The organism is Halobaculum halobium, assembly GCF_030127145.1.
In the GTDB taxonomy this organism is placed as follows: Archaea; Halobacteriota; Halobacteria; order Halobacteriales; family Haloferacaceae; genus Halobaculum; species Halobaculum halobium.
In genome coordinates, this window is sequence record NZ_CP126159.1 from 173,015 (window position 1) to 230,685 (window position 57,671).

Annotated in this window: 47 protein-coding genes and 1 pseudogene (2 of these 48 running past the window's edge); 32 read left to right on the forward strand and 16 right to left on the reverse strand. The window is 67.4% G+C overall.

Annotation, left to right across the window (positions count from 1 at the left end):
• Nucleotides 1-236, forward strand: partial view of a hypothetical protein gene (locus P0Y41_RS15810; RefSeq protein ID WP_284063748.1) — the final stretch only. The gene continues 376 nt to the left of window position 1, outside the view; 236 of the gene's 612 nt are visible here — the last part of the coding sequence; the start codon falls outside the window, past its left edge; its stop codon occupies nt 234-236.
• A 98-nt stretch (nt 237-334) separates the two neighbouring features.
• The gene (locus P0Y41_RS15815) at nt 335-1,435 is read left to right on the forward strand and encodes a TrmB family transcriptional regulator (protein ID WP_284063749.1); all 1,101 of its coding nucleotides are present in this window, start codon (nt 335-337) and stop codon (nt 1,433-1,435) included.
• Nucleotides 1,436-1,480: 45 nt separating this feature from the next.
• Here P0Y41_RS15815 and P0Y41_RS15820 read toward each other — a convergent pair whose 3' ends face one another.
• Nucleotides 1,481-3,046, reverse strand: coding sequence for an SLC13 family permease (locus P0Y41_RS15820; protein ID WP_284063750.1), 1,566 nt, complete (start codon nt 3,044-3,046; stop codon nt 1,481-1,483).
• Between the two features lie 143 nt (nt 3,047-3,189).
• Between P0Y41_RS15820 and P0Y41_RS15825 the strand changes: the two genes are divergently transcribed.
• The 3 genes from P0Y41_RS15825 (at nt 3,190) to P0Y41_RS15835 (ending at nt 6,260) form a co-directional block, all read left to right on the forward strand.
• On the forward strand, nt 3,190-3,363 hold the full coding sequence (locus P0Y41_RS15825) for a hypothetical protein (protein ID WP_284063751.1): 174 nt from the start codon (nt 3,190-3,192) through the stop codon (nt 3,361-3,363).
• Nucleotides 3,364-3,619: 256 nt separating this feature from the next.
• On the forward strand, nt 3,620-5,695 hold the full coding sequence (fdhF, locus tag P0Y41_RS15830; protein ID WP_284063752.1) for a formate dehydrogenase subunit alpha: 2,076 nt from the start codon (nt 3,620-3,622) through the stop codon (nt 5,693-5,695).
• 154 nt (nt 5,696-5,849) lie between these two features.
• Nucleotides 5,850-6,260 carry a pyridoxamine 5'-phosphate oxidase family protein gene (locus P0Y41_RS15835; RefSeq protein WP_284063753.1) on the forward strand — a complete coding sequence of 137 codons (411 nt, stop codon included), beginning with the start codon at nt 5,850-5,852 and terminating at the stop codon, nt 6,258-6,260.
• 81 nt (nt 6,261-6,341) lie between these two features.
• Here the strand turns inward: P0Y41_RS15835 and P0Y41_RS15840 are convergent, their stop codons facing one another.
• Nucleotides 6,342-6,641 carry a DUF7521 family protein gene (locus P0Y41_RS15840; RefSeq protein WP_284063754.1) on the reverse strand — a complete coding sequence of 100 codons (300 nt, stop codon included), beginning with the start codon at nt 6,639-6,641 and terminating at the stop codon, nt 6,342-6,344.
• The gene (locus P0Y41_RS15845) at nt 6,638-7,024 is read right to left on the reverse strand and encodes a winged helix-turn-helix domain-containing protein (RefSeq protein ID WP_284063755.1); all 387 of its coding nucleotides are present in this window, start codon (nt 7,022-7,024) and stop codon (nt 6,638-6,640) included. The genes P0Y41_RS15840 and P0Y41_RS15845 overlap by 4 nt, the downstream gene beginning before the upstream one ends.
• Before the next feature lie 110 nt (nt 7,025-7,134).
• Here P0Y41_RS15845 and P0Y41_RS15850 point away from each other — a divergent pair, with 110 nt between their 5' ends.
• The 3 genes from P0Y41_RS15850 to P0Y41_RS15860 all read left to right on the forward strand — a co-directional run bounded on the left by P0Y41_RS15850 (nt 7,135) and on the right by P0Y41_RS15860 (nt 11,771).
• Nucleotides 7,135-8,286: a multicopper oxidase domain-containing protein gene (locus tag P0Y41_RS15850; protein ID WP_284063756.1), complete on the forward strand. Its 1,152-nt coding sequence runs from the start codon at nt 7,135-7,137 to the stop codon at nt 8,284-8,286.
• A 226-nt stretch (nt 8,287-8,512) separates the two neighbouring features.
• A complete protein-coding gene (locus P0Y41_RS15855; RefSeq protein ID WP_284063757.1) occupies nt 8,513-9,847 on the forward strand; it encodes a hemolysin family protein in 1,335 nt (444 codons plus the stop codon).
• Nucleotides 9,848-9,950: 103 nt separating this feature from the next.
• Nucleotides 9,951-11,771, forward strand: a complete 1,821-nt coding sequence (locus tag P0Y41_RS15860) for a formate/nitrite transporter family protein (protein ID WP_284063758.1) — start codon at nt 9,951-9,953, stop codon at nt 11,769-11,771.
• A 28-nt stretch (nt 11,772-11,799) separates the two neighbouring features.
• Here the strand turns inward: P0Y41_RS15860 and P0Y41_RS15865 are convergent, their stop codons facing one another.
• A complete protein-coding gene (locus tag P0Y41_RS15865) occupies nt 11,800-12,885 on the reverse strand; it encodes a TIGR04053 family radical SAM/SPASM domain-containing protein (RefSeq protein WP_284063759.1) in 1,086 nt (361 codons plus the stop codon).
• 33 nt (nt 12,886-12,918) lie between these two features.
• Nucleotides 12,919-13,467 carry a halocyanin domain-containing protein gene (locus tag P0Y41_RS15870; RefSeq protein WP_390214305.1) on the reverse strand — a complete coding sequence of 183 codons (549 nt, stop codon included), beginning with the start codon at nt 13,465-13,467 and terminating at the stop codon, nt 12,919-12,921.
• 360 nt (nt 13,468-13,827) lie between these two features.
• On the opposite strand from P0Y41_RS15870, the gene P0Y41_RS15875 reads away from it, so the two are divergent.
• Nucleotides 13,828-14,031 (forward strand): hypothetical protein, encoded by a 204-nt coding sequence (locus tag P0Y41_RS15875; RefSeq protein ID WP_284063761.1) that lies wholly within the window; start codon nt 13,828-13,830, stop codon nt 14,029-14,031.
• A 14-nt stretch (nt 14,032-14,045) separates the two neighbouring features.
• Here P0Y41_RS15875 and P0Y41_RS15880 read toward each other — a convergent pair whose 3' ends face one another.
• The gene (locus P0Y41_RS15880; protein WP_284063762.1) at nt 14,046-14,261 is read right to left on the reverse strand and encodes a hypothetical protein; all 216 of its coding nucleotides are present in this window, start codon (nt 14,259-14,261) and stop codon (nt 14,046-14,048) included.
• Between the two features lie 648 nt (nt 14,262-14,909).
• Between P0Y41_RS15880 and P0Y41_RS15885 the strand changes: the two genes are divergently transcribed.
• The 3 genes from P0Y41_RS15885 (at nt 14,910) to P0Y41_RS15895 (ending at nt 19,383) form a co-directional block, all read left to right on the forward strand.
• The gene (locus tag P0Y41_RS15885; protein WP_284063763.1) at nt 14,910-17,153 is read left to right on the forward strand and encodes a CARDB domain-containing protein; all 2,244 of its coding nucleotides are present in this window, start codon (nt 14,910-14,912) and stop codon (nt 17,151-17,153) included.
• A 192-nt stretch (nt 17,154-17,345) separates the two neighbouring features.
• The gene (locus P0Y41_RS15890) at nt 17,346-18,110 is read left to right on the forward strand and encodes a hypothetical protein (RefSeq protein ID WP_284063764.1); all 765 of its coding nucleotides are present in this window, start codon (nt 17,346-17,348) and stop codon (nt 18,108-18,110) included.
• Entirely contained in the window at nt 18,100-19,383 is a 1,284-nt protein-coding gene (locus tag P0Y41_RS15895) for a thiol-disulfide oxidoreductase DCC family protein (RefSeq protein WP_284063765.1), read from the forward strand. Before P0Y41_RS15890 ends, P0Y41_RS15895 begins: the two co-directional genes overlap by 11 nt.
• A gap of 16 nt (nt 19,384-19,399) precedes the next feature.
• On the opposite strand, the gene P0Y41_RS15900 is transcribed toward P0Y41_RS15895, so the two are convergent.
• Nucleotides 19,400-21,007, reverse strand: coding sequence for a hypothetical protein (locus P0Y41_RS15900; protein WP_284063766.1), 1,608 nt, complete (start codon nt 21,005-21,007; stop codon nt 19,400-19,402).
• 352 nt (nt 21,008-21,359) lie between these two features.
• Here P0Y41_RS15900 and P0Y41_RS15905 point away from each other — a divergent pair, with 352 nt between their 5' ends.
• The 3 genes from P0Y41_RS15905 (at nt 21,360) to P0Y41_RS15915 (ending at nt 27,813) form a co-directional block, all read left to right on the forward strand.
• Nucleotides 21,360-22,757: a sulfatase gene (locus tag P0Y41_RS15905; RefSeq protein ID WP_284063767.1), complete on the forward strand. Its 1,398-nt coding sequence runs from the start codon at nt 21,360-21,362 to the stop codon at nt 22,755-22,757.
• 300 nt (nt 22,758-23,057) lie between these two features.
• Entirely contained in the window at nt 23,058-25,646 is a 2,589-nt protein-coding gene (locus tag P0Y41_RS15910; RefSeq protein ID WP_284063768.1) for a right-handed parallel beta-helix repeat-containing protein, read from the forward strand.
• A gap of 382 nt (nt 25,647-26,028) precedes the next feature.
• Nucleotides 26,029-27,813, forward strand: a complete 1,785-nt coding sequence (locus P0Y41_RS15915; RefSeq protein WP_284063769.1) for an asparagine synthase-related protein — start codon at nt 26,029-26,031, stop codon at nt 27,811-27,813.
• A gap of 15 nt (nt 27,814-27,828) precedes the next feature.
• Here P0Y41_RS15915 and P0Y41_RS15920 read toward each other — a convergent pair whose 3' ends face one another.
• The gene (locus tag P0Y41_RS15920) at nt 27,829-28,401 is read right to left on the reverse strand and encodes a tetratricopeptide repeat protein (RefSeq protein ID WP_284063770.1); all 573 of its coding nucleotides are present in this window, start codon (nt 28,399-28,401) and stop codon (nt 27,829-27,831) included.
• Between the two features lie 63 nt (nt 28,402-28,464).
• Nucleotides 28,465-28,780, reverse strand: a pseudogene (locus P0Y41_RS15930) (glycosyltransferase family 2 protein); the annotation flags it as partial.
• Nucleotides 28,781-29,052: 272 nt separating this feature from the next.
• On the opposite strand from P0Y41_RS15930, the gene P0Y41_RS15935 reads away from it, so the two are divergent.
• The 6 genes from P0Y41_RS15935 (at nt 29,053) to P0Y41_RS15960 (ending at nt 37,786) form a co-directional block, all read left to right on the forward strand.
• The gene (locus tag P0Y41_RS15935) at nt 29,053-30,204 is read left to right on the forward strand and encodes a DUF1616 domain-containing protein (protein ID WP_284063772.1); all 1,152 of its coding nucleotides are present in this window, start codon (nt 29,053-29,055) and stop codon (nt 30,202-30,204) included.
• Between the two features lie 64 nt (nt 30,205-30,268).
• A complete protein-coding gene (locus tag P0Y41_RS15940; RefSeq protein WP_284063773.1) occupies nt 30,269-32,281 on the forward strand; it encodes a hypothetical protein in 2,013 nt (670 codons plus the stop codon).
• A 242-nt stretch (nt 32,282-32,523) separates the two neighbouring features.
• Nucleotides 32,524-33,825, forward strand: coding sequence for a nucleotide sugar dehydrogenase (locus tag P0Y41_RS15945; RefSeq protein ID WP_284063774.1), 1,302 nt, complete (start codon nt 32,524-32,526; stop codon nt 33,823-33,825).
• 59 nt (nt 33,826-33,884) lie between these two features.
• The gene (locus tag P0Y41_RS15950; protein ID WP_284063775.1) at nt 33,885-35,066 is read left to right on the forward strand and encodes an FG-GAP repeat domain-containing protein; all 1,182 of its coding nucleotides are present in this window, start codon (nt 33,885-33,887) and stop codon (nt 35,064-35,066) included.
• A gap of 202 nt (nt 35,067-35,268) precedes the next feature.
• On the forward strand, nt 35,269-36,369 hold the full coding sequence (locus P0Y41_RS15955) for a glycosyltransferase family 4 protein (protein ID WP_284063776.1): 1,101 nt from the start codon (nt 35,269-35,271) through the stop codon (nt 36,367-36,369).
• 40 nt (nt 36,370-36,409) lie between these two features.
• Entirely contained in the window at nt 36,410-37,786 is a 1,377-nt protein-coding gene (locus P0Y41_RS15960) for a sulfatase (protein ID WP_284063777.1), read from the forward strand.
• A 72-nt stretch (nt 37,787-37,858) separates the two neighbouring features.
• Here the strand turns inward: P0Y41_RS15960 and P0Y41_RS15965 are convergent, their stop codons facing one another.
• Nucleotides 37,859-39,064: a beta propeller repeat protein gene (locus P0Y41_RS15965; protein ID WP_284063778.1), complete on the reverse strand. Its 1,206-nt coding sequence runs from the start codon at nt 39,062-39,064 to the stop codon at nt 37,859-37,861.
• Between the two features lie 321 nt (nt 39,065-39,385).
• On the opposite strand from P0Y41_RS15965, the gene P0Y41_RS15970 reads away from it, so the two are divergent.
• Nucleotides 39,386-40,897, forward strand: a complete 1,512-nt coding sequence (locus tag P0Y41_RS15970; protein WP_284063779.1) for a lipopolysaccharide biosynthesis protein — start codon at nt 39,386-39,388, stop codon at nt 40,895-40,897.
• A 30-nt stretch (nt 40,898-40,927) separates the two neighbouring features.
• Here the strand turns inward: P0Y41_RS15970 and P0Y41_RS15975 are convergent, their stop codons facing one another.
• Nucleotides 40,928-42,184: a Gfo/Idh/MocA family oxidoreductase gene (locus P0Y41_RS15975; protein ID WP_284063780.1), complete on the reverse strand. Its 1,257-nt coding sequence runs from the start codon at nt 42,182-42,184 to the stop codon at nt 40,928-40,930.
• 617 nt (nt 42,185-42,801) lie between these two features.
• On the opposite strand from P0Y41_RS15975, the gene P0Y41_RS15980 reads away from it, so the two are divergent.
• The 3 genes from P0Y41_RS15980 (at nt 42,802) to P0Y41_RS15990 (ending at nt 46,235) form a co-directional block, all read left to right on the forward strand.
• A complete protein-coding gene (locus P0Y41_RS15980; protein ID WP_284063781.1) occupies nt 42,802-44,016 on the forward strand; it encodes a glycoside hydrolase family protein in 1,215 nt (404 codons plus the stop codon).
• On the forward strand, nt 44,016-45,032 hold the full coding sequence (locus P0Y41_RS15985; protein WP_284063782.1) for a hypothetical protein: 1,017 nt from the start codon (nt 44,016-44,018) through the stop codon (nt 45,030-45,032). Before P0Y41_RS15980 ends, P0Y41_RS15985 begins: the two co-directional genes overlap by 1 nt.
• Nucleotides 45,033-45,131: 99 nt before the next feature.
• Complete coding sequence (locus P0Y41_RS15990) at nt 45,132-46,235, forward strand: DUF354 domain-containing protein (protein ID WP_284063783.1); 1,104 nt, start codon at nt 45,132-45,134, stop codon at nt 46,233-46,235.
• Nucleotides 46,236-46,247: 12 nt separating this feature from the next.
• On the opposite strand, the gene P0Y41_RS15995 is transcribed toward P0Y41_RS15990, so the two are convergent.
• Nucleotides 46,248-46,490 carry a hypothetical protein gene (locus P0Y41_RS15995; protein WP_284063784.1) on the reverse strand — a complete coding sequence of 81 codons (243 nt, stop codon included), beginning with the start codon at nt 46,488-46,490 and terminating at the stop codon, nt 46,248-46,250.
• Nucleotides 46,491-46,886: 396 nt separating this feature from the next.
• Between P0Y41_RS15995 and P0Y41_RS16000 the strand changes: the two genes are divergently transcribed.
• From P0Y41_RS16000 to P0Y41_RS16010, 3 genes are all read left to right on the forward strand, one after another.
• Complete coding sequence (locus P0Y41_RS16000) at nt 46,887-47,465, forward strand: metal-dependent hydrolase (RefSeq protein ID WP_284063785.1); 579 nt, start codon at nt 46,887-46,889, stop codon at nt 47,463-47,465.
• A 257-nt stretch (nt 47,466-47,722) separates the two neighbouring features.
• The gene (locus P0Y41_RS16005) at nt 47,723-48,556 is read left to right on the forward strand and encodes a glycosyltransferase family 2 protein (protein ID WP_284063786.1); all 834 of its coding nucleotides are present in this window, start codon (nt 47,723-47,725) and stop codon (nt 48,554-48,556) included.
• Nucleotides 48,557-48,842: 286 nt separating this feature from the next.
• Complete coding sequence (locus P0Y41_RS16010) at nt 48,843-49,952, forward strand: glycosyltransferase family 2 protein (RefSeq protein ID WP_284063787.1); 1,110 nt, start codon at nt 48,843-48,845, stop codon at nt 49,950-49,952.
• Between the two features lie 146 nt (nt 49,953-50,098).
• On the opposite strand, the gene P0Y41_RS16015 is transcribed toward P0Y41_RS16010, so the two are convergent.
• The 3 genes from P0Y41_RS16015 to P0Y41_RS16025 are packed head-to-tail and all read right to left on the reverse strand — an operon-like array spanning nt 50,099 to nt 53,131.
• Nucleotides 50,099-51,061: an NAD-dependent epimerase/dehydratase family protein gene (locus P0Y41_RS16015; protein WP_284063788.1), complete on the reverse strand. Its 963-nt coding sequence runs from the start codon at nt 51,059-51,061 to the stop codon at nt 50,099-50,101.
• Nucleotides 51,054-52,073, reverse strand: a complete 1,020-nt coding sequence (locus P0Y41_RS16020; RefSeq protein WP_284063789.1) for a hypothetical protein — start codon at nt 52,071-52,073, stop codon at nt 51,054-51,056. Before P0Y41_RS16020 ends, P0Y41_RS16015 begins: the two co-directional genes overlap by 8 nt.
• Complete coding sequence (locus tag P0Y41_RS16025; RefSeq protein WP_284063790.1) at nt 52,070-53,131, reverse strand: Gfo/Idh/MocA family protein; 1,062 nt, start codon at nt 53,129-53,131, stop codon at nt 52,070-52,072. Before P0Y41_RS16025 ends, P0Y41_RS16020 begins: the two co-directional genes overlap by 4 nt.
• Nucleotides 53,132-54,005: 874 nt before the next feature.
• Between P0Y41_RS16025 and wecB the strand changes: the two genes are divergently transcribed.
• From wecB to P0Y41_RS16045, 4 genes are all read left to right on the forward strand, one after another.
• The gene (wecB, locus tag P0Y41_RS16030; protein WP_284063791.1) at nt 54,006-55,160 is read left to right on the forward strand and encodes a non-hydrolyzing UDP-N-acetylglucosamine 2-epimerase; all 1,155 of its coding nucleotides are present in this window, start codon (nt 54,006-54,008) and stop codon (nt 55,158-55,160) included.
• A 120-nt stretch (nt 55,161-55,280) separates the two neighbouring features.
• Entirely contained in the window at nt 55,281-55,586 is a 306-nt protein-coding gene (locus P0Y41_RS16035) for an Htur_1727 family rSAM-partnered candidate RiPP (protein WP_284063792.1), read from the forward strand.
• On the forward strand, nt 55,583-56,797 hold the full coding sequence (locus P0Y41_RS16040) for a TIGR04347 family pseudo-SAM/SPASM protein (RefSeq protein ID WP_284063793.1): 1,215 nt from the start codon (nt 55,583-55,585) through the stop codon (nt 56,795-56,797). Before P0Y41_RS16035 ends, P0Y41_RS16040 begins: the two co-directional genes overlap by 4 nt.
• A gap of 102 nt (nt 56,798-56,899) precedes the next feature.
• Entirely contained in the window at nt 56,900-57,307 is a 408-nt protein-coding gene (locus P0Y41_RS16045) for a MoaD/ThiS family protein (protein WP_284063794.1), read from the forward strand.
• Between the two features lie 210 nt (nt 57,308-57,517).
• Here the strand turns inward: P0Y41_RS16045 and P0Y41_RS18080 are convergent, their stop codons facing one another.
• Nucleotides 57,518-57,671: the 3' portion of a DUF7534 family protein gene (locus P0Y41_RS18080; RefSeq protein WP_432764899.1), read on the reverse strand. The gene runs 179 nt beyond the window's last position; only the last 154 of its 333 coding nucleotides appear in the window; its start codon lies beyond the right edge, outside the window; its stop codon occupies nt 57,518-57,520.

The following is a 57,671-nucleotide window of genomic DNA, read 5'->3' on the forward strand; positions in this document are numbered from 1 at the left end:
TGGTCGAGGCGACCGAGTCGCGGATGCGGCTGTTTCAGGAGCTGGCAACGGCGTACATCGAACTCGCCGACGGCCTGATCGACGAACTAGAGTCGGGCGAAGCCGACCCGGACGAGGCGGTCTCGCGCGTCGTCTCGTTCGAGGCCGAACGCGACGCCCCCGCGTACTTCGAGGAGCGCGAGACGCTCGTCGAGGTGGCCGCCGAGTCGACCGGCGACTCGATCGCCGAGGAGTGAATGCGGTCGGCGTCGGTGTCGATCCGGGGACGAAACCCATGTCGACGACGAGGACACAGACCGGGAACTATACGGTCCCCCGCGGGTCTGTGTGAGCCATGACCACGGGCCCCGACGACCTCCCGGACGCCGCCGCGACCGGCGACGTCGACGTGGAGGGGCTGTTGAAGCGGTTCGGCCTCTCGGACAAGGAGGTGGACACCTACCTCACCCTCCTCGAACACGGCGAGGCGAAGGCGAGCACCGTCGCGGAGGCCGCGGGCGTCTCCAAGCGGTACGTGTACAGCGCGAGCGAGGAACTGGAGGCGCGCGGGTTCGTCACCGTCAACGACCACGTCACCCCGACGACGATCCGCGCGAACCCTCCCGGCGAGGTCGTCGACCGACTCGCGACCGACGCGCAGTCGATGCGGCCGGCGCTGGAGGCGAGATTCTCGAGGACAGAGTCGGTGACCGAGCCGTTCGAGGTAGTGAAATCCCGCGTCACAGTCGTCAAGCGGATCCGGCGGGCGATCGGCGAGGCGACCGCGGAGGTGACGCTCTCGTTCCCGCTGGACCGACTCGACGAGGTCGCCGACGACCTTCGGGCGGCAGCGGACCGAGGCGTGCTCGTCCTGCTGATCGTGACGGGAGTCGACGAGCCGAACGACGGACTCTCGCGGGACCTCACGGGCGTCGCCAGCGCGGCGCGCGCGTGGGGCCAGCCGATGCCGTCGATGCTCACTGTGGATAACCGCACTGGCGTCGTCGCGCCCCCCGAGATGATCGAGCGGTCAAACAGCGGAAAGCAAGGAATCGTCTTCAGTCAGCAACAGCTCGCACCGGTCATCGTCGGCTCGTTCATCGGGAACTACTGGCCTGCGGCCGCTGAGATGGTCGTCGCCGACCCGGCGCCGCTGCCGGCGTCGTACACGAACTTCCGGCAGGCCGTGTTTCAGGCGGAACTTCACCGACGGTCGGACGACACGGTCCGCGCGCACGTCGACGGCCGACTGATCGACGGCGGCGAGGCGGTCGAGGTGACCGGCGAAGTCATCGACGTGAGCCAGGGGTTGGTGGCGCCTGCGACCAACGACTTCCCGGTCCAGCACACGCTCACTCTCGACGTCGACGGCGAGCGGGTCACCGTCGGCGGCCCCGGCGCGTTCGTCGAAGACATCGAGGCCGACGAGGTCGAGCTGTCGACGCCGGCCGAGTGACCTGGGTCAGCCGTCGCCCCCGCTCCGACCGCGGTCGCTGTCGGCCTACTGCACGTGCGGCCACACCAGAACGAACAGCGCGAGCAGGACTCCAGTCACCACGACAGCCAACACCACGTCGAGCACGCTGCCCGCACGAAGCATCCGCGAGCGGTCCACCCGACCGGTCCCGAAGACGATCGCGTTCGGTGGCGTCGCCACCGGGAGGGCGAACCCGAAGCTGGCGGCGACGCCGCCGGTGACGACCAACAGCACCGACGCGAGCTCCCCCGAGGTCCCGAGGGCGTCGGCGTACCGCGGCCCCACGTCGATCAACAGCGGCGCGAGAACGGCGGCCATCGCGGTGTTCGACGCCAGCTCGCCGACGAGGATCGTCGCGACGACGATCGTGAACACGAGCACGACGATCGGGACGCCGACCAACGGTCCGAGCGCGGTGTCGGCGAGCCAAGCGACCGCGTCGGTCCGCGCGAGCGCGTCGGCGAGTGACAGCCCGCCGCCAAGCAGGACGAGCGTCCCCCAATCGATCGACTGCACGTCGTCCCATTCCACGGCGTCGACGACGAACAGCACGGGGATCGCGATCAGCCCGACGAGTACGTAGTACAGCACTCCTTGATGGCCGAGGCCGAACACGCTCTCTCCCGAGCCGCCGAACAGGGTCGTGTACCACCGACCGGGCAACAGCGGTTCGAACAGGAAATCGACCCCGCCCAGCAGCCACAGGCCGGCGGTCCCGGCGGCGACCGCAACGACCCGCCGTCCGACGGGGCCAACCGGTCCCAGCGACGCCAACTGCTTGCGAGCGTGCTCACGAGCCCCGGTCACGTCGGTGACCTCCGGTGGATACAGCCTGACTGCGAGCAGGTACCACGCGATCGGCAGGCTCACCGCAACCAGTGGAACCCCGACGAGCATCCACTCGGCGAACCCGACATCGTACCCAAGACGGGCCGATAGCTGGGAGACGACGATCGCGTTCGGCGGGGACCCGATCAGCGTGCCGACCCCGCCGATGCTCGCGGCGTAGGCGGTCCCCAACAGGGCCGCGGTTTCGACGTTCGTGGGGGTATCGGCGTTTCCAGCTTGGTCCGCAGGGCCGTCTGGTTGTGCGATCTCTGCCGGCTTCCCCACGGTCGTACGAGCGACGCCGAGCGCGACTGGGACCATCATCGCTGTCGTTGCAGTATTCGAGATGAGCATCGACAGGCCTGCGGTCGCGACCATCACGGCGAGCACGAGCCGGCGCGGCGACGTGCCGATCCGCGCGACCAGCCGGTAGGCGATACGCCTGTCGACGTCGTGTTTCGACAACGCGGCCGCCAGCACGAAGCCGGCGAGTAACAGCGCCAAGACCGGGTCCGCGAACCCGACCAGTGCGCCGCCGAGCGTCGGGTAGACGCCAAACACCGTCAACAGCACCGGGATACACAGCGCTGTTACTGGGAGCGGGAGCGCCTCAGTCACCCACAGGATCGCCGCGAACACTCCCGTCGCCAGCACGTACCGCCCTGCGGGTGACAGTGACGGCGCTCCCGGTCCGAGCGCCACGGTGCCGGCCGCCGCCACCGCGACCGCGACGACCGCGGCGTCGACCCGCCGACCGGTCATCTGCTCGCTTCTCCGGCGGCGGAGAGCGTTCTGAACTCGTCGCCACCGAACGCGAATCCGTTCGCCGACATGACGCGCCACGGACGGTACTCGAGCCGCCGCTGCTGGCTATCGGACTCGCCGAGGCGCTTCTGCCGCGTCGAATGGTCGACTTCTGGACGCGTGTCGCCGCTGCGGGCGATCGAGACGTCGAACTCCGTCAGCCGGTGTACACTCTGGCGCGGATCGAAGGGGTAGCGATCGTGGCGTGGGTGGTTTCGGAGTGGCTCCGCGGCGAACTGGGGACCGACGCGACCACCCGGTCCGACGTCGCCTGATCCCGTCCCCGATCGTCGCGACCGCCGGTCGGCACAGTTCACGCCGACTCCCCGCGTGGCGATTCGAGCATCGCTGCGTTCGGATCCGATCGGCCAGTTGATAGTAGTACCGTCGTCCTCGCGTCGCGTCGGCACGCGACCGCCACGGTGACCGCGGTTAGCCGGATCACGCTTCTCTCGTTCGTCCTGACGTGGCGCCGATGCGAGGAACTGTGATGGCAACAACGTATAGCACCCTCCCAACCGAACGTCGCGTATGGCCGACAGCGACCGGGACGTCGACCCCGCACCGAGTGTTTGTCCGTTCTGCGGCGTCGGCTGCGGGATCCGATACGACCAGTCGAGCGGCGACGCGCGGGGGTGGAAGGGACCGGTCAACACGCGGGCGGAAGTGTGTCCGAAGGGGGCCGCCGCGTGGGACGTGGTCGACCACCCCGATCGCCTGACGACGCCGTTGGTGCGAGAGGGAGGGGAGCTCGTCGAGACCACGTGGGAGGAGGCGTTTGACCGCGTCGAACGGGAGTTCACGGAGATCGTCTCGGCGGATGGGCCGGACGCGCTGTCGTTGTTTGCCTCGTCGAACTGCACGAACGAGGAGAACTACGTGTTCCAGAAGATCGCTCGACTGCTCGGGACCAACAACGTCGACAACTGCGCGCGGCTGTGCCACTCCTCGACGGTCGCGGCGATGCACGAGCGGCTCGGTGCGGGGGCGATGACGAACTCGCTGGACGACCTGGGCGAGGCAGACGCGTTCCTCGTCGTCGGAGCGAACCCGGTAGAGAACCACCCCGTCATCTTCCGCTCGTATCTCCTCCCCGCGCTCCGCGAGGGAACGACACTGATCGTCGTTGACCCGCGCGAAACGCCGACCGCTCGGGCGGCTGACCGCCACCTGGCAGTTCGGCCAGGGTACGATATCCCGCTGTTAAACGCGATGGCGGCGACGATCGTCTCTGAGGGCCGAGACGACGGCGAGTTCTGCGACGAGCGCGTCGCCGGCGTCGACGCGTTCGAGGCGTTCGCCGGCGGCGTCGACGTCGAGGAGTCCGCCGCACTGGCCGGCGTCGGCTCTCAGGACCTCCGGGACGCAGCCCGCGCGTACGCCGAGGCGGATCGCGCAGCGATCGTCACGGGGATGGGTCTGAGCCAGCATCGATGCGGCACGGCGAACGTCCACGCGCTACTCAACCTCGCGCTACTCACCGGCAACGTCGGCCGCCGCGGCTCCGGTGTCAACCCGCTTCGAGGCCAGAACAACGTCCAAGGCGCCAGCGACGTGGGCGCGCTCCCTGACATGCTCCCGGGGTCTCGACCGGTTACCGACGGCCCGGCCCGTGCGGAACTCGCGGGCGAGTGGGGGATCGACGCGGCCGAACTCCCCGAAGCCCCCGGGCTCACCGAGGTCGAGGCGACCCACGCGTTCGGCGAGTCCGTCCGTGGCGCGTTCGTCCTCGGGGAGAACCCCGCTGTCACCGAGCCGAACGCCAACCGCGTCGCCGACGCGCTCGACGAACTTGACTGCCTCGTCGTTCAAGACCTCTTCGTGACCGAGACCGCCGAACACGCCGACGTGGTGCTCCCCGGGAGCGCGTGGGCCGAGCGCGGCGGGACCGTCACGAACACCGACCGACAGGTGCTCCGGATGCGACCGAACGTCGCCCCGCCTGGCGACGCCCGCAGGGATCTCGACGTGCTGTGTGAGATCGGGAGCAGACTCACCGGCTCCCCCGACGCGTTCGCCTACGACGACCCGGCGGCGGTATTCGAGGAACTGACGCGTGTCACCCCGCCGTACGCGGGAATGTCGTACGACGGGATCGGAACCGGGAGCCAGCGATGGCCGTTTCCCGAGGGCGCCGAGGGCGGGACAGCCGTCCTCCACGAGTCGACGTACGCGAACGGTGAGCGTCGCGCGCAGCTTCGGGTCGTCGAGCACGTGGACCCGGTCGACGCAGTCGGCGACGACGACCTCGTGTTGACGACCGGCCGCGTCGTCGAACACTTCAACAGCGGTGCGCTCACGCGTCGCTCCGATCGGTTAACCCGAATGGCCGGTCCGCAACGGCTGCAGATCCACCCCGACGACGCCGAAGCCCGCGGGATCGCCGAGGGCGATCGCGTGATCGTCGAAAGCGAACGAGGTTCGGTCCGCGTAGGTGTCGAAGTGACTCCAGCGGTCGGTCGCGGTCGCGTCTTCGCGACGTTCCACACTGCCGAGCCGCTGGTGAATACTCTCACCGGCGACGCGCTCGACCCCGTCGCAAAGATCCCGGAGTACAAGCACTCGGCGGTCCGGGTCCGAGTCGATTCGGATTTCGAGAGTCAGTGAGAGATCGGTCGTCAGTCCGGCTGCTGCGACGGGTCGCCCGTCCGATCACGTCGATCCGGCCGCGGCGGAATCACCGGCCGATTGATGACCGAGCCCGTCGAACTGGCGATCGGCGTTCCAGATGGATGTGACTGACCGGGTGTACACGGCGGGAATGACTGACGAGGAGGTAGACGAGCGTCTCGGGGACTGTGAAACCGGCGTGCTGTCGCTCGCACGGGACGGCGAGGCGTACGCCGTTCCGGTGGCGTTCCACTACGACGGGGAGTCGCTGCGATTTCGACTCGGCGACGACGGCGACAGCACGAAACTGGCGTTCGCGGACGCGACAGCGACGGCGAACTTCCTTGCGTACGGTTACGAGACGGCCGACGACTCCTGGAGCGTCATCGCGAGGGGGCCGCTGCGGCGAGTCCCCGAAGACGCCTGGGAGACGACGGCTGCTGCAGACCTCGACGAGTGGTACGTCCCGCTGAGAGTGTTCGACGAGGCGATCGAGGAGACAGAACTGGTCGGCTACGAACTGGAGATCGAAGCGATCACGGGGCGGCGAACGGTTCGGTAGTAACCGCAGCCAACGGATCGGTGACGCTCAGGCGCGAAACGACCGGTGAACACCTCGGTGCGACGGAACAGCCGGCCGGCCTCAGTCTCGATACAGCGAGTACGTGATGAAGCCGAACCCCAGCATCGTGAGGGCGCTCTGAACCAACACCCCGTAGAGGATGACCGGCTCGGGCCCGCTGAGGGGGAGCAGGTCCCCCACGAGGTCGATTCCGCCCCCCAGCATGCTCCCGACAGTGACGATCGCAAACCCCAGCGCGAGCGAGCGGAGTTCGGCCGCGTTCGTCCGGCGGTAGGCGGTCCACGAGAGATACGTGATCGTCGCGCCGAAGACGAACGTCAGGGTCTTGGTCGCCGCAATTGCGATGGTGAGGTGGCTCATTGCTCGGCCCCCTTGCGAACCTCGCCCCACATGCTCGCGAGGCGATCGGCGGCGTCCTCGGCGGGCCGTTCGATCTCGACGTCGAGCGACCGGTCCTCGGCGAGCGCGACGATCACCTCGTTGAAGTCCGTTCGGTAGCGAGTCGCGTGGTGGCCGTCCTGTCTGACCTCCACGCTCTCGGCTAGCAACTGTGCCTCAGAGAGCAGGTCCAGCTTTCGGTATGTCGTCGACATTGGGATCTCACACTCCTCGGACACCTCCCCTGCGGTCAAGGGCTCCTCCAGGTGCTCGATGATGGTCCGACAGTCCTCGTCGTCGAGTGCGTCGAGAACTGGCTGGAGGCTCGGCCCGGGATCGGCCCCCGGCCGGGAGTCGCGCACCATACGGGCAGGTTGCGCGGTCGATGGTATATGTCCCGCGGTTCAGTCCGGTGATCCCGGCGACTGAGAACCAGTGTGGTCCCTAACCTACTCCCGCACTTCCGTCGAAGTGCATGACGAATATCGGCGCTCCCGGATCCGAGATGAGTCGACGCGAGTTCCTGGCGGCCACCGGTGCGACCGGCGCGACGGCAGCGCTCGCAGGGTGTAACGCGCCGACAGCGGCGAGCGGCCGGACTGCGGTCGGGACCGATGCGGCGGCTCCCCAGACCGACTCGTCGCTGCCGACCACTTCGCCTCCGGAGATCGTCAACGTGGACGAGCAGGGCGGATCGGTGACGATGAAGACGCTCCCGGCGCGCCACGAGGTCCACCCGGGCGAGGCGATGGGCGGCCCCATCGAGTTCCCGCAGGTGTGGGCGTTCCAAGCCGACGACCGAGACCCCTCGGTTCCGGGGCCGATCCTCCGAACGACGGAAGGCGAGGACATGACCGTGGTCCTCGACAACACCGACGGGAAACGTCCGCACACGCTCCACTTCCACGGCACCCAGAAGACGTGGGAGAACGACGGCGTCCCCACGACGACCGGGATCACCGTCGATCCCGGGGAGAAACACGAGTACGAGATCCCCGCGAACGTACCTGGGACGCACGTCTACCACTGCCACTACCAGACTCACCGGCACATCGACATGGGGATGTACGGTATCTTCCGGGTCGACCCGGAGGGGTACGAGCCCGCCGACCGGGAGTACTTCATGACGGTGAAAGACTGGGATTCGGACCTCAACCGGATGATGGCCGGCGAGGACGTGAGCTACTCGCCGCGGACGCGCTCGCCCGACGTGTTCACCGTCAACGGGAAGTCGGCGCCTCGGACGCTCCACCCAGAGGACGGCTCGCCGATGATCGTCTCGCAGGGCGATACTGTCCGCGTCCACTACGTCAACGGCGGGTACATGAACCACCCGCTGCACATCCACAACCACCGGTTCCAACTCGTCGAGAAGGACGGCGGCACCATCCCCGAGGCCGCCCGCCACGAGATGGACATCACCGACATCGCGCCCGCCGAGCGCCACACCATCGAGTTCACCGCCGACGCAGACCCGGGGATCTACCTCATGCACTGCCACAAGGTGAACCACGTCATGAACGGCACCAGCTACCCCGGCGGGATGCTCACGGGGATCGTCTACGAGGAGGTGATGGACACCGACATCTTCGCGTCGCTGATGGAGTACGCCGGCTACGAGGGCTAACGCCTCGTCGCTGTCCCACGGTAGGCGTATCCTCGGTCGGTCGACGGTTCACGCTCGGTTTTCGCCCTCCGTTCGGGTCCCGAATCCGCGTCCCGGCTCCGTTCTCCGATACTGCGCCGTAGCGTCGGTCGAGTAATTAAGTACCCCGGCGGAGGTATACCTGTATGTCAGTTCGTCGGCCCGTCCTCGCGGGCACGCACAGATTCCGACCCCACCGGGGTGGCGAATGGTAGATTTCGTCTTCGCCGCCGGTCGCCTCCTGATCGCGCTGGTGCTCGTGGTGTTGAACGGCTTCTTCGTCGCCGCGGAGTTCGCCCTCGTCCGCGTCCGATCCACCTCCGTCGACCAGCTCGTCGAGGAGGGACGCCCCGGCTCGGACACGCTTCAGGAGGCGATGGGGTCGCTCGACGACTACCTCGCGGTGACGCAGCTCGGGATCACCCTCGCCTCGCTCGGGCTCGGATGGGCCGGCGAGCCCGCGGTGGCGTCGCTCGTCGAGCCGGTGCTCGGGCCGTTGCTTCCGCCCGATATCCTCCACATCGTGACGTTCGGGCTCGCGTTCGGCTTCATCACCTTCCTGCACGTGGTCTTCGGCGAGCTCGCGCCGAAGACGATCGCGATCGCCCGCGCAGAGCGGATCGCCCTGCTGGTTGCGCCGCCGCTGAAGCTGTTCTACTACGTGTTCTACCCGGGGCTCGTCTTGTTCAACGGGACGGCCAACGCCTTCACCAGCCTGATCGGCATCCCGCCGGCATCCGAGACCGACGAGACGCTGGAGGAACGCGAGATCCTGATGGTGCTGTCCCGGGCGGGCGACGAGGGCAACGTCGACGCTCGCGAGGTCGAGATGATAGAACGGGTGTTCGACCTCGACGACACCGTCGTCAGGGAGGTGATGGTGCCGCGTCCCGACGTGGTCGCCGTCCCCGCCGACGCGACGCTGTCGGCGATCAGATCGACGGCGCTGTCGGCCGAACACACCCGCTATCCCGTCGTCGACGCCGACGACGCCGACCAGATCGTGGGGTTCGTCGACCTCAAGGACGTGCTACGCGCCGGAGAGTCGGCGGAGGCGGCCGACACGACCGCCGCCGACATCGCACGCGACGTGCTCGTCGTCCCGGAGACGATGCCGATCGACGACCTCCTGATGCAGTTCCGTGACGAGCATCAGCAGATGGCGGCGGTCGTCGACGAGTGGGGGAGTCTCGAGGGGATCGCGACCGTCGAGGACGTCGTCGAGGCGGTCGTCGGCGACATCCGCGACGAGTTCGACGCCGACGATCGCGAGGCGTCGATCCGGCGCCGCGCCGACGGCGGCTACGAGGTCGACGGCGGCGTCCCCTTGTGGACGCTCAACGACGCACTCGGTACGTCGTTTCAGAGCGACGATTTCGAGACGATCGCGGGACTGGTGCTCGGTCGACTCGACAGGGTACCCGAAGTGGGGGACTCGCTTGCCGTGGACGGCCACGTGATCGAGGTCACTGCGATGGACGACAGCCGGATCGACGCGCTCTCGATCCGTCCGTCCTCCACCGCTGCCGAGGACGATGCGTAACTGAGAGCGTCAGCGCCGACCAGCACAAACGCCACGCTCCGTGGGGTAGGTCGCCCGTTCGGTGAAACCAAGATTCTTTATCCGGGTGACAGTGGTACGGATAATGGCTGCTCCGCACGACGATCCGCCGCCCGACGACGACTCCAATCGCGATCACGCGGAAAACGGCGTTCCACAGTCCGGGTCGGTCATTCCGGATCGCTTCTCCTCGGATGAGGTGTTCCAGCGGATCGTCGCCGACGCGGACCACGAGATCACCTCCGGAACACGTGAGTTGTTCTTCGCCGCGCTGGCCGGCGGGTTCGCGATCACGATCACGCTGTTGGTGTACGCCTCGATGTACCCACAGACGGACAGCAGTGTCGTCGCGGCGATGCTGTACCCGATCGGCTTCATTTACATCATCATCGGCGGGTACCAGTTGTACACCGAGAACACTCTCCCACCGGTCGCGTTGACGCTGGAGCGACTGGCGTCGGTGCCGTCGCTGTTGCGCCACTGGACGATCGTCGCGCTCGGGAACTTCACCGGCGGCGCGATCGGCGCGATCGTGTTGGCGTACGGCGGCGTATTCTCGCCGGAGGCAGCGGCCGTCGCCGCGGACCTGGCGGCGACGGGCGTCTACGAGACCACGCGGTGGGAGTTGTTCTTCAAGGGGGCGTTCGCCGGACTGATCGTCGCGGGCGTCGTCTGGATGAACTTCGCCGCACAGGACACGATCTCCCGGCTCGTCGTCGTCTATCTCGCGTTTCTGACTATCCCGCTCGGGAACCTCTATCACAGCGTCGTCTCGTTCACCGAGGCGGTGTACCTCATGCTCGTCGGCGACTTGGGGTTCCTGTTGGCGATGACCGACTTCGTGATCCCGGTGTTGGTTGGCAACACCGTCGGCGGGGTGTTACTGGTCACGATCGTCAACTACTACCAGACCACCGAACAGCGCCTGGAGACGGCCCGATTCGAGAACGTCCGCCGGTTGTCGATCCGCGAGTCTCTGCTGGGGAGTCTCGCCGGTCGATCATACGTTCCCATGTTCGACACGGTCGAGGAGTTCGTCCGCGATCCGGACTCCTTTCGGATCCTCGTCCCGATCACGAATCCCCGGACCGAGTCCCGGCTCGTCCAAATGGCGTGCGCGCTCGCGTCGACCCGCGAGAAGGGCGTCGTCCACGTGGTTCACGTGGTGCAGATCCCCTCCGGACCCAGCCACGGCGGCCGCCGGACTGACCACGACCGGATCTCCGCTGAGTCGAACAAACTCCTCGAAGGCGTGCGCGACATGAACGACCGCTACGAGGCCGAGGTGGAGACGTCGACGCTCGTCACGCACCGCTCGTTCGAGGACGTGTTCGATCGCGCGAACCGCACCCGCCCCGACCTGGTGATGATGGGCTGGGCCGACGACGGCGTGTGGGCTTCGGCCCGCGCTGAGCGCCCCATCGATGAACTGACCAACCGGCTGCCGTGCGATTTCCTCGTGGTCAAGGACCGCGGGCTCGACTGCTCTCGCGTCCTCCTCCCGACGGCGGGCGGTCCCAATTCCGTGTTGAGCGCCGACGTGGCTCGCGGACTCCGCGAGGCGCTCGACGCAGAGGTCTCACTGCTCCACGTCGCCGACGGGCCCGCGGACCGCGAGCGCGGCGAGACGTTCCTCGCGGAGTGGGCCGCCGAAAACGGCCTCGAGGAGGCAGACCGCATCGTCGACGAGTCCGGCGACGTGGAGGACTCGATCGAGCGGGCGGCCGCGGACAACACCCTCGTCCTCATCGGCGCCACCGAGCAGGGGCTGCTCTCGCGGCTGGTCAGCGACTCGCTCCATATGAACATCGCCGACGACGTTGACGCTTCGCTGCTGTTGGCCGAGCGACCCACCGACCGAACGCTGTTGAAGCGCCTCATCGGAGCCGGCCGTCGGGAAAAGTAGTCGGCACGGGTCTGGCGCCGGCGCCGACTCAGGCGTCGCCCACGCGGTCCGGTACCGCCCCGTCGTAGCCGTTCGGGACGTACGGGCACAGCGGGTCGGACGCGAGCGCGTCGCCGGTTGACGCATACGCCCGAGAGCGCGAGCCGCCGCAGACGGCGCGGAACTCGCAGGCGCCGCACTTCCCCTTGAGTGAGTCGCGGTCGCGGAGTCGTTTGAACAGGTCGCCCTCGCGGTAGACCTCCACGAGGTCGTCCTCGCGGACGTTCCCCGCTGGCTTCGGGAGAAACCCCGACGGCGTCACGTCTCCAACGTGGTTGACGAACGCGAACCCGTCGCCGGCGCGGACGTTCGGCCGCGCCGCGAGCGCCCCGACCCCCGGAGTCAAATCAGCGGGGTCAACGCCGTCCCGTTCGAGCCCGACACGGGTGTGCTGGGGCGCTTCGGTCGTTTTGATCGCGAACGCGGCCTCGTCGTCGACGCGGTGGAGCCAGTTCATGACCTCGTCCGCCCGCTCAGGCGAGACGGGGTCGAGCCTCGCTCCCCGGCCGATCCGCACGAGGAAGAACACGCTCCAGCGCACCGCGTCGAGATCGCCGACCAGCTCGCGGACTGCGGGGAGTTCGTCGACGGTCCGTTCACAGACGGTCGTGTTGATCTGCAGACCGAGGTCGGACTCGCGGATCCACCGCGCCGCCCGCAGCGTTTCCTCGAAGACGCCCGGCTCGCCGCGGTAGCCGTCGTGAACCGCGGGGCACCCTGCGTCGATGCTGAGCGCGACTCGCCGGAGACCGGCGTCGGCGAGGCGCTCAATGCGCTCGCGCGTCAGCGACGCGGTCCCGCTGGGCGTGAGCGCCATCCTGAGACCGATGTCGTCGCCGTGGGCGATCAGCTCCGGGAGATCGTCTCGCTTGAGCGGGTCTCCCCCCGAGAGGACGACCACCTGCCCGTCGCCGAAGCCGCGGGCCGACTCCAGCAGGTCCTTTCCTTCGGCGGTCGTGAGTTCGTCCGGGTGTCGCCCGGGCGTCGCTTCCGCCCGGCAGTGGTCACACGCGAGTTCGCACGCGCGGGAGACCTCCCAGACGAGGACGATCGGCCGCTGGCTCGTGTCGAACATCTGTCTCGGTGCTGGTGGGGAGTACTCCTCCGATCACTCGACGACGACGACGCCTTTCATACCGAGCGCCTCGTGCGGGACGCAGGCGTACTTGACCGTCCCCGCCGACTCGAAGGTGTGGCTGAACGTGTGGCCCTCCTCGGCGACCAGTTCTGACTCGAAGGACCCGTCCTCGGCGACGACGTTGTGGCTGGACCCCTGGCCCGTCCATTCCCAGGTGACGGTCGTTCCGCTGGACACCCTGACTGCGGCGGGGCCGAAGCCGTAGTAGCCGCCGTTGGCTTCCGTCCCGACTTCGACGGTCACCTCGTCGGCACCCGTCTCGTCGACGACGCCGTCGTAGTTGTCGACGTCGTCGAGCCAGCCGCCGAACGACTCACCGCCGTCAGACCCGCCGGACGGGGTGTCTGTCGCCGTTTGCGTCGCTGTTTGCGTCGCCGTCTCGGTCGGTGTCTCTTCATCGCCGCCACCTCCGTTCTCGCTTCCGCCAGCGCAGCCGGCGAGGCCGGCGGCGCCGCCGACAGCAACGAGGGCACTCGCGCGCAGTACGGACCGACGGGTCGACTCGTGGTCGGACATCACTGAGCCGTACGACCGAGGGAGATAAGCCGCCCCCTTCGGTTCCCAGTCTGTGAGATCCGACGCGACCGTGTTGGGGCCGTCGACTCACGCGAGGCCGCGCCGGACCTGCCCGAGCAGTTCTTCGACGCCGATGTCGTCCCGTCTCGTCTCCGGGGCGCCCTCATCGCCAGAATCAGTCCTCCACGGTCGCTTCCGCCCGGAAACTGCGGACGCAGTGGTGTCCGGTGACGCGTCGCTCTCCACGACGGCAGCGACGTCCGGACGGCGGTGGGGGCTGTTTCGCGCCAGTGCACGCCACCGGCGAATGACTGTCTCTCGAAACGACTCCATAACTTTCTCCCGGGGTGCAAAGTTGTCGGCATGACCCCACCAGCTCACTCGAGCGACGACACGGACAGCATCACGCGGATCGAAATCTCGCTCCGTCGGGCGCTCGCGACGACGGACTCGAGCGAGTCGCGGTACCACATTCGGACGGCGCTCCAGCAGCTACAGGTGGTCCGCGAGACCGGCGGGATCGAGTCCTCGGAGTACGGCGACGCCCGCGATATGAACCACCAGTAGTCGTGCGTTGAACGTCACACTCGACTTTCGAGGTCCACTACCGTGCCGCGGTCGACGACCATGAACGCCTCCTCGTGGAGCATGTCCTCCTCGGTCGGCAACACGAGTACCTCCGAGCCGTCACTGGTGGTCGTCGGGATAAAATCGAGCTCGATGAGATCGTACTCCAGGTCCTCGGACGGATCGGGATTCGGAGAGACCGTTCGCCACTCCTGCTCTGTCGAGGCCACGATCAGCTCGCCTCCGATGAAGGCCCGCAAAACCCCGGATAAGGTGTGCTTACCACACGATCTCCGTTGGTACCGACTGTTCGGTTTCCGACGCATCTCTTGTGTGTACCCCCAGCCCGTTCGATAATACGAACCTTCTGACCGGTATGTCGGCCGTACTGACAGGCCGACGTGGTTGACTTGAGTCGCATGACTCGTTAGCAGACAACTACTGTAAAGAAGGCTCCTACAGGGGCGAGTCGAATACCGTGAAGATAGCCACCAATTACGTTCAGTATCCTTTCTTCTGTCTTGGACTATCGCCAACTCACGGCCCCGTACCTATCGGTTCCCCCCGCCTGAGCCGCACGCGCGATAAGATAAACATACTGAGTGTATGACGATCGTACTGGCTCTCCCCGCCCGAGAATCCCTTCGAGCGAGATCCTCCTGTTCGGTCAGTTCTGGCCTCAGACCCGTGCGTGTTGACTCGGTCTGGCTGTCGTCCTCTCACGGGTCTCCCGCTCCCGCCGATGACCGGTCGATTGGGGTCGGCCGACCGGGTGGACCCATATCTCCCCGCAGTCACCTGGTTTCTGTGGCGACTCCGAGCACTGAATCGCCTTTAGCGGGTCTGTTACGATAGCTACTGACGGTGAGCGCTTACGCATGGCACTAGTTACAAAACACGCCATCGTCGCTGTTGCCGTGCTGACAGTGGTGGGCGGGGTCGGAATGGCGACCATGGGGACGATCGGGGGGTCGATGGACGCAGCCCCTACGGACGCACTCGTCGGGGAGGAGGAGCCGCTCTCCGTCGCGACCGCTGACGAGACGACAGGGGTCGGCGCCTCGACGACCGCGGTCGTTGAGGCGACCCTCCGAAACGACGCGGACCGCGAGCGCGTCCGGACGGTCTCCTTGGAACTGCGCGGAGAGGGCGACGACGCCGTGAGGGCCACGCGCGAGCGTGAGGTCACGGTGCCGGCCGACGGGTCGGCGGACATCAGCTTCGAGATCCCGGCCGACGAGGTCGGTCCGGGAACCTGGGACTACACGGTCGTGGTCGACACCCAGTCGGCGGATGGGCCGTCGACAGCGGCCGAGGGGACCGTCACGTTCGATCCGGCGACGTACGCGCTCGACGGACGGGCCGTCGGTTCGGCGGACGGTGCCGTCGCAGACAACGCCGAGCGGGACCGTCCCAGCGTGCTCCCCGGCGACGAGGTCGACGTGATCGCGACCGTCGAGAACGGGGGCGACTTCGACGGTGAGCCCGCCGTCAGGTTGCTGTTCGACCGCAACCGCGACGGAGAGTTCTCCTCCGAAGAGGCGGTAACGACCAAGTATCCGGCCGTTTCGGCCGGAACCGAGGCGGAGCTCCGGTTCAACGTCTCGACGGTCGGTCTCGAACCCGGCACCTACCGCTACCGGATCGTCGCCGAGGGCGAATCGATCGAGGGGAGTTTCGACGTGCTCGCACCGGCGCGATTCACTGTCGAGAACACGTCTGAGCAGGCGGGCAGTTCCGGCGGGGCGAACGTCTCCGCGAACGTCACGGGGAACGCCACCGACGACGCCAACGCCACGGTCGATACGAACGCCACGGCGAGCGTGAACGAGAGCTCTGATGCACCCACGAACGCGACCGAATCCGCGCTTGCAGCCGATCCTGCGGACGTGCTTCACGGCGAGAACGCCACGCTCTCGGTCCGCGTCCGGAATCACGGTGAAGTCGCCGGCGAGCGCACAGTCGCGCTGGTCGCTCCGGACGGCACCCTGACCGCGGCGCGTCGGGTGTCGCTGGCGGGCGGCGAGAACGACACGCTCTCGTTCGTGGTCGACACGGGCGACCTCGACCGCGGGAACTACACCTACACGGCCGTCGTCTCGAACGCATCGGTGAACGTCTCGTCGACGGCCGAAATCGCCTCGACGACGGCCGGGAATTCCTCGACGGCGACCGGAAACGAGTCCGTCGCAGGAGACAGGAATGCGTCTGTCGCTGCCCTGCTGAACGAGTCGGAAGACGAGGCTGAGCTCCAATTGCGCGTTCGCGACGCGCAGTTCGAGGTGATCTCCTACAGTCTACAGGGCCCCGACCGGATGACTCTCGACGACGAACTGACCGCTAGCGCCCGGGTACGCAACGTCGGCGACGCCGACGGCACTCGAACGGTTCGATTCGTGGTCGATCTCGACGGCGACGACGAGCCGGAAGGGTACAACGTGACCACGCGGGTGACGCTCGTTCCGGGTGAAGAAACCCGTATCGCCTTCGCTGACGTTTCCCGTGACACGCTCTCGGCGGGCGCCGACAGGTCGCTCTCGGAGGACGACATGCTCGGCACGCACATCTACGGAATCGAGAGCGACGGTACCTCGGCGACAGACGTGGTCGTGATCGAGCGACCGTACTACGGCGGGACTTCCGCGGGCGGATCCTCCGACTCGAACTCTGAATCCGCGTCAGACGACGGGGACGAGTCCGACGACCCGGTCAGCCTCGACGAGATCACCCAGGAGAAGTACAATCGCGACTACGACGAGGTCAGCGGCGAGACGAAGCGCCAGGTCGAGGAGATCCACGAGCGCCAGCCGTTCGCCGAGGGACTCAAACTCGTCGACGTCCTCACTCGTGAGGAGATAGCCCGAGAGCGCTACGGTGTCGATGTCGAGCCCTGGGAGGACTTCGAGTTCACGGCGCTCGACGTGGGACTCCAACAGGAGATCGAAGCGGAGTTCGACGCACAGTTCGAGACGGAGGCGGGCGACCGCATCGAGTCGTGGGACGAGATCGCACGCGCTGTGCACGGGAGCGACTACGAATCGCTCTCGGCCGAGCAGAAGGCCGACGTTCGCGAGCGGTACCGCGATCAGTTCGACGAATGGAACGGCGACAGCGCGGACTGAATCGGGATCGGGCCTCGCGACACTGCGCTAAGTAGACTTCCCCTCGTGGCGTTTCGCCCTGAGATACGGACGATCTAACTTTACTCCCGTGAGCTATCAACGAAGCCGACACATGTTGGAAACGCAATATGAAGTGTCGAGCGTACCGGACCCCTCTGCGTTGGCGCGCGGCCAGAACCGGAGAGCTACCCCATGATCGGCGGAGTCATCGAACTGTTGCGTCCGTTCGCCTGGGTGGTCCTCCCGTTGATGTTCTTCGGGAGTTTCGCAGTGGTCGGCGTCGCGCTGGTGTTCCACAGGCGCAACCGCGTCCGCAAGACCTTCGTCGCCGGCTTTCTCGTGACGCTACTCCTGTTTCAAGTGAGCGTTATCCCGCTGACCGCCCCGCCGTTCGTGACGTGGCACAAGTTCTCCAGTCCGTGGGAGTCCGAGCGCGTGGTACATCAGATCCGGGTCGTCGACGATCAGGGACGAGAACTCCCGTACGACGACAAGGCGACGCTGGCGTTCGACGGCATCCGGATGACGGCGCTCCATCGCCGGATGACGGAGGACTACTCGTCCGAGCAGAACCGTGAGATCGCTCGATACCTGTTGTGGAGCGCCCGAGACTATCGCGACGGGATCGAACGCGGCTCGCCGCGACGCGGGCTGACGTGGACGGGGTCGTCCATGCTGCCCGCGCAGTTTCTGAAGTTCCCCGCACACGGCCACAATTCCGTGTGGACGGCCGACCAGCTGTCCGCTCACGGGACCTTCGTCGGGATCCGAGTCTACCGGATCGAAATACACACCTCGGCCGACGGACGGGAGGTCACGTCCTACTCAGAGCAGGTCGTATTCGAGTACCGCGAGGGCGACGACGCTGCGGGCGACGCGTCGTCCGTCCCGAGCGGTTCGGCCTCTCCGTCCCTCTCGGTCGCCGGCCCAGCCGGGGGTGTCGCGCGTGTTCGTTAACTACTTCGCCGACGACGAGCGGTCCTCACCGTTCAACCTCGCCGCCGCACGCGTGATCGTGGCCGGGTGGTTGATCTGGAAGACGATGTGGTACGACTGGATGACGTTCGTCGCGGTCCCATTCAGTCTGACGCCCGAGTTCACGTGGGCGATCCCGCCAGTGATGCCCGGCGTCGTCCTGACGGTCGAGAAGTGGGTCCTCATCGGACTCCTCGTGGCGTTTGCGCTCGGATATCGGATCCGAGCCACGGCCGGCTTCGGCGCCCTTCTGCTCGCACACCTCGGAACTGTTCGGCAAATACACATCACCTACGGCGAGACACAGGCGATGCTGATCGGGGTGTACTTCCTGCTGATATACGCGCTGTTCGCCGACGCCGACAAGCTCTCGCTCGACGGTCTCCGTCGGACGCGGACGTGGACGGTCTCGTCGCTGCGGGACCACCTCGTCTCGAACGGGGACTCGGGCGACGACGGATCGGAGGCCACAGACGGGTACCGACTGCCTGCGTTGAAGTGGTCGCTCGTGGTGATCGCGATGATCTACTTCGGCGCGGGCGTGGACAAGCTCTTCCCCGACGGACCGTTCGGCGGCTTCAGCGCCGCGTACCTCGGTCCGGAACACCTGAGCCGAATCGTCGTTGTCCGCGAAGTCCTGTACGGCTGGCACATCGCCATCGCACCGCCGTTGGTGGAGTTTCCCGCGGCGATGACCGCCGCGGCGGTCGGGACGCTCGTCGTCGAACTCGGACTGTTCGTCGCTGTCCTCGCCGGGATCTCGATAACGCCGTTCGTCCTCGGTATCCTCGGCTTCCAGACGGCCGTGCTCGTGATGTTTGGAATCCTCTTCGCCGACACGTACCCGATGCTGCTGACGTTTCTCGCGTGGGACCGCGCGTACGAACGGGTCGCGAGCGGCCGTCAGCTCGACGTCGTCTTCGACGACCGGTGTTACTTCTGTATGCGGAGCCTCTATCCGTTCAGCCTCCTCGACGTGAACGGCACGATCCGGTTCATTCCCAGCTCCGACGCACCCGATCGCTACGAATCCCGAGAGGACGTCGACTTCGACCAGGCGATGTACGCCTTCGACGGCGGCGAGACGCACGAAGGGTACCACGCGTTCCGGGAACTGATCCGGCAGTTCAGATTCGCTCTCCCGGTTGTCTGGGTGATGCGCCTCCCGCCGGTCGCGGCGGTCGGCGAACGGGTGTACCGACGGGTCGCGGACAGTCGTGGGGACCGCTTCACCTGCCGTATCGATAACCGCTGAGGGGGGCTCGCTCCCGTCAGCGCCCTTCTGGGAGCGAGGAGGCGTCTGGCGTCGTCGTCCCCGCGTCCTCGGCGACTCCGGCGGCGCAGCCGGCGTCGTTCACATTGATGTCTCGCAGGAGCGTCCCCGCGGATCCGGACATGTTGACCACGTCGGCGCTCTCGGCGATATTCAGTTCGTACATGACGTTCAGGTTCTGGATCGCGCTCTCGGGGGACCCGGCCAGTTTAATCACGCCACGCGCGTCCGAGACCGAGAGGCAACAGCCGTCGATGACTGAGTTCGGGCGCCCGGTCAGCCGGATCAACGCCCCGTCGACGCCCTCTGACGTGTCGATCACGACGTTCGACAGCGTCACGCCCCACGGCTTCGCAGCGGTCGCGCCGAGGCGAGGGTCCTCGGGATCGTCGGCACGTATCGCCGTGATCCCCGGCACGTCGATCTCGAAACTGGTGTCAGAGACGGTGAACGCGCCGGCGGAGCCGTCCGCCCAGATCGCGGCCTTCGCGTCTGGCGGCGCTGACCGGTAGACGAACTCGCAGCCCTCGATCCGGCCTCCCGTCTTGCCGAAGCTCCCCGTCTCCCAGAGGATCGCGTTGGGATTGATGTACTCGCCGCCGTTATCCGGGTTGGCGTTGTCCGTGTCGATCAAAAAGCGGCAGTCGCGGACGACTGACCCCTCGCCGCCGATGCGCAGCGACGCCTGATTGTTGTTGACGAATGCAGTGTTCTCGATGATCACGTTCCCGGGGACCCGAGAGGCGTATATCGCGTTGGTCCCGGTGTTCTCGATGTGAGAGTCGCGGATGAGTAGCTCGCCGGCGTGGTCCCCGCCGACGTAGATACAGCCCTCGTTTGCGTCGTCGCCGAGGTGGCCGTGGGAGGTGATGTTCGTCGGGCCCGCCCGGACGAACCCCTCGATGATCCCGCGGCCGTCGGAGTCGAGCACCTGTGCGATGAGATTGTCGACGGCCCCGTTGTTATCGGTCGGGTTGTGGCCGATGTGTTCGACGGTGTGGACGCGGAGCTTGTCATGCATCCGCAGCGTACTTCCGATCGACCCGTCGCCGTCCATGTGGTCGAACGTCACGTTCTCGAGGAGGAACCCGCTCCCGCCTTCTCGGACGTTGAGGAATTTTCGCCCCTCCGTCTCCGGCGTCCAGAAGACCACGTCACGATGTGAGTCGCCGACGCCGACGATCCCGATGTTCTCGAACGCCCGTTCGATCCTGTGTTCGTCGTGGAACTTGTAGCGTCCAGGTCGCACCCGCAGCAGGGTCCGGTCCATGCTCATGAGTTCCAGGATGTCGCCATCGATCGGTCGGTTCCCGTTCGCGTCCATCCGGAAATCCCGCTCGGCGTCGAGCACCCTGTCGAACTCAATACCGCGGTACTCAACGGGGCCCTCGGTGGGGAACCGGTCCTCCTCGCCCGGCTCCGTCGTCCCGCTCGGGCGCCCCTCGGTCTGGCTCACGGTCCCCCGACCCTCGTCGTCTTTCCCGGGTATCAGCCCGCCACACCCGGCTAGACCGACCGCCAGCGCCGACGCTCCGGCCGCGCGGAGGTACGTCCGCCGCTTCATCCGCTCCTCCGACCGTGCTGGCTCTCGTTGCTCCTGTCGCACTCGGTTGCGTTCGACTTACTCACTGGGTTCATCATTCATCGGGGACCTTTGTCGGGAAACAACCCGTCCGCGCGTCTCGTCAGGACCGATCCATACACCCGCTTGATCTGCCTCGTGGTTCATCACGGCGGGCGTGGGCTACCATGTACGCCGTATCAGTGGCTCCGAGTCTTAATTATAGAGTGATTACATGCGATTCGCACATTCGGTGACCGCGAGCCACCCCAGCGACTGTTCGCACGCAGCCATCGATCGTGGCGACCGATGGCAACCGGGTTCACGACGCCGATATCAACAGACTATCCACGGCTCACGGGCCCATAACTTACTACAGAGGCGAGAGGGACAACCCATGAGCTCGCGCGACATCGTGTGGATCACCCTCGAGAGCGTCCGTCGAGACCACACTTCTCTCTCGAACCACGAACGGGACACAACGCCGTTCCTCAGGGAACTCGCTTCGGAGCGACGGGGGGCGTCGTTCCCGAACTGTCATTCTCACGGGCTGTGGACCCGGCCGTCGAGCGCTTCGATACTGTCGGGCACGCCACCGTCGACTCACCGGGTGTGGTCGTACGACGCGGCGCTCCCAGGCGATGTCAGATCGATCCCCGAACAGCTATCCGAGGTAGGCTATCAAACGGTTGCTGTCTCCCCGAACGCACAGTTGAGCGACGCGACTGGACTGAACGCGGGGTTCGACACCTTTCACTATCTCGGCCGCGAGACGCTTCTCCGAGAGGCAGGCTTCACGGGGATGCTCAGGTACGCAGCAAACCTCCGTCGCCACTCTGCGGGGTTCACCACAGACACAGCCAAGCACTGTCTCGGGTACCTGAACAAGACGATCGCAACCGATCACATCGAGCGCGCTGCCGGAGACGAGGACCCACTGTTCTTGTACCTCCATCTGGGAGACAGTCACCGCCCCTATTACCCGCCCCGTGGGTGGCGGGACCGGTTCGCTGACGACCTGGAACTCCCGATGAAACGAGCGTTAGCGGTGGCCCTCGAGATGTCGCTCGATACGCACAGACTCATCGCCCAGGGGATTCCGTTGGACGACCAACAGTGGAACGCGATTGAAGTCCTGTACGACACCGCGATCTCGTACGTCGACGACATCGCTGCGGAGGTGGTCGCGACCGCGCGTGAACACCTCGAGGACCCCCTCATCGTCGTGACGGCCGACCATGGGGAGTTTCTCGGCGAGCACGGGCTCCTCTCGCACATGCTCGTCCCCCACACCTGTGTGACGAACGTCCCGCTGGTGACGTACGGGCTCGAGGCTCCCGCGAGCGCGACCGATCGACTCGTACAGCACGCCGACGTACTCTCGATGCTCTCGGCCGACTGCGGCCTCGATCTCGACGTCCCCGTCGGCCAAGACATACGACACGAGCCCCGGGAGTTCGCCGTCACCCAGCGGGGACCAGACCGGGCGGCGCGGAAGATCGAGGCGTTTCGGGAGTACGTCCCCGACTTCGATGCGAGTCGGTTCCGCGAGGGATTGGTGACGAGCCTCCGGACCGAGGAGTTCCGGTACCAGCGCGGTGACGACGGCGCCGATCTCTATCGTCTCCCGGACGAGACCGCGTCGGTCAACGACGATTACCCGGATGTCTGCGCGTCGATGGACGAAGCGTTGGAAACGTGGCTGGAGACGTTCGGCCACGGCGCATCCGACCGGCGGACGGCCTCGTTTACCGACGGGATGCAGCGGCAGCTTCAGGATCTCGGGTACCTGTAAGGTTCCTTCGAGACCGACCGGTCGGTGCGCGTGAGTAATCCGCCACGGATACTGTCACTCGAACGTTAGATCCTGCTCGTACTCAGCAGATCGGCGATTTGCCGAGTAGAGCGCTCGTACCCGGCAGTAATCAGTACTTACCAACAGTAAGACGTGCATTCTCATTTTGTTGAACAGCTGTCTAAAACCAGTTGACGCGCTGAGAGATGGACTCTGTTGGTAACCAATACATAACGAGCTAACACCCACCGGTACGTAGCCCGTCGATACGGTTTTTCAGGTAATGTCTTATTACCGGGTATGCGGCACCACAAGCAGACGGGGGAGAACGGCACACAGAACGAACACGGGCTGTATCGGACCGACACGGGCCGCGTCGTCGCGTGCGACGGGGGACGCACCGAGGACGGCATCGATTCGGATGTCGACGTCGATTCGAACGATGGTCGTACCAGCGAGAATGGTGTCCTTACCAGGCGCGGGGCGCTCAAGATGGGCGCCGCGGCCGTGGCCGCGGCAACCGGTGCGACCGCCGCTACGGGCGTCGGCGCCGCCGCGACCGAGCGACACGGGATCTCGTTCTCGACGGTTGTGAACGCGGTCGACGACCTCGGGATGGACCCGAACGGGAACCGGGCGATCGACGGGAAACTAGCAGACACCATCGACCGCGGGGACGTGCTCGTCGAGTTCCCGCCGGGCGAGTACCTCGTCAACGAGCAGTACAGCGGCAGCGTCGATAACTGGGGAATGCGAGGGCTTGGCGACGCACCCGATGACGTGCGCTTCGTGACAGATGACAACGACGGCCTCCGTATCCTGAATCTGTACGACAGCAGTGATATCGTCATCGAGAACCTCTCGTTAGACTACGGCGACGACGACGGCAGCATGGGTCTGAATTTCAAGGTCACCGACGGACTGCAGGTCCACGGCGTCCACTTCCTCGGATTCAACCCGACCGACGGGAACGGCGCCGTCGACAATCTCAATCCGCAGGTAGTCGACCCCGACGGGACGGCCGTCGTCGACGGTGTCGTCCGCAAGGGTCCGACGGACATCACCTCCCACGGCCACCTCGGCGACGACGCCAACGAGGGGTTCATGTGGATGGGGTCGCGCCACGAAGGGACGCTGTACATCCGAAACTGCCACATTGAGAACACCGGGACCAACGGCGTCTACGTCCGCGGATGCCCGGGCGACATTCGCGTGGAGAACTGTTTGTTCAGAAACAACAACCAGACGTCGTTCCGCATCGGTGGCGACGGTTGTTACATCAAAAACACCCGGTTCGAGATCGACACGGACAACGCCAACCCGGATAACGGCGGCGAGTACATCAATCCCAACGCGATCCTCTTCGAAACGGGTGACCGCGGTGAGTCCGGCGGCTACTTGGAGAACTGCGACTTCGTCTACGAGTCCGCGCCGAGTAAGACGAAGGCGGCTATCCGGGTCGACGGGTCTGGCAGCGACATGGAAATACGGGGCTGCCGATTCCAGATGAACGTGGACGATGTCCAGGCCATCCTTGTCGACGACCCGACGGAGGCACGCCTCGGCGACACCGCCGAGCGGCCGTGGGAGGTTCACCTCGACGGAGTCAGCGTCACCGGCTCCGGGTCGCTGTCGAACCCGGCCGTCGAGATCCACAACCGCGACGGGACCACGATCCGCAACAGCTGCCTATACATGACAGGCAACACCGACGGGATCCTCCTTCAGGACTCCGACGACAGCGTCATCGAGGACACGAACGTCAACGTCACCGGGCAGGCGACGATCTTCGATGACTCATCGGTCGACACAACGAACGTCACGCACACCGACACCTGTCCGGTCCCCGGTGACGACTCGACCTTCGAGAGCTCCACCACCACCAGCGGCTCCTCGCTCCCCAACGAGATCACGATCACGGGAACGGGCACGAAGACGAATTACGAGTTCGCCACTACCGGCGGGCTGGAGGAAGAACGCGAGGTCGAAGAGTGGGACGAGATTTCGGGCTCTAGCGTCAACGGCTGGATCACGGACGACGGCGACGTCGACGTGTTCGGGTTCGACGGTGGCCTGGGCTCTGTCTCCTTCCTCGAGGGCAAGGCCGAAGTGTCGGTCAACGGGCACGCGCTCGACCCGGCGACGCTCTCGTCGGACGTCGACCGGCCGCACACGCTCCAGATCGTACCCACGGGCACGTCGACGAACTACTCGCTGTCGGTCTCCGGCGACATCGCCGACCATCCCGCGCTGGGCACCTCGCTGACCAAGTACGACTCGCTCGACGGCGGTACCCTCGAGGGGTGGGTCACTAACGACATGGACGCCGTCGTGTTCTCCGGGGAGATCACCGACTTCAGCTTTGTCGAAGGCGGCACGACGGTGTTCCTCGACGGGGAAGAAGTCGCCCCGAGCGAACTCGGATCCGACGGGTCGACTGATGACGGAAGCACGGACGACGGGTCGACTGATGACGGAAGCACGGACGACGGGTCGACTGATGACGGAAGCACGGACGATGGGTCGACCGACGACGGAAGCACGGATGACGGGTCGACCGACGACGGAAGCACGGATGACGGGTCGACCGACGACGGAAGCACGGATGACGGGAGCACGCAGCTTCCGAACACCCTGACGATCGACGGCCGCGACACCTCCGGCCTCACCGGCTACGAGTTCACCGTCACCGGCGATCTGGAGAGGGACGCGGCCACCGACCCGGTCGAGGGGGCGACCCGCTGGGACGACCTCGACGACGAAGTCTCCGGTAGCAGCGCCGCGGGCGTCGTCGACGAGGGGATCGACCAGTACCGGTTCTCCGGCGACGTGGCGTCGATGCGCGTCGAAGGGAAGGCGTCGCTGAGCTTCGAAGACGTCGACGGCTGATCGGCTTCGCAAGCCGCCGCTCGCGATCGAACGAGGCGCAGAGGGGGCCGCCGCTCGCAAGGCGGTCTTCAACGAGCTCCTCGCGTTCGTCCTCACTGTCGCTATCGGCCGCCTCCGGCCGTTCGCCCTCCAGTTTACCCACGCGGAGCCCTTGGTACACCGACGAGAGCCAGTACATGTGCTACCCTCCGGCCGACCAACGGAGACTATCGGTACCGCTACGATAGGTGCCTCGCGGCGCCGCCGATCGGCCGCCGTCCCCCACCGGACGTCCCATCGACCGGGATAGCGGCGGGATAACAATCACGCGCCCCGAAGCTATCTGGAGATATCCGACGGACGGACATCCCGCCGGCGACTACGCGCGGCGGCCCATATCAGCATGAACGGACTCATCGGCGGCACACTCTCTGAATCGACGGCGATTGACGCGCTCGTGGAGACGGACGCGGCGGCAGACTCCGAGCCCGTCGTCCGCTCGCGAGGCGAGTTCACGCTCTGCGTGTCGCACCTCACGGACCGGGACGCGACCGGTTGGGGGGTCCACGACGCAGACGGCATCACAGGCGTTCGGTACGGTGCCATCCCAGGGATACGAGGGAGCGACGAGGAGGAAGCGTCGTTCTTCCGGGGACTGCTCGAGGACCCCGCGGAGACGCTCGCACGCGCCGACGGCCCCTTCGCTGTCGCCTGTACCGACGGCGAGGAGTTGGTCGTCGCCAGCGACAAGCTCGGGACGCGCCCGATCCAGTACGCCGACGGCGACGATCCTGGCGAGGACCTCGTGTTCGGCTCCAACCTCGCGGAGGTGGCAGCGACGCTCGACCGCCCCTCGGTGGACGAGCGGGCCGTGAGCGACCTCCTTCTGATCGGGCACGTCTGGGGGGAGAAGACCCTCCTCGATCAGGTTACGTACCTTTCACCCGCGACAGTCCTCCGGTACGACGGAGCAGAGACAGACCGCCAGGAGTACTGGGCCCCGACGTTCGACACCCGACCCCGGACGTCGTTCGGGCAGAACGTCGCGTCCGCCTACCGGTCGTGTCTCGGCGACGCCGCGTCGACGATGGACGACGCGTCGGTGTCGATGTGGCTCTCTGGGGGCCTCGACAGTCGCGCGATGGTCGGCGAACTGGCAGAGCGCTTCCCGGACATGCGGACGTTCACCTACGACGCGAACCCCTCCGGTGGCGGGAACCTCCGGATCGCTCGCGACGTCGCCGACACGCTCGGGATCGCCAACGAGACGGTGGATCTCACCCCCGGCCCGCTCGTCGAGCACTTCGAGGACGCGGTGACGCTGACCGACGGCATGCTCGGCTGGAAGACGTTCCTCAACCTCACGGCGTCGTTCGCCGTCGAGGACCCGGGGGACGTGCTTCTGGAGGCCTGCGGACAGGGCGGCATGATGGGCGACGGGATCGGCCGGGCGGCGATCGAGCTGTCGTCCTCGCCGGCGGACGCGCTCTACCGCGCGAAGCACAAGGTCGACGCCGAAACGGTCGAGACGCTGCTCTCAGGCGACGCGGACCCGATGATCACGTATCAACAGGCCGTGGACGGGGTCGACCAGGACGGCTACGCCGAGACGGTGTTGGGCGCGTACTACCGCAATTACTTCCCGCGAGGCGACTTTGCGAGTAACAAGCTCGTTCGCGCTCGCACAGGCACGCGCGTTCCGCTCGCACACGGCGAGTTCCTCGACGCCGTGACGAAGATGCCCCTAAAGTGTCGAGTGGGATGGGTTCCCGGTACCCGCGGGGCGGTCCCGTACGGTACGGCCGCGGCAAAGCTCGGACTCGTCAGGCGGCTCGATTCGGCGCTCGATTCGATCCCCTACGAGCGGACGAAGGTCGCCCCCGAGCGGCCGCTCTGGCAGCACGCGGCCGGGTTCGTCTTCCACACGGGAATCCGTCGCCTCCGCGGTGAGACCACCTACGGGGGGCGCCGGATGGCGAGCGCGTGGTCGATCACGAACGACGACCTGCGCACCCTGCTCGTCGGTCTGTTGGAGGACGCGGCTGACCGCCCGTTCCTCGACGCCGACGCGGTCGAGACGGTCGTCGAAGAGCATTTCGAGACCGAGGCCGCCGATCGGATCGGGGCTGTCTCCGGGATCGCCACGCTGGAGCAGTGGCTCCAGTCACACTACGATCCCCACACCTGAACGCGGTCGCATCGCCTACCCCGAGAGCCACCGACTGATCCGCCGCGCCGGGCGGTACGTCACCGGCCCGCCCAGGGCAGAGAGGAGAACCACGTAGGTGTGGCGGTCGGCGGGGTTGCGTGCGACCGCCTCGAGGAGGTACCTGAGGGCCTCGCCGTAGTGGCCGTTCCGAAGCGCTGAAAAGCCCAGCGTTCGGGTGAGCCTGCCGACGAACTTCCGTCGACACTCGGGCCCGTAGGAGGCCGCGAGCGATCCGTGTTTTCTGATCAACAGCGGGTACGAGACGTCACGCTTCGACTCGAAGTCGTCGGTGATCTGCTCGCGGTCGGAGTAGCGACGGACGGCCAGCCGGTCGGGCACCGACGCGTACTTGCAGTGTTGAGAGAGTCTGATGTGCCACTCCTGGTCTTGCCAGCTCGGGAACCGCTCGTCGGGGTAACCCGCCGCCGGGAGCACCGACCGCCGGACTGCAGTTCGCGAGTATGTCCCCGGTTTCACGTCGCCCGAGAGGATCGCTTCTGTGACGTCGCCAGCGAATTCCGGGGTCGTCCCGCCGACCTCGTCGCCGTCGGCATCGACAACTGTCACGCCGACGGTCACCACGCCGACCGCGGGACCGCCCGCCTCGAACGCCTCGACGACGCCCTCGACGTATCTCGGCAGCCAGTAGTCGTCGTCGTCAAGGAAGCAGACGATCGGCGCGTCGACGGCCTCGATCCCGGTCCGGCGTGCGGCGTTCGCCCCCCCGGTTCTCCTCGTGGCGAATGCATCGCCAGTCGACTCCCGACAGCGACGCGTCGCCGAGTGTTGGGTCCACCGGCTCGGGCGAGTGGTCGTCGACGACCACCAACTCCAGGTTCGGGTACGTCTGGTCTGCGACGCTCTCGACGGCCTCGACGAGGAACTCCGGGCGGCCGTAGGTGGGAACCACGACGGCGACCCGCGGGGGTGGGTCGGTACCGGACACGCTCTTTCCGTCGACCGGTTCGGGCTTCGTTATGAATCGGCTTCCACTCCCGAGGCCGCTAGCACGCGACCTTCACACGACCGCGTGCCTCTGTCCGTTGTCACCCACTTCCGGCGGTGCAGCCACCCACTCTCCTGCGACTGACGGCACCGTCGCACGGTACGCGCGGTATAACAAAACGTCTCTCCGGGAAGGAGAGGGTGAATGATCGGATCCGAAGTGCACTCGCCCGAGGTCGCTCCGGCGTCGACCGCGACCGCGCACCCCGGACAGTGAACGCCCCACGAGACTTGGAGCCATCCCCGGGCCGGTCCACGGACCTGCTCGTGATCGTAGAGGTGGCCGTGACGATGGTCCTGGTGGTGCTCGTCGCTATCGGAGCGTTCACCGGACTCGGCGGGCCGACTCGCACGCTCCTGGGGGGCGCACTAGTCCTGTTCCTCCCGGGGTATGCCCTTTCGACGCTGGTGTTCCCGGCGTCGGACGATGGTCGTCCCGGCAGCGTGGCCAGCGGTCGCGCCGGCCTCGCGTTCCTCGAGCGCCTCGCGTTCGCCGTCGGTGCGAGCGTCGCGTCCGTCCCCGTCCTCGCGTGGGCGGTGGCGCTGCTCGGGTACCCCTTCGACGTCGCGACCGTGCTGTCGGCCGCCGCCACCGCGACCGGAGTGTTGACCGTGCTCGGCGGCGTCAGGCGACTGTTCACGCCCCGGAGAGATCGATACGTCCTGCCCGTCAAACGCGCGCTCGCGCTGGCAAGCGCCGGAACCGAGGGATCAGTCGTCGAGCGGGCATCGACCGCGGCGTTCGTCGTGGCGGTGGCGTTCGCGGTCGTCGCCGTGACCGCGGGCCTCGTCGCACCGATCGAGGGCGACGGCTTCACGCAGGCGTCGATTCTCGTCGAGGGCGACGACGGCCGACAGTTCGTCGGCCAGTCGCCCGGTGAGGTCCCCCCCGGCGGCACGGCCGACCTCGTCGTTCGCGTGGAGAACCACGAACGGGAGTCGACCGACTACATCGTCGTCGTCCAGCTCCAGCGCGTCGTTGACGGTGAGGTGGTCGACCGGGCCAACGCCGACCGGTTCTCGCGGACCGTCGAGGCCGGAGAGACGTGGGAGCGGCCCCACGAGGTCCGCCCGTTTGACGGCGAAAACGTCCGGATCGCGTACCTGATCTACCGCGAGGGCGTCCCCGCCGACCCCGACATTGAGTCGGCGTATCGGGCGGTCACCGTCTGGACGACGGTGGCAGATGCTCCCGGGGATCCGGGCCCCGGCGCGGACGACCTCGGCGGCACCGGAGGGGGTGACGGGCCCGCCGGCGACGGCACCGATATCGGAGGACCCGCCGATTCGGATGGAGCAGGCGGCACGAACGGTATTGCCGGTTTCGATGACGTTGACGGCGTTCCGGGGGGTGCATCGCCGTGATCCGCCGACTGGAGCGGGAACCCGTTCCCGAACGCAGCGAGACCCGTCGGGAGGTGATCGACGCGTGAGCCTCGATTATGCGTTTCCGGAGCGGGACGCGGGTCCTCCGCCGAAGGCGTTCCTCGCGCTCGCGGGCGGGTACCTCGCCCTCGCTATTGGCGTGCTCGCGGCTAGGGGTCATCCCCCGGACGGGTACGAGCCGTCGATCTACGCGGGGACCCCGACGGTCTACTGGGTCGCCGTCGCCACTGCAGTCTTCGTGGGCCTGCTCGCCAGTCTCTGGTGGGGACGATTCGGACGATACGCCGGGATCGGGCTGGCCGGTTTGTCGGTGCTGACGTTCGTGGGGCTGCCGATCGTTCGGGGATACTACTTTTACGGCGGCGGCGACGCGCTGACGCACCTCGGGTACGCGAAGGACATGGCGGGTTCCAGCGCAGAGTTCTTCGAGCACATCTACCCCGGCGGCCACAGCTTCGGCGTGTTCCTCGCACGCGCGATGGACGTCCCGGTGCGCTACGGACTGATGTACGAGACCCTGGCGGTGTCTGCGGTTACGCTCCTGTTCGTTCCGTTGTGTGTGTGGGTCGTGCTCCGCGACGAGCGAGCCGTCGTCGCCGGCGCGTTCTCCGCGATGCTGCTGATGCCGATAAACAACATCAGCACGACCATCTCGTTTCACACGTACTCGGTGGCGACGCTGTTCTTCCCGTTCGCGCTGTATCTGGCGTTCAAACACATCACGCGCGGCGCTGAAGACGAGGCACTCCCGACGTGGCTGTCGGCGGCGAGCATCGTCTCTCCGCTACCGCTGGTCGGGGTGGTGATGTTCCACCCACAGGTCGCACTGGACGTCCTGATCCTCTTTGCGACGTTCGTGTTCGTCGGGGTCGTGGCGCGGCAGCTTCGGACCCGAGGTCGCACCGGCCAGGGCGCCGGTGTCGTCGCCGACGGTGGCCGGGGGTCGCCGCGGCTGTTGATCGGGCAGACCCTGGTGCTCGCGCTCGTGTTCCTCCTGTGGGTGTCACAGTTCAATAAGACGTACATCTTTGCGGAGAACTTGGTGAACTCGCTGGAGACGTTCACCGCCACGGGCGAAGGCGCCGGCGCTGTCGCGCAGGACCGCTCGGAGTCCGCCGAGCGCGCGGGCGTCAGCCTCGTGGAGTTGTTCGTGAAACTGTTCGCGGTGAACCTACTGTACATCCTCGGGGCGGCCGGACTGATCGCGGCGCGGGTGTGGCGTGGGTTCGGCGCCGACCGGAGTGACGCCGACCGAGCGGTCGCGTACATCGCCCTCTCGGCGTTCACCCTCGGGCCGTTCTTCCTCGCGCAGTTCTTCGGTGACGTCTCGGGGTATTTCTTCAGGCACTTCGGCTTCGCGATGGTGCTCGTGGGCATCATCGGAGCGATCGCTATCGCCTCCATCGCCGACCGGCTCGCGCCCGTCGGGGACGCCGCCCAGACGGCCGTTGCTGTCGTCGGCATGCTGGTACTGTGTCTCTCGCTCGCAGCGTTCTTTCCCTCGCCGTACATCTACCTCCCCTCCGATCAGACTCCACAGACGGAGTTCTCAGGATACGACTCCGGGTTCGAGTACCTCCCGGCGGAGCAGTCGATCGTCAAGCCCCGCCCCGGCCCGTTCCGAATGATGGACGCTACGGGATACGAACTCGACGGCGTCCGGAGGTGGGAGATCTCGGGCGAGCAGATGTCGAGCCTCGACCGGGTCCTCCGCGCCACACCCGACGAGGATCCTCCCGAGGACGGCTACTACCTCGTCGTCTCCGAGCGAGACCGCGGCCGGGAGGTCGTCGGCTGGCACGGGATCCGATTCCAGGACGACGAGTTCGACCGGATCCAGAACGCGACCGATCCCCGGATCACGCTGGTACTCTCCAACGGAGAATTCCAGCTCTACTACGTCGACCAGAGCGGCGTCGAGGTGCCCGAGGAGGAGACGGCGCAGTCGGTGACCGGACCCTCGGAGCCGTTGCCCGGATTCTCGGACACGACAGAAGCGCGGTCGGGCGAGCGGCGCGCCAATGGTCGGCCGGCTTCGATCGCAGGCCCCGTATAACAATCCGTGTCTCACCCCCCCGCTCGATCGAACTGAACGATGTCTACCTCCAGAACGACACCAACTGTCGGGGCCCGCGCTCCCCGCCCTCGATCCCGCGGACCTGACTCCCTCGAAACCGCATCTGTCCGAGTCGGAAGCGGCCGCCAGGGGCCTCTGAACGGCCCGCAACCCCCCGCGGTCGAACTCACCGGAGATGAATCCGGAACACCGTCAGCAGGTGCCCTCACGGGGGGCCGCCCGTGAGGATCTGCGTCCACGGCGTCGGCTACGTCGGCCTCGCGTCGGCGGCGCTGTTCGCCCACGACGGCCACGACGTCGTCGGGTACGACCCCGACGAGGAGACGATCGAGCGGTTGAACCGGGGCGAGCCTCGGACGACCGAACCCGAGTTCGCGGCGTACGTCGGGGACGTCTTGGGCAACGGGCTCGAACCGAGCCACGACCCTGTCGTCGCCGACTGTCACGTGATCTGTGTCCCGACCCCCTACGACGCGAGCGTGGGGGCGGCCGACCTCTCGTACGTCGAGGCGGCCGCGCGGACCGTCGCGGATCTGCTGCGGCCGGGCGACGCCGTGGTCGTCGAGTCGACGGTGCCGCCGCGGACGACCGAGGACGTCGTGGCGCCGGCCCTCTCGGCCGCGGGCCTGACACCGGGCGAAGACGTCTCGCTCGCGTACTGCCCGGAGACGATCCTCCCGGGAAACATCGCTCACGAGTTGGTCAACAACGACCGGATCGTCGGCGGTGTCGACGACGAGTCGACCGACTTGGTCGCGACGCTGTTCGAGTCGTGCACTGAGGGGACCGTCTACCGCGCGCCCGACGCGTCGACCGCCGAGTTCGCCAAGCTCGCGCAGAACGCCCACCGCGACGTGAACGTCGCGTTCGCCAACGAACTGGCCCGGCTGGCACGAGACTACGGGATCGACTCGCGAGCGGCGATCGACCTCGCGAACGTCCACCCACGCGTCGACGTGTTGAACCCCGGACCGGGCGTCGGCGGCCACTGCCTGCCGGTCGACCCGTGGTTCCTGGGGCAGTCCTCGGACGAACTGGACCTGCTCGCGGCCGCCCGCCGGGTGAACGACGGCATGGTCGGGTTCGTCATCGACCTGCTCGAGGCGTCGCTGGGAGACCTCGAAGACCGCCGTATCGGGGTACTCGGCGTCGCCTACAAGGGGAACGTCGACGACGCTCGCCACAGCCCGGGCCTGCGGTTGGCCGACGCGCTCGCCGGCCGCGATGACGCCGCCGCGGCGGTCAGACACGCGACCGCCGACGGGGGCGACGGGCGGGCGACCGACGCGTCGGTCGACGTTCGGCTCCACGACCCGCACGTCGAGGACGATCGGCTGGTCTCCCTGGAGTCGGCCGTCGACGGCGCCGACGCGATCGTCGTCACGGCCGGCCACAGCGAGTACCGCAATGTGGACCCGGAGACGATCGCCGCGGCGACCGACGGGCGAACGATCGTGGACGGCCCGGCGGTGCTGGACGCGGACGCCTGGCGCGAGGCCGGGTTCGACTACGTCCGGATCTGAGGGCGGAGGCCGCGAGTAGCCGCGGGATTACAATCCCCCCTCGGGGTGGAGCGACTGCCATGGCGCTTCGAGGCGAGGACGGACTGCGGTTCGACCACCGCCGGATCGACGACGACCCCCCGGCCGGCCGGATGGGATTCTGTCTCACGACTGACCTCACCGGTAACGGCCGTCCGGACGTGCTGGTCGGCGCGATGGGCGGTCGCTACCCGGTGACGCTGCCGGTCGTCGGCAAGCGGATCGACCTCCGACTGCTGCCGGGGACTCGCGACGTGATCGAACGACTGGAGTGGAACGTCTTCTGGTACGAGAACCCCGGGTGGGAGCGCCACGAGGTGGCGCGCGCGCCGGACCTCTCGATCGGCGGATCGCTGGGTGACCTCACCGGAAACGGTCGGGTCGACCTCGTGGCCGGACAGAACCTCTCGAACGACCTCTACTGGTTCGAGCAGCCCGCCGATCCCCGCGACCGGTGGACCCGCAGGCTGATCACCGACGAGTTCACGAAGTACCACGACACCGTCGTGGCCGACGTGGACGACGACGGCGAGCCGGAGGTGCTCGCGCTGTCACAGCGCAGCGAGACGGTGTTCTACTACGACGTGCCGGCCGACCCGACGCGTGAGCCGTGGCCCGCCGATCACCGGCACGTCGTCGCCGAGAACCTGAACGTCGAGGGCGTCGCAGTCCGCGACATCGACGGCGACGGGCGGACGGAGATCGTCGCGGGCACGAACGTCTTCCACCGCCGCGGTGACGGCTCCTGGGAGCGCGAGGCGATCGCGACCGGCTGGGACTGGACGCGCCTCGCGGTGGCCGATCTCGACGGCGACGGTGACCTCGAGGTGGTCGCAGCCGAGGGCGACCTCCCGTATCAGGGCGACCGCCGGGCTCGACTCGGCGTGTTCGACCCGCCCGACTGGGAGCTGACGCTGCTGCACGACGACCTCTCGAACCCGCACACGGTCCAGGTGCTGCCGTCGTCGGGGATCGACGATGGCGGTGATCACGACGGTGCACCCCCGGACCTCTTCGTCGCGGAGATGGGGCTGGAGGAGGGCCACGAGCCCCGGCAGTTCCGCTTCCACAACCGCGGCGACGGCACCTTCGAGCCGGAACTCCTCGTGACCGGTGTCCCCACACACGAGGCGAAGGTTGTCGACCTCGACGGCGACGACCGCCCGGACGTGGTCGGGAAAGCATACGACACCAGACACGTCGACGTCTGGTACGGGCGATGAACGCCGCCGCCTCCGCCCCCGACCTCGTCGCCCTCGGTCGTAGTGCAGCCCTCCCAACCGCCCCCGATCGAAAGGCCCGCGAGGACAAATGACCGCGCGTATTCGATCAAACGGCGACCAGCCGGCGGACGACGGGGCTGCCGACGAGACACCGGAACCCGACACGCTGGCCGCGTCGTCCACAGCGACGATACCTGAGGGTGTGAGCGAGGTACTGCTCGTCGGCACGTTCGCCGGCGGGGGCGTGCACCGGTACGTCGAGCGACAGCGCGAGGAGCTCCCGGATGGAGTCGACACGGAGACACACGACATGTACTCCCCTCGGGACCGCGGCGGGCCGATCTGGCTGCTCCGCGTCGCGCTGCGGACGGCCTTCGCGGCTGTCGCGTTCGTCCGCCGCTCGCCGCCGGATCTGGTCCACGTGCATACGTCCCACCACTTCTCGTTCTATCGGGCGGCGTTCTACGTGCTGTTCGCGCAGTACATCTGGGACCGTCCGACGGTGTTGCACGTCCACGGTTCGTCGTTCGACACCTTCGTCGAGGACCCTCCGGCGCTCGTCCGGGCGCTCCAGCGGGTCGTTTTCGACGCCAGCGACGCAGTGGTCGTGCTCTCGCCGTACTGGCGAGACGTGGTCGTCGACGCCGGTCTGGTGCCCGAGTCGGCGGTATCGGTCGTCCCAAATGCCGTCGAGCCGGAGTACTACGACCCGGAGTACGACGCCGATCCGCCGCGGATCGTGTTCGTGTCGAACCTCATCGAGCGCAAGGGCGTGGCCGAGCTCGTCGAGGCCCTGGCTTCGGTACTCGATCGCGCCGATGGGACCGTCGCGGTCGATATCGCCGGCGACGGTCCGCTGCGCGACCGGGTCGAGGCCCTCGCAGACGCTCGCGAGTCGGTCACCTACCACGGGTACGTGAGCGAAGAGCGCAAGCGCGACCTCCTGAACCGGGGGACGGTGTACACGCTCCCGACGTACGCCGAGGGGCTCCCGATCGCGGTGCTGGAGGCGATGGCCGGCGGGAACGCCGTCGTCTCGACAGACGTCGGATCGATCCCCGAGGTGATCGACGACGACCGCGGGCGACTCGTGACTCCCGGTGACGCGGACGCGCTGGCGGACGCGTTGACAGCGCTCGTCTCCGACCCCGACCGGGCGGCGTCGATGGGTCAGCGTAATCGGCGAGCGGTAGTCGAGCGATACTCGTGGGACGGTGCCGTCGCGTCCATCCTCGACGTGTATGACGGGTGCGTCTCCGAGAGATGCCGGCGTCGCGAGCGCGCCCCCGACTCGGGTCGATAATCGACGCATATCCAAGTGGGCGACCGTCCGAGTCGATTCCATGGCCGACAGACCGGACGTTCTCTTCGTGATCCTCGATTCGGCTCGGCGCGACCGCGTGTCGCTGTACGGACATGACCGACCGACAACGCCGACGCTGGACGCACTGGCCGAAGAGGCGACCACCTTCGAGAACGCCTACACGCCGACGCCGTGGACGCTACCCTCCCACTGTTCGATGTTCACTGGGAAGTTCCCCTCCGAACACGGCGTGACGAACGGCTTCGCCGACCGTCGACCGGCTCTGCCCGCGAGCACCGAGACCCTCGCGGAACGGCTCTCGGAGCGCGGCTACCGCACGGCCGGGTTCTCGAACAACCCCTGGGTCGGGAAGCTCTCGGGGCTCGACCGGGGCTTCGAGGAGTTCGTCGAGTGGGACCTCGAGATCGGCCGCGAGTCCGGCGCGGGGATTCACTCCCGGCGCGACCGGGCGTACTCGCGGGCACACTCCCTGCTCGCACAGGCCGCCAGACAGCCGGTGTTCCTCCTGAAGCGGCCGTTCTTCACCGACTCCCTGGTGACGCGTGCGCGAGAGTGGGTCGAGACGACCGCCGACGACCCACAGCCCACGTTCACCTTCCTCAACGTGATGGAGGCACACAGCCCCTACTTCCCGCCGGACGAGGCGTTCGAGGAGCTGGGACTGACGACGCCGGGACCGATCGAACCGCGCCTGCTCAACACCCGCCTGCTCGCGTACGTTCTCGGAAAGGCGGACCTCGCTGGCGATGACCGCGACCGCGTGCTGGAGTACTACGACGCGGCTCTCCGATACCAGGACGCGAAGCTGGCGGAACTGCTCGACACCTACCGCGACCTCGGTCTGCTTGAGGACACGCTGGTCGTGATCTGCGCCGACCACGGGAAGACGCTCGGGGACTTCCCCCGCGACGGGGAGCCGTCCCACTACCTCCGTGACCTCAACACGAACGTCCCGATGGTCGTGCGTACACCCGGACAGCGCGGAGGCGAGCGCGTCGATGACCCGGTCGAGCTTCGGGACCTGTTCGGGTTGATCGCCGAACCGGGCGCCGACGTGTCGTCGCTGGCCCGCGAGCACGCCCTCACTGAGGACCACATCCCGCACACAGGCACCACGAAGGAGGAAGTGGACCGCTGGCGGGTGATATCCGGGCGCGACCACCGGCTGGCCCGCTCTGAAGACGGGGAGCAGTACCTGTTCAGGCGCGGAGAGTCAACCGTCGACGAGCGGACGATCCCGTCGCCCGAGCGGACCGAGCCGGCGGTGCTGTCGGCGCTGAGCGAGGCGCTCGACGACCGCCTCGCGGACCTCACCGAGACTGACGACCACGGCGACACAGACGAGGCGATCGGCGGTTCGACCGAGGCGCAGCTTCGGGACCTCGGCTACCTCTGAGGTGGATTCGCTTCTTCGGACCCGCCCCGAGCGACGACGTTCCAGCCTCAAGAGCGGCTTCGAGGCTCACGCTCACCCCTCGAACAGCACCCTCGATCGCTCGGCGACCGACGAAAAGTACTCTCGCCCGAACGACAGGATCTGACCGTCATCCTCGCGGGTGTTGTAGGGATTGACGAGCAGGCGCTCGCCGTCGCTCTCGAGGAATGTGTACGCGTTCGTGGGCGGAACGATGCCGTCGGCCCCAACCCGCTCGGCGAACCCTCGCTGCCGTCGTCCCGATGTCACCTCGTACCACCGTTCGTACGCGGACGCGGAGGAGGCGGCGACGACGCGCGTCACGTCGCTGCCGGTCTCGTTGTCCTCCGGTCCCGTGCTGTCGGGGTTCGCGCTGGCGGCCGTGGCGAACGCCACCCACCGCTCGCCGTCGACCTCGGCCGCGGCCGCGTAAAACACCGGACTCGACAGCGACGCGACCGGCGTGGGCGTCGGATCCGCCCTCGACAGATCTCCGCGAGGGAGCCGGTAGATCCGCCTATCGCTCGTGTAGTTGCAGTCGACGCCCCAGAGCACGAACTTCTCGGTGAACGCGAGCTCGACGGCTCGCCACTGTTGGCTGCCGCCGCCGACCGGGACGAACTCGCCGTCTCGAAGCCGACCGATGTAACACTCGTCGTCCGTGTCGCCGGTCGTCACCCACCACTCGCCCGTGTAGGGATCGCGGGTCACGCCGTGGATGTGCCTGACTCCGGGGACTTCCAGGACCGTCTCCCATGTCGCCCCGCCGTCGCGAGAGCGGCGGATCCGGGGAGGTTTGTCACCCGCGAGCGGGTACTCCCCGAACGTGACCGTTCCCTCGTGAGCGCACAGCGCCGACGGCAGGACCCCCATCGGCCCGGAGGAGTCAGGGAGCCGCGCGGTGACCCGCCACGTCGCGCCGCGGTCGGGAGAGGCGAACACCCACGTGCCGGCGGTGGCGACCAACGATTGACTGTCGACGACCTCGACATTCACCGACGGGAACCGCCCGGTGACGACGGACACCGCGCGCTTCACCGCCCGTGTCGTCCGCAGGTGGAACCGGAGCCCGTCGAGGCCGCCGGTCGGGGTCGGGAGCCGTCCCACGCGTCGCAGCCGCCCGTCGACGGGTCCCCGGTACACCGCTCGGTCGCGGGTCGCGACCAAGGTCCCGTCGACGACCGTCTCCAGCTTCACAGCCTTCGCCCCCTGACCGTCGCCTCCGGTCGTTCGTCGCCCATCTGTGCCGTCCCCCTCCACGGCCGTTGGTAAAAGTAGACGGCGGATACGGGTCGAGTGGAGACGCTCGCCGACGTGTGGCCGCGGTTCTCGACGTGTGTCTCGGTTCTGTGGACGCGTAGTCGGCCGTCGCCGGTGCCCATCGGCCGCTCCGCCGTCGATCGCGACCTGACCCCTTGGGGGGCGTACGGTCCGCGAGTTCGATCGTTCACTGGGGCGTGAAGCTCGCTGTTACCTCCGGTAATGAAGTCATTACTACCGGGGACGGCTTCCCACGCCCGTCAGGGACACAATAGTGAGCCACCGACACGTACGGTCGATCTTTCTAGGCCGGGGGAGACAATGAGCCTCAGAGAACGGATACGGATGGTCGTCTCGCGGCTCCGACCGTCAGGAAACACCGCACAGCGAGCCGGCAAGAGCGCCGTCTGGCTCGGCAGCCAGAACGTTCTCGGTCGGCTGTTCCAGCTCACGACGCTCGCGGTCCTGGCGCGGCTCGTCGGGCCGGCGGAGCTCGGACTCGTCGGGATTGCGCTGCTCACTCTCAGTGCGATCCGGAAGTTCACCAACATCGGGCTGAACACGGCGCTGATACAGAAGGTCGAGGAGGACGTCGACTCGCACCTGAACACGACGTGGTTGCTCGAGATCGCTCGGGGGACCCTCATTTTCGGGGTCATGTTCGCGGTCGCGCCGTACGTCGCGGACCTGGTGTTCAGCGAGCCGCGGGCGACGGCGCTGATACGGGCAACGGCGCTGTCGCCGCTGTTGCTGGGGATTCGAAACCCGGGCGTCGTCTACTTCAAGAAGAACCTGGAGTTCGAGAAACAGTTCGTCTACAAGCTCTCGGGCGACGCGACGCAGTTGATCGTGGGCATCGGCTACGCGCTCGTCGAGCCGACCGCCTGGGCGTTCGTCATCGGATACGTCGCCGGCGACGCGGTCAAGTTGCCGCTGTCGTACGTCGTCCACGGCTACCGGCCGTGGCCGAGTTTCGACCTCGAGATTGCAAAGGAGCTGGTCGGGTACGGAAAGTGGCTCACGGGGTCGTCGATCCTGTATTTCCTCTACAGCGAGGGCGACGACGTCTTCGTGGGCTGGCTGCTCACGCCGACGGCGCTTGCGTACTACCAGTACACCTACCGGTTCTCGAACGCACCGGCGACGGAGCTGTCGCAGGTCGTTTCCGGCGTCATGTTCCCCGCGTTCTCGAAGCTCCAGAGCGACGAGGAACAGTTCCGAGACGCCGTCCTGCGGACGGTCCGCGTCACCTCGCTGATCGGCTTCTCGTCGGCGTTCGGGATCATCGCCGTCGCGCCGACGTTCGTCTTGGCGGTGTTCGGCGAGGCGTGGCTGCCGGCCGTGCCCGCGATGCAGGTACTGGCGGTCTACGGCATGCTCAGGTGTATCGGCCGAACGTTCGGGCAGGTGTGGAAGACGATCGGACGCCCCGACTACATCACGAAGCTCTCGGCGCTGCGAGTCGTCCTCATCGCGATCGCGATCTACCCCATGACCGCCGAGTTCGGCATCCTCGGGACCGCACTCACTGTCACCGGCATCTTCGTGTTCCCGATGATGCCACTGGACGTGCATATCACCGCTCGAGCGATCGACGCCCCCGCCAGAGACCTCTACTACGAGTTCGTCTTCCCGCTCCTGGCGAGCCTCGTGATGTGGGCGGTCGTCAGGTCCGCGCGCGTCGCGCTCGACGTCAACCCCTTCGTCGAACTCGCCGTGCTCATCCCGCTCGGGATCGCCGTGTTCGCCGGCGCCGTTCTGGTGATCGAACGCCCAGTTCAGTGGAACGTGACCGACGAGTTCAAACAGATCGCCCGCAACATCGTCTCCTAACCTGGTCGAGCCGATATCCGACCTTTTCGGTCAGTCGTCGCCGCCGTCGCCGTCGGCGACCGCTCGTTCCGTCGCGTCGGGAGCGGCCGCGTCGCCGCCGTCGCCCGCCTCGCTGGCTCCGGCCTCGGCAGTCGTGCGGGCCCCGGGACCGATCTGGCCGTTCTCGACCATCGCCTCCAGCGGGTTGTCGTCCACGTCCAGCGGGAGGTCGACGCGCCCGCGCCGCCGAACGGACTCCCAGGCGGCGAACGGAAGCTCCGCGGCGCACAGCGACCGCCGACCGCTGATCGCCGGCGTTCGCCCCTCGACGAGCGCGTCGACGACTTCCTCGATCGCCTTGTCAACAAACGTCGGCGGGTCCACGCGCCGCTCGTCGACGCCGGGGACGCGCTCAAGCAGCTTCCGAGCGCCTGCTCGAACGACCCCCGACGTCGGGCCGTGGACGGTCGCGCCCACGTCGACGGCCGTCCAGCCCGAGCCGTCGACACGGTAGCGCAGCGTTGGCCCGTCTTCGACGCCGATCTCGACGACGCCGTCGCTCCCGACCAGCCGCAGGTAACAGCCGGTGAAGTCGTCGCCCATCCCCGGGTCGGTGCCCGTCGAGGCGAGTCCCCGGACACCGGTCTCGTAGCGCCACTGGGCCAGTCCCTGGTTCTCGTTGTGCGAGCCGAACCACTTGTTCTCCTCGCGGTAGTCGATCCCCGAGAGCACCCACTCCACGTCCGCGAACTCCGCGTAGTACCCCGCTAGGTCGAACTGGTGAACGCCGGCGTCGAAGAGGTTGTCCTGGCCGAACTCGACCCGCTCGAGGTCGCCGACGGTCCCGTCCTCCAGCAGGCGTTTCGCCCGGGTGAACGGCTCGCCGAAGCGCCGCTGGTGGTTGATTGTGAGTTGGACGCCGGCGTCCTCGCAGGCGTCGACCATGCGCCGGCAGTCGCCCCACGTCGTCGCCATCGGCTTCTCGCAGTGGACGGCCGACGGGACGCCGCTGTCCGCACAGCCGACCACGATGTCGGCGTGGATCGCCGGCGGGACGCACACGCTCACGACGTCTGGCTCGGCCCCGTCCAGCATCGCCTCGTAGTCCTCGTAGACGTGTTCGTCGGGGATGTCGAAGCGGTCGGCGAACGCCGCCGCGTTCTCCGGGACGATGTCCGCGCAGGCGACGAGCCGAACGTCGTCGAGCCGTTCGTACGCCGGCGCGTGTCTGTACGCCATCGCGAAACCGGTTCGGTCGCGTTCCTCCGGGTCTGCGCCGGTGCCCACTATCGCAGCGTCGAGAACCATACCGCGCGTTCGACCATTCCGCCCATCACTATACACACACTACCCGTCCGGGTCGTCGTTCTGACGCGCGAGAATCCGACCGGTATCGAGGGGGCAGGTTCCCCCGGGCTGTCGGACACGAACGTCGGGTGTCCGGGTTCCGCACCGAACGACGCCACCCGTGCCGGTAGGACTCGCTTATTCGGCCCAGGGAGGCGGATACCACTTCGGCGTGCACACACGCGGTTCGAACGGGACGGGCGGTTCGAGCGGAGTCGAGGCGGACGACGGGCGAGCGTCGGCGGGAGCGCCCCGAGGACGCCGAGATGCCGACGCCGTGCCGGGATCGCTCCCGACAGTCATCGCATAACAAAACCCCGAACCGCTCTCCCCGGATCCACGAACCGATCCGAGCCGTCCGCTCGGACGAACACCCTATGATCCCGCACACAGATTCCCTCGATACCCTTCTGGAGCCGGTACGGCGGTACAGACGGCGGCGACGAGAACGGGCCCACAGACTGTCGTCGGACGCCAGAGATCCGGGAGCCGACCGGGAGTTCCTCGTCGGGTTGCTGGAGGACACCCTCGCGTACGCCAGAACGCGACAGTATACCGGCCCGGACTATTTCGACGGTATGAGCAGCCGGCTCCTCAACGCGGCGCCCGTCGAGGACAAGTGGCTCAACATCGCCGTCCAGGAAGGCATCAAGCGAGCCCCCGTGGACCTCCGACCGCTGTTCCTCGTCGAGCAGCGGCAGAGCTTCAAGGGGTCTGCGCTGTTCGCCATGGCGAACCGGAGGGCGGCTGACCTCACTGGCGACGATCTGTACGCCGAGGAAGCCGACTCCCTGCTCGACTGGCTGCTGGAACACTCCAGCGAGGACCGCGACCCGGGCTATGCGGGCTTTTGCGGCGGCCACCGCCACGCCATGCAGCTGCTTGACGAGTATCGCGAGGCGGAGGTGCCGAACGTCATCCCCACCTCATACGCGACGAAGGCGCTGTGTCGGGCCACCGACGGCGATGACGAGTACGCCGCGGCGGCCCGCTCGGCGGCCGACTTCCTGCTGGAGGATCTCAGGTACACCGAGTTGGACACCGGTGCGCGCATCGTCTACCAGCCGGAGTACGACGGGGAGTTCTACACGGTCAACGGCGGGGCCATCGGCGCGCGTCTGTTCGTGGACCTGTACGACCGCTTCGGCGACGAGGACCACCTCGAGCGCGCGAGCGCGCTGTTGGACACGATCGCCACCCACCAGACCGACCGTGGCGGGTGGACCTACCGCGTTCCGGCGGAGGCGTCGCACCTGTCGATGGACAGTCACCACAACGGCTTCGTTATCGAGTCGTTCCAGCGGTACCACGAGGTGACCGGCGAGGAGCGCTACGCCGACACGCTGGAGCGCGCGCTGTCGTTCTACCGACTCCAGCTGTTCGACCCGGACGGCGCGCCGAACTTCGACGAGTCGTCGCGGTACCCTCGTGACATCCACGCGGCCACCCAGGGAATCATCGTGTTCGCGAACGCCGGCGACTTCGCGTTCGCCCGGCGGGTCATCGACTGGGTGCTCGCGAATCTGTACGCGGGACAGGGGCAGTTCTACTACCAGAAGCGCCGGCTGTACACGAAGCAGTTCACCCTGATGCGGTGGTGTCAAGCGTGGATGGCGTACGCGCTCGGAGAGTACCTCACCGCGACGGCGAACGCCTCCCCAGTCGACGAATCGCGCGCCGGGACGGCCGCCCCAGTTGCCGACGACGACTCGGGAGTGCTGACCTCCAAGTCGCCGGCGGCGGACGGCGGCGACCCGACAAACCGGCCGATCACAGACGGAGGCGACGACTGATGGACCTCGCGAACGTCGTCGCGAACCTCCGACGCAACTGGGACGACCCCTCGTGGTGGCGCGATATCGTCGTTCCGTTCGGCGTGCGGACGGCGCTCGTTCAGCCGTACTTCCGGCACCTCGCGTCGAACGATGGCGTCCGAGTCCTCGACGAGGACTGGGACACGCTGCTGATACTCGACGCGTGCCGCTACGACATGTTCGTCGAGCACAACACGATCGAGGGCGACCTCTCGCGTCGGACATCCCTCGGTTCCAACACCGAGGAATTCCTCGTCCGCAACTTCCGCGGCGGGACCTTCGACGACGTGGTGTACGTGACCGCGAACCCGCAGGTCGACGTCCGCCTCGACGACCCGTTCCACGAGGTGGTATCGGTCTGGCGCGACGAGTGGGACGAGGAGTTCGACACGGTGATGCCCGACGCGATGGCGGATGCGGTCCGCGAGGCAGCCGAGGCGTACCCGAACAAGCGGATCGTCGGCCACTTCGTCCAGCCGCACTACCCGTTCGTCGGTGAGCGCGGCCGCGAACTGCTCGACGAGCAGGCCGGGATCGAACTGTCGCGGCGGATGGCCGACGGCGACGAGCCGATCGCGGACCACATGAACGTCTGGGACATGCTCCAGCGGGGCCTGATCGACGAGCGCGACCTCCGAGCGGCCTACGAGGAGAATCTCCGGATCGCGCTTCCGCACGTGCGGACGCTCGTCGAGGACCTCGAGGGCCGCACCGTCGTCACGTCCGACCACGGGAACCTCATCGGCGAGCGTCCCAAACCGTGTCCGGTACCGATGGAGCTGTACGGCCACCCGCCCGGCGTCTACGCCGACAGCCTCGTCACGGTGCCGTGGCTGACCGTCGAGGGCGAGGGCCGCCGGCGGATCGTCACCGGGTCCGCGTCGGTCGCCGACGATACCGCTTCCTCCAATGACGCGGCCGCTGCGGGGGCGGAGTCGGGTCAGGACGAGGACGAGGCGACCGACCGCCTGCGCGACTTGGGATATCTGGAGTGATCCATATGAGCCACACACACCACCGGCCGACCGCCGTGCATTCTCTCCCGACCGGCTCCAGTCCGCGCCTGCGCTCGGTTCGAACGGAGGTGACGACTCGTGCGTAATTCCGCGGCGTCCCGTTCAACTGCTCCGGCAGCACGCGCGCGGCCGACCGACGTCTGGGTCGACCTCGCGAGCCCGTCGCACCCGTTTTTCTTCAAGGCACTCACCGACGCAGTCCCCGACATTCGGACGACCGTCACCGCCCGCAACAAGACCCAGACGGTCTCGCTCGCCAGGGAGGTCGGCTTCGAGTTCCGAACGGTGGGCCGCGACTACGAGCAGTCGGTCCTCAGGATGCTGGGTATCCCGCTGCGCACCGCACAACTCGGGATCGAGATGCCCGACGTCGACGTGGCGGTGGGCGCCCGCAACGCGATGTGCGTGCTCGCGGCGAAGGCCCGCGGCGTCCCGTCGATCCACTACACGGACAACGACATCTGCGCGCACATGGACGGGCTGTACGCTGATGCCCTGTACCACAGATTGGTCGCACAGGCGACCCACAACGTCGTGCCGGAGGCGTTCCGAACGGAGGTGTTGACCGACCGCGGGGCCGACCCCGACAGCGTCCATACCTACGACGGCTTCAAAGAGGACGTGTACGTCGCGGCCTTCGAGCCCGACGACTCGTTCCCCGAGCGCCTTCCGTTCGACGGCGAACCGTTCGTCGTCGTGCGGCCCGAGGCGCTGCAGGCGACCTACGTCGAAGCCGACACCATCGCGCCGGAGTTGCTCACAGCGCTCACCGATCGCGGGATCAACGTCGTCTATCTCCCCCGGACCGACGACTACCGCGCGTTCATGGAGGATGCCGACCCAGACCGAGTGTACGCTCCCCAGGATGCACTCTCGGGACTCGAACTCTCGTGGCACGCCCGCTGCGTGCTCACCGGATCGGGCACGATGGCCCGGGAGGCGGCGCGGATGGACACCCCCGCGGTGTCGTTCTTCCCGAGTGAGCACCTCTCGGTCGACCAGACGCTCATCGACAGAGGAGACATCTATCACTCCCGGGACCCCGTCGAGATCGCCGAATACGTCGACTCGCTCACTCCCGCGGACGCGAGACCTCGCCTCGACCGCGCCCGTCGCGTCCGCGAGGAGGTCGCCTCGCTCACTCGGGATCTCATCGACGCCGAGACCGGTGAGGATCGGTAACGGTGCTCCCCGTTAGCTGTCGCCCTCGGCGTCGTCCAGGTCGAGTTCGGCGAACGCCTCCCGCCCCGGCAGCCCCGCGACGGCCTCGTCGATCCCCCGGTAGGCGGCCCCGTCGACGGTCGCCTCGAACGCCTCGACCGAGGGGTACTCCCGGAATGTCAGCACGCGGCCGTCCTCCACGAGGTACACGACCTCGGACTTCCCGTCCGGGTGGTCGTAGCTGTCGCCGGCTACCGGTTCCTCGCTGTCGCTCACGACGCACCTCCGGACGATCCATCTCCGCACGGCGTCCGCAGACACCGCGCGGGCGTCGCGCGCGGATCGTGGCGTCCGTGTCCGTCGATGGCCGTCGCAGTCCGGCGGCGATCCGCCGGGCGTCGTCTCCGTTCTCGCTCGCAGTGATCGCTCACGCCTCCGGGTTCGAGGTCATGTCTAATGATTGTACGGTCGGCGCGTCCCGATCTTGTCGCTCGGTCGTCCGTGCCTCCGGGCGTGAGCGTCGACCGCGAGACACCGATCGCTTATCTCCGTCGGCGACTGCTCGGATCGACGTGGGACAACGCATGGGGGCGACGGCGGACCAGCGCGGAGCCGTGAGCGAGCGCCGGCAGAGGGAGATGCGCTGGGGCCAGTTGGGAGGGGTTCGCTGAGGTGTTCCCGTGGGACCATCTCGCGATCGGGTACGTCGCGGTCTCGCTGCTGTTCCGGATCCGCGGCCGTCGCGTCGGCGCGCTCGCGTGCGCCGCACTCGCCCTCGGGTCGCAGTTCCCGGACCTCGTCGACAAGCCGCTCGCGTGGGCGTTCACGGTTCTTCCGGGCGGGACGACACTCGCTCACTCGGTGTTCGTTGCCGTGCCGCTGTCGGCGGCAGTGTACGTCCTCGCACGTCATCGCGCCCGCGCCAGCGTCGGCGCGGCGTTCGGGGTCGCCTACGTACTGCACCTCCCGGCGGATCTCCTCTACGGACCGCTCGCCACGGGTGACCCGATCCGGGTCGGGGCGGTGTTGTGGCCGCTCGTTTCGACGCCCGGCACGGCTGCGGGGGGCGGGCTCCTCTCGAACACGATCTACTTTATCACCCGATACTACGCGTACCTCGACTCCCCGCGTGCGATCGGGTTCCTCCTGCTGGAGGTCGGGTTGATCCTCGCGGCGCTGGCGCTGTGGGTCGACGACGGGACGCCCGGTCTTCGCGAGGCGTCGACGGCGGCGCGCCGGGTGCTGGCGTGATCCGGTCGGCGCGCGACCGAGATGCGGTCGGACGCGGATGCGACGCGGGACCGGCATTCGGACGCGCGGCCCGCCGGTCGCGTGCCCTGTCCTCGACGGACATCGTGACCGACTGATACCGCTCGTAACACTGTCATAACAAAGCTATCTCAACCGAATCGCCTGGCCATGCAACCGATACGCCATCGTGCGCCCGACACGAGGGCCCGCTCGGTCGCCCGTCCCGGCAGACCGACCCTCCACCCCCACCAGGACCCATGGTCGAGCTGAGCGTCGTCGTCCCGACGCTGAAGTCGCGTGAGGACGTCGAGTCGGTCCGATATCTGGCGCGCGGAACCTTCGACGACTACGAGGTCCTCCTCCAAGACGAGAGCCCGGTCACGTGTGCGAGAAACGAGGGGATCCGGCGCGCGTCAGCAGAAAAGATCGTCTTTCTCGACGACGACTCACGCCCCGCGCGAGACTATCTCGACCACGCCAGCGCCGTGCTGGATGAGGCGCCGGCCTACGCCGGGCGCACGGTCCACCCGCGCGAGGACCTGTTCTCGCGTCACTTCACGCCCCACTACCACGACGGGATCGAGGCCGCCTCAGTCGACTGTTTCTGGGGGTGCAACATGGGTGTCCGGCGCGAGGTGTTCGAGACTGTCGGCGGCTGGGACGAAGGGATGCGCTGGGGCCACGAGGAGAAGGAGCTGGCCGACCGCGTCCGTTCGGCCTTTGAGATCCGATACGACCCCCGCGTCGCCGTCGAGCACCCGTATGCGGACTCGGTGCTCGAGTACTGGAACAAGCAGTACCGGTTGGAGACGCAGACGCCGTACTATTGGCGCAGACGCGGGCTGACCGCCGGCGAGTGTGCTCGACGGATCGCCGACGACGCGCTCGACCCGCGGGCGTATCTCCGCACTGACGCCGTCGCCACCGGCGTGCAGATCGGCGCGCGCTTCGCCAACACCGCGGGGCGGATCGTCGGGTTGGTCTCGATCCTCGGCCCGCGGTCGACCACCGGCGACGTCCCCGCGTTCGAGCCGCGAGACCCCGACGACGCGGAGGAAGTCGAACGTTCGCGGCGGTCGCCTGCCGGATGAGCGACTTCCCGGCGACTGTCCGACGCGACCCCACCGCCCCGCGCGGCCGATCCTCCCTGCGACGGTGTGCCGGGTCCACTCGACCGGACCAAACCTCGACTGGAGTCCGGTCCCGACGTGGTATCGCTCTCATAACTAATTCCGTCCGGTTGCTGCCGACGGACGACGCCCCGACGACGGGCACACCCCAAACGATGTTCCCCAACGCACGGCCGACCCTGACCGGCAGAGCGCACAGCCCTCGAACACCGCCGACCCGACGCGACCGGCGTCCGGGGTGGCGGTCGTGACCTACCGGGACGCGACCGTCGGAGTCGTCATTCCGGCGTACAACGAGATGGACTTCGTCGGCGACGTGATCGAGGGGCTCCCAACGTTCGTCGACAGAGTGTATCCCGTCGATGATTCCTCAGATGACGATACCTGGAGCGCGATCACGGAGACGGCCGAGCAGGTAAACGACCGGCAATCCCCTACGAAACCGTTTGATCGGGTGGTCGTCCCGATGCGGCACACCGAGAACCGCGGCGCTGGCGCTGCCGCGCTCACGGGCTACCGGGCGGCGCTGAACGACGATCTGGACGTGGTCGCGTCGCTCGACGGCGACGACCAGATGGACCCGGCATTCCTCCCCAACCTGCTGGACCCCGTCGTCGAGGGCCGGGTTGCGTACGCGAAAGGCGACCGACTGGCCTCCCGAGAGTACGTTCGCGAGATGTCGCGCTGGCGGCTGTTCGGAAACCTCCTACTCACGGGGCTCACCCGGGTCGCGAGCGGCTACTGGCGGCTCCGCGACCCGCAGAACGGGTACACTGCCGTGTCGACGGACGTGCTCGACCGGATCGACCTGGACAGGCTCTACGAGCAGTACGGGTTCCGAAACGACGTCTTGGTCCACCTGAGCGTCACCGACTGCCGAGTCGCGGACGTCCCGCACCCGGCCCGCTACGGAGACGAAACGAGCGGGATCGTCTACTCCTCGTTCGCCCCGAACCTCTCGATCCTGTTGGCCCGCCGATTCCTGTGGCGGCTCGGCCGCCAGTCGGTCGCAGGTGAGTTCGGCCCAGCGGCGTCCTTCGTGGCCGGCATCGCCGGACTCGCCGGAGCCGCCCGCGGACGGGTGCCCTCGCTAGGTGGCGATCGTTCGCCGGAACGTGCGGCAATCTCAGCAGACGGCGGCCGTGATCAGTCTCACGTCGACGTCGGTCGGACGGCAATCTGGGCCGTTCTCGGACTGTTCCTGCTCTGTCTCGGCTCGGTGCTCGATGCTCGCCGGCGGACGGGGTCGATAGTCCGGGTTCGTGCGGACGCGGACTCGGAGAGACACGCCGACCTCACGTCGACGCTTGGGTCCCGGACCCGTTCCGAGGCGGAGCCCGGCCACGAGGCCGATTGAGGCGTCGGCTCGCGGCTGGGAGAGTCGCGGGGTACTACTCGGTGAGTTCGATCACGGACTGAATTCCTCCTTCACGGCACAGTCGGTGACTGCGACCGACCGGCGTTCGCCCCCTCACAAAAGCGGTCCCGCCGGAGGTTCCGAACTCAGTCCTCGCGGCGGTACCACTCGATCGTCTCTTTCACGTGTGACCCGAGCGGTCGGGCCGCGTATCCGAGGTCGCGCTCGGCCTTCGCCGAGGAGTAGAACAGCTTCCGAGTCGCCAACCGGGCCATCTCGCCGTCGAACGGGAACAGCCGCAGTCCGGTGACGTCGTTGAGGACGCCGACCACCGGGCCGGCGGCGTGAATAAGCGTCGCGGGGACCCGCAGCGGCGGGCGGTGTCCGTCGCCGTGGTCGGCGATGACTCCGAGCGCATCACCGTACGGGAGGTTCTCTCCACCGAGGAGGTAGTGTTCGCCCGCCGTACCGTGTTCCATGGCCGCGAGGACGCCGTCGACGGCGTCGTCAAGCGAGACGAAGCTCGCGCCCCCTGGAAGGTACGCGACCATGCGCGGATCCAGCGCCAACCGGAGCAGCCGACCAGTGAACTCCTCGTCGCCCGGGCCGAATACGGACGTGGGGTGGACCGTGACCGCGTCGAGCCCGCGATCGGCCGCTCGGTCGACGACTCGCTCGGCGGCCGCTTTCGACTCCTGGTAGGCGCCGATGGGCTCGGCGTGGTCGGTCTCATCGGCCGGCTTCCCGTCCGATCGACGGCGCGTTCCCGCGGTACTTGTGAAGAGGAGCCGCTCGACGCCGGCGGCCTCGCACGCCTCTACGACCAGCCGAGTTCCCTCCTCGTTCACCCGACGAACCGTCTCGGCGTCGGCGGACGCGAGGCCGACGCCAGCGAGGTGAAAGACCCGGTCGTGGCCCGCGACGGCCTCGTGGACCGCGTCGCCGTCGAGGACGTCCGCGTGGACCCACTCGACGTCAACGTCCGCGAGCACGCTTACGTCCGATTCCGCACGGCGCGTGGCCGTCACCGACCAGCCGCGGTCGACGAGCCGACGGCACAGCCGTGAGCCGAGAAAGCCCGTCGCCCCGGTAACTAGCGCCTCAGACATCGTCACTGAGGAACTGCGGCGGGACGACGTCGCCCGTCGCTCGCGCGTACGTTCTGTATGCTGTCGCCATCGCCTCGGTCGGCCCCGTCGGTCCGTCGTCAGGGTCGTCTGGCAACGACCGGCCGAGTTCGCGGGTGTCGATGCCAGTGACGGGCGCGGCGGTTGACTCTCGGGAGAGAAACGGTACGTCGGCGGTGTTCCACCCGAACAGCGAGGCAGCCGTCGCGTCCAGCGCCGCCGCGGACTCCCCGCACAGCAGCGTGTCGGTCGCCAAGGGGTGCCCGACGTACGCCGTCGTCGCATCGAGGACCGCCCCAACGGGGTCGACGGCGGCGAGCCCCGCGGCCGCCTCGCGGGCCGTCGGGGCGCCTCCGGTGATCCATCGCCCGAGGATCGCCCCGGCGCCTGCCAATCGGAGGTCGGGTGCCACGCGCAGCGAGGGAACGACAACGACCGTCGCCGCCTCCAACACGCGCGGGACCGCCGCGTCGACGGGACCGAGGTGCGTCTCGACAGTCTGATCGGTAGTTTGACACTGTTCGCGGGCGATTACCCCCGGTAGCTGGTTCCCGACCGTCCCGTCGCTCGCGCTACCGCCGACGTCAGCGTCACGGTCGGCTTTTGCGTCCCGACCGCGGTCCTCACCACGGCCTGTCGCCGCCGCTGCGTCCCGGGCGGGCGAACCGTAGCCGAGCAGTTCGGCGATCTGCCCGTCGCTCAGTTGACCGTCCCCGGCGACGCCGACCAGCACGCGCTCGGTCCCGGTCGTGCGGCGGATGTGTGAAGCCAGCGCTCTGACTACCGTGGGGTCCGTGACTGCACCGGTGCTCGGGTGGTGCGGGTACCCCGTGTCCGGCAGGAGAAGGACCAGGCCGGCGTCGTCGAGTGCGTCCGGCAGCGAGAGTCGCTCGACTGCCTCGGCGATCGCCGCGTGGCCGCGGCCTTCGGTTCGAACGCCGTCGATCGGCGTCGCGCTCGCCCGTTCATTCGTCGGACCGTCGCCTCCGCTCACGGGGTCACCACCTCTCGTTCGTCCGTGCGGCCGGCAAGTTCGTAGGCTCGGGCAACCAGCTCCAGCGTTCGGCGCCCTTCGGCCGGCCCAACCGGTGGTGTCTCGCCCGTCTGGACCGCCTCAACGAAGTCAGCGAGCGCCCGGAAGTGCGCCCGGTAATAGTAGGTCGGGCCGAAGTACTCCGGGTCCTGCCCGGTCGCGCGGCGCCAGGCGTTCGACAGCCCCGACTTCGCCGCGTGCAGCGTGAGGTTGTCCGGCACGAACTCGCCGTTCGAGAGGGTCTCGGCGACGCCGTCGAGGCGAAAGCGCATGTTGATTTCCGGCGGTTCCTCCCACTGGAAGAAGCCGCACTGCAGCGTCGCGAGCGTCCCCGTCTGCGGCGACTCGAGGACGACGACCGCGGTGTCCTCGTACGGGAGGTCGAGCTGTCGCGCGGTCGAGGCGTGCGCCACTTCCAGGTCACCGAAGAACCACTCCAACACGTCGAACAGGTGGACGCCAAGATCGAGCAGGGCGCCGCCGCCGGTCGCGTCGGCGTCGAGCTGCCAGTCCGGAATCGACCGCGAGGCGGGCGGCCGCTCGAACGGCCAGCCGTTCACGCGTCCGATGCTCGCCATCGGGACGTGTCCGAGGCGGCCCTCGTCGTACACGCGCTTCATCTCGACTACGGCCGGGAAGTACCGGATGGTGTGATCGACGCCCAGCGAGACGCCTGCGCCCTCGGCGGCGTCGATCATCCGGTCGGCCGATTCGAGGTCGGTCGCGAACGGCTTCTCGACGAAGGCGTGTCGCCCCGATTCAGCGGCGGCTACGACCGCGTCCTCGTGGAGGAACGGCGGCAGCGCGACGACGACCGCATCGACGGTCGCCTCCGCGAGAAGGTCCCGGTAGTCGTCGTACGTCTCGTCGACGCCGAGCGAGCGAGCGCGGCGTCGGTTCGCCGGCACCGCGTCTGCGACCGCCGTGACCCGGACGCCGTCCATGGCCCGCGCCGTCTGGAGGTGCACCGTCCCGATGTTCCCGAGGCCGAGTATTCCCAGATCGAGGGGGTCGCTCATGGGGGGTCGATCCCCCGCAGTGCCCGTGCCGGTCGTCCGTCGTCCGTTGGTCCGTACATTGTCGTTCACGCGGTTGTCTCGGTCGGAGGCTGCCCGGCGGTCCAGTTTGGTATGCGGTCGCTATCGCTACGAACGCGGTCACCGCAAGCGCGTTCCCCGTCGCCGCCCCACGGCGGTCGCTCCACAGTACAGACAGCGCCGTGCCGAGGTCGCTACAGCCGTCGTCCGGACCGCCGTCGGTCAGTCCCAGCCACTCAGCCTCCAGCAGCGAGAGCCGATAGTGGCACGCCGACGGCTCCCGATCGCGCCAGTAAGGATAGCCCACCTCCAACATGTTTGGGTCAGAGGGGTGCTCCACGGACCGCTCGATCGTCGCCACCGTCGACATCGGGTCGATGTCGAGCGTGTCGCCGACCGTGCGGGCGAACACGACCCCGAGCGAGCCGAGGGCAGCCCGGAGCCTCAGGTGCTGTCGTCCCGGTCGAACCGTGTTCGCTCGATGAGGGCGGTCGCGAGGCGGGAAGCAGGAGGCGTTTGGAACCTCCCCGTTGACGGCGTCGAAGACTGCTCCGGAGCTTGACTGTGTCTCTCGATCACGCGTAGCAGACGCCGCCACACGTCGGTTTGAGTACATTCCGATCATCGCTCCGTGACTGGCCCGATTCGCCGTGTGAGCATCCACATCCGGCCGGCCGGTAGGTGTTGGATATCCCTTCGATTCGTTCGGGCGTCGCCCGCGATGCACCAGGCTCCGTCCCGAGAGCCGACCGAGAACCGACTGCGACCCGTTTGACGGCGTCGAAGTCGCGGTATTCGATGCTTGACCGGAGTATCAGGTGCATACTAATTCGGACGCCACGGTGACCCGTGGTCGATGAGCGCCCCAGAGTCGGTGGTCGTGGTCGCCGGGACGCGCCCCGAGTTCGTCAAGCTCGCACCGGTGGTCGCCGCCCTCGACCGAACCGATCGATTTGAAACGATCCTCGTCCACAGCGGTCAACACTACGACGACCTGTTGAGTGAGCGGCTCCGCGAGTCCGTCTCGCTGCCCCGACCGGACGAACACCTCGGCGTCGGTAGCGGCTCTCACGCCGCTCAAACCGGCGAACTCGTCGCCGGCATCGGCGACCTGCTTTCGAAACACGAGCCGACCTACACGATCGCACAAGGCGACACCAACACGGTGTTGGCGGCCGCCATCGCCGCGAGCAAGTGTCCGACGACCTTCTGTCACGTCGAGGCCGGCCTTCGCAGCGGGGACCGCGAGATGCCCGAGGAAACGAACCGCGTGCTCGCCGATCACGTCGAGGGGTTCTCCTTCGCGCCCACGGAACAGGCGGCCGAGAACCTCCGTCGCGAGGGAGTCACCGAGGACGTGTACGTCACCGGAAACACCGTCGTCGACGCCTGCCGGAAGAACATCGCAGAGGCGCGCGCCGGTTCGGACGTCCTCGATCGCTTCGGCCTTGCGGAGGGGGAGTACATCGCCGCAACGATTCACCGCCCGAGGAACGTCGATGACGCGACGCGCCTCCGACAGATCGTTTCGGCCCTCGAAGACGCTCCGCTGCCGGTGATCTTCCCCGCACATCCCCGTACCGAAAAGCAACTCAGTCGCGTGGGATCCAGTTCCGAGGGATCGCTGCGCGTCGTCGATCCACTGGAGTACCTCGATTTCCTCCGTCTGCTCGACGGAGCGACGGCCGTCGTCACCGACTCCGGCGGCGTCCAAGAGGAAGCGAGCCTGCTGTCGGTCCCGTGTCTCACCGTCCGCCCGAACACGGAACGCCCCAAGACCGTCGAGGCAGGGGTGAACGTCCTCGTCGAGCCCGAGATGCTGGACGAGAAACTCCGGACCGTCGTGTACGACCCCGACCGCCGGGAGGCGATGACCGGCGCGCGCGACCTCTACGGCGACGGCCGCGCCGGCGAGCGTATCGCCCGCCTGCTCGCGTACCGGTTGGGCGAGGAATCGCCCGACCTCGACGCTCACGGGATCGACGACCTCCTCGAAACGGCGGCCGAGTGAGGACACCGCTGTCGACCGAAGGCCACGATCCTGGCGATTCGGCCCTCGCGACCCCGCCGATTCCCAGTCGCTGGGAGTCGGCCACACCCACGTAGGGAAGGGCGTCCCTCCGGTCGGACGATGACCGACGCGGACCAACGGACCCACACGGCCAGGCGCGTGCGGGTTGACGAGCCCCGGGCGGACGACTCCACGGAGTGGGAGGTGTTCCTCCGCGGATCGGCCGCCGATCCGCTCCGGCACGCGGGCAGCGTCACCGCACCATCATCCGACGTGGCACACGAGCAAGCGAGCACGCTCTTCCCGGATGCCTCCACGCTGTGGCTGATGCGAAGCGACAGTGTCGCCCGTTTCACCGAACGCGACCTCGGCGTGGAGTACGACGGGGACGCGGCCGCAGCCGGCGACGGGGGTGTCGAATCGTGATCTCCGTCAGCAAGTTGTTGTACAACCTCGACGCCGAGGGCGACGGGCTCAGATACGGCGACGCCGACTCCACGGCCGAGCAGATACGCGAGCGGAAACAGGAGCGACCGGTCGTCGTCTGGAACGGGACGAAACGGTGCAACCTCTCGTGTTCCCACTGCTATGCGGGCGCCGACGTGGGCGCCGCTCCCGGAGAGCTCACGACCGCCGAGGCAAAGGGGATGCTGGACGAGCTCGCCGACTACGGCGCTCCTGTCGTGCTCTTCTCGGGGGGTGAACCCCTCGTTCGCGAGGACCTCCCCGAACTGGTCGCACACGCGAGCGACGCCGGGATCCGCCCGGTGCTGTCGACCAACGGAACGTTACTCACCCGGGACCGGGCCCGCGAACTCCGCGACGCCGGACTCGCGTACGCGGGGATCTCCGTCGACGGTCGTCGCGAGGTCAACGACGCCTTCCGCGGACAGGAGGGCGCCTTCGACGCCGCCGTCGACGGCATCGAGGCGTGTCTCGACGTGGGGCTGAAGACCGGCCTGCGCTACACGGTCACCGATGACACCGTCCCGGATATGGAGGCCGTAGTCGACCTGCTCACAGACGTCGGCGTCGACCGGTTCTGCTTCTATCACCTCGCGTACGGCGGCCGGGGCGTCCCTGACGCCGACATCACGCCCGAGACCCGTCGGGACGCGGTCGAGCGCCTCGTCGACCTCACGCGCCAGTACCACGAGGACGGCGAGGAGATCGAGACGCTGCTGGTGGGTAACTACTGCGACGCCGCCTACCTCGTCGAGTACGCCCGCCGCGAGTTCGGCCCCGAACGCGCCGAGCGAGTCCGCCGCTACCTCGAGGTCAACGGCGGCGACCCGGCCGGCGAGCGCGTCGCCGACATCGACTATCAGGGGAACGTCCACGCGACGCAGTTCTGGCAGTCGTACTCGCTCGGGAACGTCCGCGATCGCCCCTTCGGCGACATCTGGGAGGACGAATCGAACCCCCTGATCGACCGCCTCCGGGACCGGCCCGACAGCCTCGGTGAGGAGTGTCGTAGCTGCGCGTACAGCGACATCTGCCGGGGCGCCTCACGCCTGCGCGCGCTCACGGTCGACGGCGAGTTCGGCGCCCGCGATCCGCAGTGCTACCTCACGCCGGACGAGCGCGCCGGCGACGGCGCATTCGGCGTCGGGTCGCCGCCGTCGCAGGCGGACTGACGACTGCAACCGAGTGCGATATCGCCTCCGCACTATCCGTCTGCCACCCCATCGAACGTGTTCGGGGAACGGTTGAGGGGTGCCAGCCGCTGAATATCCCGTATGAGCGCAGTTGACGCCGAGACGGCCGAGCGCGACGACGAGCGAGCCGTCACTACCGTCGAGGTGAAAGGGACCGGGCGGCTGTACGACGCCCTGCCGGCACACCGCTTCGAGTACACGTTCGAAGGGACGACGCTTCGGGAGTTCCTCGACGCGTTCCTCGACGAGCACGACGTGGTGGAGTTCCTCATCGCCGAGACACCGGCTGAGGAAGTCGCACACGGCTGGGCGCCCGCACCCGAAGAACTCCCAGACGACTTCACCGCGAACCCCGAGGGCGATCGAACACGGGCGTACGCGCGGATCGCGATTAACGGCCGGTTCAACGAGCACCTCGGCGGCTTCGACACCGAACTCGCGGACGGAGACCGCGTCGCGCTGATGTACCCGTTCATGTACTGCTGCTGATCGTATCGCGCGTCCGGAGTTCCCGGTACAACCGTACCGACCTCCACGATGATGTACCTAACCCGGAGAGACTGACTACGTCGTTTACAGCTGATTCCCCCGGTCGGAGCTCGTCGCCCGGCGTCGGCGGGGTCGGCTCTGCTGAATTCCTCAGAAGGCGACAGATTTCGACCCGGATGTGGTCGGTACGGAGGGGACGCGTATTCGTTGCTAACGTTTGTACACCAACCAATATGACAGTGGGAGTGTCACCGCGAGGACCACCAACGTCCCGATAATTTGGTTGTAGACATCTGGGGGAGATACCTGCGCAGCGATAGCGAACCCCAGAATGATCAGAAGAGACTCGTAGATCACGAACCGA

What these genes read in the sequence shown, in the direction of transcription:
- P0Y41_RS15910 (WP_284063768.1), top strand. Translation starts at nt 23,058, where the DNA reads ATGCGGCACCACAAGCAGACGGGGGAGAACGGCACACAGAACGAACAC.
- P0Y41_RS15905 (WP_284063767.1), top strand. Translation starts at nt 21,360, where the DNA reads ATGAGCTCGCGCGACATCGTGTGGATCACCCTCGAGAGCGTCCGTCGA.
- P0Y41_RS15815 (WP_284063749.1), top strand. Translation starts at nt 335, where the DNA reads ATGACCACGGGCCCCGACGACCTCCCGGACGCCGCCGCGACCGGCGAC.
- P0Y41_RS15915 (WP_284063769.1), top strand. Translation starts at nt 26,029, where the DNA reads ATGAACGGACTCATCGGCGGCACACTCTCTGAATCGACGGCGATTGAC.
- P0Y41_RS16015 (WP_284063788.1), bottom strand. Translation starts at nt 51,061, where the DNA reads ATGTCTGAGGCGCTAGTTACCGGGGCGACGGGCTTTCTCGGCTCACGG.
- P0Y41_RS16005 (WP_284063786.1), top strand. Translation starts at nt 47,723, where the DNA reads ATGGTCGAGCTGAGCGTCGTCGTCCCGACGCTGAAGTCGCGTGAGGAC.
- P0Y41_RS15985 (WP_284063782.1), top strand. Translation starts at nt 44,016, where the DNA reads ATGGACCTCGCGAACGTCGTCGCGAACCTCCGACGCAACTGGGACGAC.
- P0Y41_RS15850 (WP_284063756.1), top strand. Translation starts at nt 7,135, where the DNA reads ATGACGAATATCGGCGCTCCCGGATCCGAGATGAGTCGACGCGAGTTC.
- P0Y41_RS15950 (WP_284063775.1), top strand. Translation starts at nt 33,885, where the DNA reads ATGGCGCTTCGAGGCGAGGACGGACTGCGGTTCGACCACCGCCGGATC.
- P0Y41_RS15960 (WP_284063777.1), top strand. Translation starts at nt 36,410, where the DNA reads ATGGCCGACAGACCGGACGTTCTCTTCGTGATCCTCGATTCGGCTCGG.
- P0Y41_RS15875 (WP_284063761.1), top strand. Translation starts at nt 13,828, where the DNA reads ATGACCCCACCAGCTCACTCGAGCGACGACACGGACAGCATCACGCGG.
- fdhF (WP_284063752.1), top strand. Translation starts at nt 3,620, where the DNA reads ATGGCCGACAGCGACCGGGACGTCGACCCCGCACCGAGTGTTTGTCCG.
- P0Y41_RS15835 (WP_284063753.1), top strand. Translation starts at nt 5,850, where the DNA reads ATGACTGACGAGGAGGTAGACGAGCGTCTCGGGGACTGTGAAACCGGC.
- P0Y41_RS15820 (WP_284063750.1), bottom strand. Translation starts at nt 3,046, where the DNA reads ATGACCGGTCGGCGGGTCGACGCCGCGGTCGTCGCGGTCGCGGTGGCG.
- P0Y41_RS15825 (WP_284063751.1), top strand. Translation starts at nt 3,190, where the DNA reads ATGGTCGACTTCTGGACGCGTGTCGCCGCTGCGGGCGATCGAGACGTC.
- P0Y41_RS16035 (WP_284063792.1), top strand. Translation starts at nt 55,281, where the DNA reads ATGACCGACGCGGACCAACGGACCCACACGGCCAGGCGCGTGCGGGTT.
- P0Y41_RS15865 (WP_284063759.1), bottom strand. Translation starts at nt 12,885, where the DNA reads ATGTTCGACACGAGCCAGCGGCCGATCGTCCTCGTCTGGGAGGTCTCC.
- wecB (WP_284063791.1), top strand. Translation starts at nt 54,006, where the DNA reads ATGAGCGCCCCAGAGTCGGTGGTCGTGGTCGCCGGGACGCGCCCCGAG.
- P0Y41_RS15970 (WP_284063779.1), top strand. Translation starts at nt 39,386, where the DNA reads ATGAGCCTCAGAGAACGGATACGGATGGTCGTCTCGCGGCTCCGACCG.
- P0Y41_RS15840 (WP_284063754.1), bottom strand. Translation starts at nt 6,641, where the DNA reads ATGAGCCACCTCACCATCGCAATTGCGGCGACCAAGACCCTGACGTTC.
- P0Y41_RS15890 (WP_284063764.1), top strand. Translation starts at nt 17,346, where the DNA reads ATGATCGGCGGAGTCATCGAACTGTTGCGTCCGTTCGCCTGGGTGGTC.
- P0Y41_RS16025 (WP_284063790.1), bottom strand. Translation starts at nt 53,131, where the DNA reads ATGAGCGACCCCCTCGATCTGGGAATACTCGGCCTCGGGAACATCGGG.
- P0Y41_RS15980 (WP_284063781.1), top strand. Translation starts at nt 42,802, where the DNA reads ATGAGCAGCCGGCTCCTCAACGCGGCGCCCGTCGAGGACAAGTGGCTC.
- P0Y41_RS16045 (WP_284063794.1), top strand. Translation starts at nt 56,900, where the DNA reads ATGAGCGCAGTTGACGCCGAGACGGCCGAGCGCGACGACGAGCGAGCC.
- P0Y41_RS15885 (WP_284063763.1), top strand. Translation starts at nt 14,910, where the DNA reads ATGGCACTAGTTACAAAACACGCCATCGTCGCTGTTGCCGTGCTGACA.
- P0Y41_RS15975 (WP_284063780.1), bottom strand. Translation starts at nt 42,184, where the DNA reads ATGGTTCTCGACGCTGCGATAGTGGGCACCGGCGCAGACCCGGAGGAA.
- P0Y41_RS15860 (WP_284063758.1), top strand. Translation starts at nt 9,951, where the DNA reads ATGGCTGCTCCGCACGACGATCCGCCGCCCGACGACGACTCCAATCGC.
- P0Y41_RS15855 (WP_284063757.1), top strand. Translation starts at nt 8,513, where the DNA reads ATGGTAGATTTCGTCTTCGCCGCCGGTCGCCTCCTGATCGCGCTGGTG.
- P0Y41_RS15845 (WP_284063755.1), bottom strand. Translation starts at nt 7,024, where the DNA reads ATGGTGCGCGACTCCCGGCCGGGGGCCGATCCCGGGCCGAGCCTCCAG.